The 57,671-nt window shown below is 63.7% G+C and carries 45 protein-coding genes (2 of these 45 cut by a window edge); 21 read left to right on the top strand and 24 right to left on the bottom strand.

The annotated features are described in order from the left end of the window. The 3 genes from F455_RS0103350 to F455_RS0103360 all read left to right on the top strand — a co-directional run. Positions 1 to 654, top strand: partial view of a patatin-like phospholipase family protein gene (locus tag F455_RS0103350; protein ID WP_018971850.1) — the 3' portion only. The gene continues 345 nt to the left of window position 1, outside the view; only the last 654 of its 999 coding nucleotides appear in the window; the start codon falls outside the window, past its left edge; the stop codon is at positions 652 to 654. A gap of 132 nt (positions 655 to 786) precedes the next feature. After that, a complete protein-coding gene (locus F455_RS0103355; protein ID WP_026293026.1) occupies positions 787 to 1,098 on the top strand; it encodes a YXWGXW repeat-containing protein in 312 nt (103 codons plus the stop codon). Between the two features lie 353 nt (positions 1,099 to 1,451). Next, positions 1,452 to 1,787 carry a DUF1820 family protein gene (locus F455_RS0103360; protein ID WP_018971852.1) on the top strand — a complete coding sequence of 112 codons (336 nt, stop codon included), beginning with the start codon at positions 1,452 to 1,454 and terminating at the stop codon, positions 1,785 to 1,787. Between the two features lie 20 nt (positions 1,788 to 1,807). On the opposite strand, the gene msrA is transcribed toward F455_RS0103360, so the two are convergent. From msrA to F455_RS0103395, 6 genes are all read right to left on the bottom strand, one after another. Next, on the bottom strand, positions 1,808 to 2,386 hold the full coding sequence (msrA, locus tag F455_RS0103365) for a peptide-methionine (S)-S-oxide reductase MsrA (RefSeq protein WP_051084150.1): 579 nt from the start codon (positions 2,384 to 2,386) through the stop codon (positions 1,808 to 1,810). A 189-nt stretch (positions 2,387 to 2,575) separates the two neighbouring features. After that, positions 2,576 to 4,321 (bottom strand): peptide-N4-asparagine amidase, encoded by a 1,746-nt coding sequence (locus F455_RS19620; RefSeq protein ID WP_169337280.1) that lies wholly within the window; start codon positions 4,319 to 4,321, stop codon positions 2,576 to 2,578. Positions 4,322 to 4,595: 274 nt separating this feature from the next. Continuing rightward, on the bottom strand, positions 4,596 to 4,919 hold the full coding sequence (gene trxA / locus F455_RS0103380; RefSeq protein ID WP_018971856.1) for a thioredoxin: 324 nt from the start codon (positions 4,917 to 4,919) through the stop codon (positions 4,596 to 4,598). Between the two features lie 22 nt (positions 4,920 to 4,941). Further along, the gene (locus F455_RS0103385; protein WP_026293028.1) at positions 4,942 to 5,784 is read right to left on the bottom strand and encodes a TSCPD domain-containing protein; all 843 of its coding nucleotides are present in this window, start codon (positions 5,782 to 5,784) and stop codon (positions 4,942 to 4,944) included. A 111-nt stretch (positions 5,785 to 5,895) separates the two neighbouring features. Then, on the bottom strand, positions 5,896 to 6,519 hold the full coding sequence (locus F455_RS21790) for a hypothetical protein (RefSeq protein WP_018971858.1): 624 nt from the start codon (positions 6,517 to 6,519) through the stop codon (positions 5,896 to 5,898). Between the two features lie 222 nt (positions 6,520 to 6,741). Further along, positions 6,742 to 8,889 (bottom strand): adenosylcobalamin-dependent ribonucleoside-diphosphate reductase, encoded by a 2,148-nt coding sequence (locus F455_RS0103395; protein WP_026293029.1) that lies wholly within the window; start codon positions 8,887 to 8,889, stop codon positions 6,742 to 6,744. A gap of 666 nt (positions 8,890 to 9,555) precedes the next feature. Between F455_RS0103395 and F455_RS0103400 the strand changes: the two genes are divergently transcribed. The 3 genes from F455_RS0103400 to F455_RS0103410 all read left to right on the top strand — a co-directional run bounded on the left by F455_RS0103400 (position 9,556) and on the right by F455_RS0103410 (position 12,923). Then, a complete protein-coding gene (locus tag F455_RS0103400; RefSeq protein WP_245539932.1) occupies positions 9,556 to 10,974 on the top strand; it encodes a DegQ family serine endoprotease in 1,419 nt (472 codons plus the stop codon). A 65-nt stretch (positions 10,975 to 11,039) separates the two neighbouring features. After that, positions 11,040 to 12,179 carry a substrate-binding domain-containing protein gene (locus F455_RS19630; protein ID WP_169337281.1) on the top strand — a complete coding sequence of 380 codons (1,140 nt, stop codon included), beginning with the start codon at positions 11,040 to 11,042 and terminating at the stop codon, positions 12,177 to 12,179. Between the two features lie 18 nt (positions 12,180 to 12,197). Beyond that, the gene (locus tag F455_RS0103410) at positions 12,198 to 12,923 is read left to right on the top strand and encodes an HAD family hydrolase (protein WP_018971862.1); all 726 of its coding nucleotides are present in this window, start codon (positions 12,198 to 12,200) and stop codon (positions 12,921 to 12,923) included. A 13-nt stretch (positions 12,924 to 12,936) separates the two neighbouring features. On the opposite strand, the gene F455_RS0103415 is transcribed toward F455_RS0103410, so the two are convergent. Beyond that, entirely contained in the window at positions 12,937 to 15,111 is a 2,175-nt protein-coding gene (locus F455_RS0103415) for a S9 family peptidase (RefSeq protein ID WP_018971863.1), read from the bottom strand. A gap of 139 nt (positions 15,112 to 15,250) precedes the next feature. On the opposite strand from F455_RS0103415, the gene F455_RS0103420 reads away from it, so the two are divergent. Beyond that, positions 15,251 to 15,880 (top strand): TIGR00645 family protein, encoded by a 630-nt coding sequence (locus tag F455_RS0103420; RefSeq protein WP_018971864.1) that lies wholly within the window; start codon positions 15,251 to 15,253, stop codon positions 15,878 to 15,880. 75 nt (positions 15,881 to 15,955) lie between these two features. Here the strand turns inward: F455_RS0103420 and F455_RS0103425 are convergent, their stop codons facing one another. Beyond that, entirely contained in the window at positions 15,956 to 16,390 is a 435-nt protein-coding gene (locus F455_RS0103425) for a GNAT family N-acetyltransferase (RefSeq protein ID WP_018971865.1), read from the bottom strand. Positions 16,391 to 16,731: 341 nt separating this feature from the next. Here F455_RS0103425 and F455_RS0103430 point away from each other — a divergent pair, with 341 nt between their 5' ends. From F455_RS0103430 to F455_RS0103445, 4 genes are all read left to right on the top strand, one after another. Continuing rightward, complete coding sequence (locus F455_RS0103430; RefSeq protein WP_018971866.1) at positions 16,732 to 18,216, top strand: RimK family alpha-L-glutamate ligase; 1,485 nt, start codon at positions 16,732 to 16,734, stop codon at positions 18,214 to 18,216. A 504-nt stretch (positions 18,217 to 18,720) separates the two neighbouring features. After that, positions 18,721 to 19,176 carry a (2Fe-2S)-binding protein gene (locus F455_RS0103435; protein WP_281167372.1) on the top strand — a complete coding sequence of 152 codons (456 nt, stop codon included), beginning with the start codon at positions 18,721 to 18,723 and terminating at the stop codon, positions 19,174 to 19,176. Beyond that, entirely contained in the window at positions 19,173 to 21,368 is a 2,196-nt protein-coding gene (locus tag F455_RS0103440; protein WP_018971868.1) for a xanthine dehydrogenase family protein molybdopterin-binding subunit, read from the top strand. The genes F455_RS0103435 and F455_RS0103440 overlap by 4 nt, the downstream gene beginning before the upstream one ends. Next, the gene (locus tag F455_RS0103445; protein ID WP_245539933.1) at positions 21,359 to 22,714 is read left to right on the top strand and encodes a c-type cytochrome; all 1,356 of its coding nucleotides are present in this window, start codon (positions 21,359 to 21,361) and stop codon (positions 22,712 to 22,714) included. The genes F455_RS0103440 and F455_RS0103445 overlap by 10 nt, the downstream gene beginning before the upstream one ends. 323 nt (positions 22,715 to 23,037) lie before the next feature. Here the strand turns inward: F455_RS0103445 and F455_RS0103450 are convergent, their stop codons facing one another. Beyond that, positions 23,038 to 23,652, bottom strand: a complete 615-nt coding sequence (locus F455_RS0103450) for a TetR/AcrR family transcriptional regulator (RefSeq protein ID WP_020684043.1) — start codon at positions 23,650 to 23,652, stop codon at positions 23,038 to 23,040. Between the two features lie 108 nt (positions 23,653 to 23,760). Between F455_RS0103450 and F455_RS0103455 the strand changes: the two genes are divergently transcribed. Next, entirely contained in the window at positions 23,761 to 25,182 is a 1,422-nt protein-coding gene (locus tag F455_RS0103455; RefSeq protein ID WP_018971871.1) for a coniferyl aldehyde dehydrogenase, read from the top strand. Positions 25,183 to 26,125: 943 nt separating this feature from the next. After that, positions 26,126 to 26,398: a hypothetical protein gene (locus F455_RS21570; RefSeq protein ID WP_157578396.1), complete on the top strand. Its 273-nt coding sequence runs from the start codon at positions 26,126 to 26,128 to the stop codon at positions 26,396 to 26,398. Between the two features lie 233 nt (positions 26,399 to 26,631). Here F455_RS21570 and F455_RS0103470 read toward each other — a convergent pair whose 3' ends face one another. The 7 genes from F455_RS0103470 to adh all read right to left on the bottom strand — a co-directional run bounded on the left by F455_RS0103470 (position 26,632) and on the right by adh (position 37,906). Continuing rightward, a complete protein-coding gene (locus tag F455_RS0103470) occupies positions 26,632 to 29,190 on the bottom strand; it encodes a TonB-dependent receptor (protein ID WP_018971874.1) in 2,559 nt (852 codons plus the stop codon). A gap of 165 nt (positions 29,191 to 29,355) precedes the next feature. Continuing rightward, complete coding sequence (locus F455_RS0103475; protein WP_018971875.1) at positions 29,356 to 31,506, bottom strand: TonB-dependent receptor family protein; 2,151 nt, start codon at positions 31,504 to 31,506, stop codon at positions 29,356 to 29,358. Positions 31,507 to 31,628: 122 nt separating this feature from the next. After that, positions 31,629 to 32,015 (bottom strand): DUF779 domain-containing protein, encoded by a 387-nt coding sequence (locus F455_RS0103480; RefSeq protein WP_018971876.1) that lies wholly within the window; start codon positions 32,013 to 32,015, stop codon positions 31,629 to 31,631. A gap of 70 nt (positions 32,016 to 32,085) precedes the next feature. Next, positions 32,086 to 33,339: a c-type cytochrome gene (locus tag F455_RS0103485; RefSeq protein WP_018971877.1), complete on the bottom strand. Its 1,254-nt coding sequence runs from the start codon at positions 33,337 to 33,339 to the stop codon at positions 32,086 to 32,088. Next, positions 33,323 to 35,038, bottom strand: coding sequence for a PQQ-dependent dehydrogenase, methanol/ethanol family (locus F455_RS0103490; protein WP_018971878.1), 1,716 nt, complete (start codon positions 35,036 to 35,038; stop codon positions 33,323 to 33,325). The genes F455_RS0103485 and F455_RS0103490 overlap by 17 nt, the downstream gene beginning before the upstream one ends. Before the next feature lie 22 nt (positions 35,039 to 35,060). After that, the gene (locus F455_RS0103495; RefSeq protein ID WP_018971879.1) at positions 35,061 to 36,200 is read right to left on the bottom strand and encodes a porin; all 1,140 of its coding nucleotides are present in this window, start codon (positions 36,198 to 36,200) and stop codon (positions 35,061 to 35,063) included. A gap of 185 nt (positions 36,201 to 36,385) precedes the next feature. After that, complete coding sequence (gene adh, locus F455_RS0103500; protein ID WP_018971880.1) at positions 36,386 to 37,906, bottom strand: aldehyde dehydrogenase; 1,521 nt, start codon at positions 37,904 to 37,906, stop codon at positions 36,386 to 36,388. Between the two features lie 233 nt (positions 37,907 to 38,139). On the opposite strand from adh, the gene F455_RS0103505 reads away from it, so the two are divergent. Further along, positions 38,140 to 39,984: a sigma-54-dependent Fis family transcriptional regulator gene (locus F455_RS0103505; RefSeq protein WP_018971881.1), complete on the top strand. Its 1,845-nt coding sequence runs from the start codon at positions 38,140 to 38,142 to the stop codon at positions 39,982 to 39,984. Positions 39,985 to 40,027: 43 nt separating this feature from the next. Here the strand turns inward: F455_RS0103505 and F455_RS0103510 are convergent, their stop codons facing one another. The 8 genes from F455_RS0103510 to F455_RS0103545 form a co-directional block, all read right to left on the bottom strand. Next, positions 40,028 to 41,080 carry a sugar phosphate isomerase/epimerase family protein gene (locus F455_RS0103510; RefSeq protein ID WP_018971882.1) on the bottom strand — a complete coding sequence of 351 codons (1,053 nt, stop codon included), beginning with the start codon at positions 41,078 to 41,080 and terminating at the stop codon, positions 40,028 to 40,030. A gap of 135 nt (positions 41,081 to 41,215) precedes the next feature. Continuing rightward, positions 41,216 to 42,373, bottom strand: coding sequence for a Gfo/Idh/MocA family protein (locus F455_RS0103515; protein ID WP_211212280.1), 1,158 nt, complete (start codon positions 42,371 to 42,373; stop codon positions 41,216 to 41,218). Between the two features lie 41 nt (positions 42,374 to 42,414). Continuing rightward, on the bottom strand, positions 42,415 to 43,029 hold the full coding sequence (locus F455_RS0103520) for a gluconate 2-dehydrogenase subunit 3 family protein (protein ID WP_018971884.1): 615 nt from the start codon (positions 43,027 to 43,029) through the stop codon (positions 42,415 to 42,417). Then, the gene (locus F455_RS0103525) at positions 43,029 to 44,828 is read right to left on the bottom strand and encodes a GMC family oxidoreductase (protein WP_018971885.1); all 1,800 of its coding nucleotides are present in this window, start codon (positions 44,826 to 44,828) and stop codon (positions 43,029 to 43,031) included. The genes F455_RS0103520 and F455_RS0103525 overlap by 1 nt, the downstream gene beginning before the upstream one ends. 155 nt (positions 44,829 to 44,983) lie before the next feature. After that, complete coding sequence (locus F455_RS0103530; protein WP_018971886.1) at positions 44,984 to 46,165, bottom strand: amino acid aminotransferase; 1,182 nt, start codon at positions 46,163 to 46,165, stop codon at positions 44,984 to 44,986. Positions 46,166 to 46,211: 46 nt separating this feature from the next. Continuing rightward, positions 46,212 to 47,627, bottom strand: coding sequence for an FAD-dependent oxidoreductase (locus tag F455_RS0103535; RefSeq protein ID WP_018971887.1), 1,416 nt, complete (start codon positions 47,625 to 47,627; stop codon positions 46,212 to 46,214). A gap of 42 nt (positions 47,628 to 47,669) precedes the next feature. Continuing rightward, on the bottom strand, positions 47,670 to 52,124 hold the full coding sequence (gltB, locus tag F455_RS0103540; protein ID WP_018971888.1) for a glutamate synthase large subunit: 4,455 nt from the start codon (positions 52,122 to 52,124) through the stop codon (positions 47,670 to 47,672). 241 nt (positions 52,125 to 52,365) lie between these two features. Beyond that, on the bottom strand, positions 52,366 to 52,704 hold the full coding sequence (locus tag F455_RS0103545; protein WP_018971889.1) for a P-II family nitrogen regulator: 339 nt from the start codon (positions 52,702 to 52,704) through the stop codon (positions 52,366 to 52,368). A 212-nt stretch (positions 52,705 to 52,916) separates the two neighbouring features. On the opposite strand from F455_RS0103545, the gene F455_RS0103550 reads away from it, so the two are divergent. From F455_RS0103550 to F455_RS0103580, 7 genes are all read left to right on the top strand, one after another. Further along, the gene (locus F455_RS0103550; RefSeq protein WP_018971890.1) at positions 52,917 to 53,204 is read left to right on the top strand and encodes an accessory factor UbiK family protein; all 288 of its coding nucleotides are present in this window, start codon (positions 52,917 to 52,919) and stop codon (positions 53,202 to 53,204) included. A gap of 21 nt (positions 53,205 to 53,225) precedes the next feature. Beyond that, the gene (locus tag F455_RS22805; RefSeq protein WP_157578398.1) at positions 53,226 to 53,630 is read left to right on the top strand and encodes a hypothetical protein; all 405 of its coding nucleotides are present in this window, start codon (positions 53,226 to 53,228) and stop codon (positions 53,628 to 53,630) included. Beyond that, the gene (locus tag F455_RS0103560; protein WP_018971892.1) at positions 53,627 to 55,141 is read left to right on the top strand and encodes a YifB family Mg chelatase-like AAA ATPase; all 1,515 of its coding nucleotides are present in this window, start codon (positions 53,627 to 53,629) and stop codon (positions 55,139 to 55,141) included. The genes F455_RS22805 and F455_RS0103560 overlap by 4 nt, the downstream gene beginning before the upstream one ends. Positions 55,142 to 55,173: 32 nt before the next feature. Further along, positions 55,174 to 56,238, top strand: a complete 1,065-nt coding sequence (locus F455_RS19640; protein ID WP_169337283.1) for an XdhC family protein — start codon at positions 55,174 to 55,176, stop codon at positions 56,236 to 56,238. Continuing rightward, entirely contained in the window at positions 56,231 to 56,809 is a 579-nt protein-coding gene (locus F455_RS0103570; protein WP_018971894.1) for a nucleotidyltransferase family protein, read from the top strand. Before F455_RS19640 ends, F455_RS0103570 begins: the two co-directional genes overlap by 8 nt. A 121-nt stretch (positions 56,810 to 56,930) precedes the next feature. After that, positions 56,931 to 57,392: a (2Fe-2S)-binding protein gene (locus F455_RS0103575; RefSeq protein ID WP_018971895.1), complete on the top strand. Its 462-nt coding sequence runs from the start codon at positions 56,931 to 56,933 to the stop codon at positions 57,390 to 57,392. An 82-nt stretch (positions 57,393 to 57,474) separates the two neighbouring features. Then, positions 57,475 to 57,671, top strand: partial view of a xanthine dehydrogenase family protein molybdopterin-binding subunit gene (locus tag F455_RS0103580; protein WP_018971896.1) — the 5' end (the start) only. 2,023 nt of this gene lie beyond the right edge of the window; the window shows 197 of its 2,220 coding nt (coding positions 1–197); its start codon is at positions 57,475 to 57,477; its stop codon lies off the right edge, out of view.

Consider the following 57,671-nt stretch of genomic DNA (forward strand, 5'->3'; position numbering starts at 1 on the left):
GTCGCGACCGATCTTTACGCACAACGCGAGGTGTGGTTCTCGCGCGGGCCGCTGTTCGATGCGATCCGCGCCTCGATCTCGATCCCGACCGTGTTCCGCCCGCACCACTATGAAGGGCGCACGCTCGTCGACGGCGGCCTGCTCAATCCGGTGCCGGTCACGCCGACCCTGCGCGACCTCACCGATTGCACGATCGCGGTCGACGTCAATGGTCCGGACGAAGATCCGACCGGCCGGCCGGTCATCGCGGCGGGCGATGCGACGTTCGGCGACATGGAGGAGGCGCTCGCGGCGAACGAGCACGTCGAGGCGACACCGGCGCCCGCCAACGAGACCGCTGGCGCGCTGACGACATCGCGGCGCAAGATCGCCAGCTTCATCGACGGCCTCATCGAAAAACGCGAAAAGCGACAAGCCGAGCGCGCCGCCGACCCGGGTGCGCTCGAGCTGTTCGCACGCACGCTCGACGTGGTCCAGCAGACGGTGACTCGCTACAAGCTCGCCGCGCAGCCACCCGACCTGATTGTGCGCGTGCCGCGCAATGTCTGTGCGTTCTACGAGTTCCATCGCGCCGACGAACTGATCGAACTCGGCCGCAAGTACACGCGCGAAGCACTCAGGCACTGGCAGGTGCCGGCGCGGCGCCGGTCTTGAGAGCCGATCTGAGCCAACGATTTCTGAACGGTGTAGTACGATTCAGGTCAACGTTCATCTCCGCAGCGCATTATCGTTAGCAAACCCCGTCCGCACCGACAGGGTTCGTTCCGACCAAGAGGAGTGATCGAAATGCGTATTCACACCACCATTCTTGCCACTGCCCTCGCCGCCGGCGCAGCGCTCGCGCTGGTGGCGCCCACCGCCGAGGCGCGTGTCTACGTCGACATCGCCGTCGCACCACCGCCGCCACGCGTCGTAGTCGCGCCGCCGCCGCGCGTCGGCTATGTCTGGGCACCCGGTTACTGGTACTGGAGCGGCCGCAGACATGTATGGCACGACGGCTACTGGATGCGCGAACGCCGCGGCTATCACTGGGTCGGTCCGGCGTGGGAACCGCGCGGTCCGCGTTGGCACTACGCGCCGGGCTACTGGGCACGCTGAGCCGACCACAAACCGGTACAACCGTGTCGTCCGGACCCCGGCCCCCGCCGGGGCCTTGCACGCCGCAATAAAAACGGCCCGCTGGGGAGAGCGGGCCGTTAGGGGTCGCAATGCAGAGGCCGGGGGTAGCGGCCTGGGGAGTCCTGCATCACGGGAGTGACGATAGCCCGGACAAGCTTACAAAAGCCTGACGACAGCGTAAGGGTTACGCGAATTCCTGAAATTCCTTCGTCTTCCTACCGCGTTCGCGATTCCGTCACCCTCCAGCACATTGTCCAAGCGTCGGAAATGCCGAACCGGATGAGAGCTATTGCCGACGATCGCTCCGCTGCCGCTCATGCGAGAATGCGCGCATGAAGAGCAACAAAAAACTGTTCAAGGTCACTTTCCTGAGCCAGGGCAAGGCTCTGGAGCTCTACGCACACCATGTCGCGTCGAGCGCGCTGTGGGGTTTCACCGAGGTCGGCGACATCGTCTTCGACCAGCAGCAGGAAGCCCTGGTGATCGACCCGACCGAGGAGCGCTTGCGCGAGGAATTCGGCAACACGCGCGTACTCCACCTGCCGATCCAGTGCATCGTGCGCGTGGAAGAGGTGCAGAAACGCGAGCCGCTGGTGATCCGCGATGCGGCCAGCGGCGAGAAAGTGGTGACGCCGTTTCCGATGACTACGCCGCTGCGCAAGCCATAAGCGCAGCAGATGGCGATTGCCTACTTCAGGAAGTCGTGGAACTTCTTGCGGAACTTGGCCACCTTCGGTGCGACGACGAGCTGGCAGTACGGCTGTTCGCCGTGCAGTTTGAAGTATTCCTGATGGTAGTTCTCGGCCTTGTAGAACACCGTGAATGGCTTGACCTCGGTGACTATGGTCCCGTTCCACTCGTGGCTGTCGGCCGTTTCCTTGATCGCCTTCTCGATCGTCGCCTTCTGCGCATCGTTGCGGTAGAACGCGACCGAGCGGTACTGCGTGCCGACGTCGTTACCCTGGCGGTTAAGCGTGGTCGGATCGTGGATCGTGAAATACGCGCGCAGGATCGTGTCGAGCGTCACCACGTTCGGATCGAACGTGATCTGCACGACTTCCGCGTGACCGGTATTACCGTCGGACACCTGTGCATAGGTCGGATTGGCGAGATGGCCGCCGGCATAGCCTGATTCGACCTTGCTGACGCCCTTGAGGCCCTCGAACACTGCTTCCAGACACCAAAAACAGCCGCCGCCTAGCGTGATCGTGTCGGTGGACGAGGATGTGGGCGCGGCATTCGCGCCGGCCGCGAGAACTGTCGACATGAGAAGCCCCAGAACGGTGAGGAATCGATAAAACATAAGGAAATCCACTGATTCGGTCTGCCCAATAGACGCGGCGAGCGCGGCAAACCTTACAGCTGGGATTTTATGTTCTGCCGATATGGTGCCCGTTCGGACTCAGCGCAAGCGTAGCCCGGACAGGCACAGGTCCTGTCCGGGCACAACGAACGATCAAGGCAACAGTTTCACCGTGGCGCCCCAGGCATTGGAGACGAACTTGGCGAACTGGTCATGCCAGCTGAGCTGGTTGTGGCCGCCCGGGCAACCGGCACCATCGGTGACGGCGGTCAGCAGGCGATCCTGCGCTTCGACCTTGCGGCTGTAGCAAGCGCCGAACGGATCGGCGTAGGTGTAGGTCTGCGAGGCGGTCGCCGGAGTGGTAACCAACGCGCCGCTAGCGTCGTAGTTGCGCGTGACCGTGGTAACGACGTGGTTGTCGCGCGTCGCGGTCTTGATCGCATTGCCGCTCACGCCCGCATCGACCCGCTGCTGAAACTCCTGGTCGGCGAAGCTGTGCAGCGTCGCCGAACCATCGGCGGCCGTGATGTAGTCGTAGTCGAACGTCAACGGGTAGCTGCGCACTTCATGCAGCGTTTGCGTGCCGCCCTTGCCTTTGCCGTTGCCCTGCGTACGCGTGGTGAGCGTGTCGATATCGGTGCGCTGCACGGTGTCCTGCTGGTAGACGGTATTCGAGGTCGCCAGCTGCTGCACGCTCGAGAACGCGATCTTCGAATCGATCTGCGTGGTCACCGCGCCATGCGAGGTGTTCGCCGTGCCGGTGATCGTGTAGCTGCGGTTGGACGTCACCGAGACCGAACCGGAAGCCGAGCCATCCGGCGCGCTGGTGACATTCTCGACAACGTTGACGACCGGCGTCGCGCTCAGCGTATTCGTCGTCACGCTGCCACTGACCGTGCTCGCGCCGGCATCCAGATACAGCAGCAGATTCGCCGCGGTGGCGAAATAGTTGGCCGCGTTGTAGACGCTGATCGCCACCGTGTGCGCGCTACCGTCGCCGAGCACGCCGACGAACGGCGTCAGGTCGAGGCGGTAAGGCTCAAACGAAAGCGTCTGCACGCCGGGAATCGGACGCCACAGGATCGGATCGGCGCCGCCCGTGTAGATCCACGGATATATCGGCGAAATACCGGCGGGCTGCCCGTCGATCGTCACCAGCGCTTCCTTGAACGCCGTGCTGCCGGTGTCCTGGAATAGCGGCGCGATGTCGTCCGGCAGGTCGAAGAACCAGAACTCGTCGGCGCTTTGGCTCTGCGTGAAGACGTCGAGGTAGGCGCGTTCGATGTTCTTCGGCAGCGCACTGAATGCGGCCGAGAGCTGGTCGCTCGGCTGCGCGAGCGAGGCGATGCCGCCGTTCTGGTTCAGCGAGAGCACCTGGTCGGGCCGCTTGCCGTCGTTGCCGTCGCCGCCCGAATAGAAATACAACGTCGCCGTGCCGGTGATGATGCCGTCGTAGACCACGCCGTTGTACGTGCCGACGAAGTTGCCGAGCTCGGCGTAGCCGCTCTGCGCCTGCGCCAGCAGCGCGCTGTAGTCGGTCAGATCGCGCTCGACATGCCAGGACGTGGTGCCGCCACCCGGAATCGACGGTTCCTGCGTGGTGCCGAAATAAATGACGCTGTTGCCGAGCCAGATTCTCGCGGTGCGATCGTACTGGCGCGTGCCGGTGATGCTGAAGTCCACTGCGAGCACGACTTTTTCCCACGGCCCCGCGCAACCCGCGGCGGGCGTGTAGTCGAACGGCTTGTTGTTGAAATCGGCGAACTGCTGACCGGAGAACAGTGTGACCGTGCACGGTGTGGTCGGTGGCCGCGGAACGAGCGGATCGGCGGTGGCCACATTCCTCGATCCGACGGTCAAGGCCTGCGCTTGAGCCAAGGTCGGCCCGGCGAGTGACACGATTAATGCGGCGGAAAGAAGAATCCGCGAACGAAATACAGAAAACATGATGCCCCCACGGCGACGGTTTGCCCCTGCGCCAGAAGGTGTAGCAGATGGAATCATAATTTTTCGTAAATTGGATCGATGCAAAGCAGCAAAAATGCGGCTTGCAGCGAGGCAATGAAACAGCGTTTCATGGTCCAGGACGATTGCTGCGGTGTGCCAGTCGACGCGGCCGACAAGACGGTGTCGGGCAAATTCTGGCGCGAGAAATGCGGCGAACGGACGGCGATTACAGCGCCCGTTCCACCATCTGCACGAGCTGCGACTTCGACACAGCGCCGATCTGCGTCGCCGCGACCGCGCCGTTCTTGAACAGCATCAGCGTCGGTGCGGAGCGCACGCGCCAGGTCATCGCGGTGCGCTGATTCTGGTCAATATTGACCTTCACGACTTTGACCTTGCCGGCATAGTCATGTGCGACATCTTCAAGCATCGGCGCAATCATTTTGCATGGCGCGCACCACTCGCCCCAGAAGTCGACGAGCACCGGCGTGGCGGACTGCAGCACCTGGGCGGCAAAATCCGCATCGGTGGCATGGTTGACCGTGCTCATGACAGTGCGCGGGCGCGACGGCTCAACCGCACTTCGAATAACCGCAGTTGAGGCATGTCGCGCAGCCGTCCATCAAGATAACGGCCTGCGTGTTGCACTTGTTGCACATCGTCGCGCCGGGCGGAAAGGCACTCGTCGCCGGCTCGGTGAATTCGACTTCGGAGGACTTGCGTGCGGATTCGCCGCCGACACCGGCCAGATCGGCGCTCAAGCCCTGCGCTGCGGGCTTGGTTTCGGCCTTCGCCGGCGCGGTTACGTCAGGCTTTTTTTTTGTGTCCTTGCCGGTCGCGCGTGCCTCGTAGGCGGCGCGCTTCTCGGCAATGAGGCGGCGCTGTTCGGGATCGAGTTCGGGATCGTGCAGCAGGCCGATCATCTTCAGGTGCTGCTCGACGATCGCACCGAGCTCGGCGACGATCGAAGGCATGTACACGCCGCCGGCCTTGAAGTAGCCGCCACGCGGATCGAACACGGCCTTCAGTTCGTCGACCAGGAAGGTGATGTCGCCGCCTTTGCGGAACACCGCCGACATGATGCGGGTCAGCGCGACGATCCACTGGAAGTGGTCCATGTTCTTCGAGTTGATGAAAATCTCGAACGGACGGCGCAGCTCGTGCTCGGTGTCCTGATTGAGCACGATGTCGTTGATCGTCACGTACAGCGCGTGCTCGAACAGCGGCGATTTGATCTTGTAGGTCGCGCCGATCAGCGTGTCCGGACGCTCGACCTTCTCGTGCATCTGGATCACTTCGGCCTTGGGCGGCACTTCGATCGCATCGCGCGGATCGGGGCGAACGGTGGGAATCGTGCCGTCGTCGGGCTTGCCGACGCTGTAGCCTTTTATTTTTTTCGAAATCTTGATTGCCATGATGTCGTGTATTTGGGCGTTCATCGGTGAACGCGGAAATCGCGAGCAGCCCTCCATGGCTGCACTTTAGTCAACGACAGCAACGATGCAGAGCATCGCTGCTGCGGATGGTTATTTTTTCTTCGCAGCCTTCTTCGCCTTGGCGGCGACTTCGGCCTTGGACTTGCGCTTCACGTCCATGTTGTGCGCCCGCTTGTAGCTCTGGATGTCTTTGAAGTGACCTTTGGCATCGCGCACCGCATAGAGCTTCTTGCCCTTGCTCGAATACAGCACCGTGCGGTGGGCCTTCTTCTTCGCGGCTTTCTTGACCGCCTTCTTGGCTACTTTCTTGGCTGCTTTCTTTGCGGCTTTCTTCGGCGCGGCTTTCTTCGCGACCTTCTTCGCCGCCTTCTTGGGAGCAGCCTTTTTGGCGGCCTTCTTTGCCGCTTTCTTGGCAGCCTTTTTCGGCGCCGCTTTCTTCGCAACCTTCTTCGCCGCCGCTTTGACCGTCTTCACCGCCGCTGCAGCTTTCTTCGCCACGGCCTTCTTCACCGCGGCAGCCTTCTTCACCACCGCGTTCTTCGCCGCGACCGCACTATTGCCTGCCGCCGCCGCAGTGTTGACCACAGCGGTCTTCACCTCGGCCACGACCGCGCCAGTGCGCTCGACGGCGGCCTGGCCGACTTCCTGCGCTTTCTCTACGACGGCTTCGACCGCATTGCTCGCGGCTTCGCCTATGGACTCAACGCTCTGCATAAATCCCTCCGGTTACGTAAGCACTAGACCCAAGTTTTTCACCGCAACAACGCCGAACGACAGGATCGGATTCGGTTCTGCGAATTTACCCTTTGCGCGGCGCGGTGCAAGTGCTTTTTTCGTACCGCTGGAAGACGCCCCGGAGTCAGCCGCAGCCATTCAAGGCACGTCGGCCAAACTCAGAACTTGCCGTGAGCCCTCACCTCGGAGTCCGCTTCAACTTCAGAATTTGCCGTAGTAGCCCTCTTTAAGCGCATCGAACAGGTTGGCGGCGGTGTGCGTTTCGCCGTCGTATTCGATTTCCTCGTTGCCCTTGACCTCGACCACACTGCCGTCCTCGAGCTCGAAGCGATACAAGGTGTTTTCCAGGTCCGACTCCTTGACCAGCACCCCCTGGAACGCGGCCGGGTTGAAACGGAATGTGGTGCAACCCTTCAGGCCCTGCTTGTGCGCGTAACGGTAGATGTCCTTGAAATCCTCGTAGGGGTAGTCGGTCGGCACGTTCGCGGTCTTCGAGATCGACGAGTCGACCCACTTCTGCGCGGCGGCCTGGATATCGACGTGCTCGGTCGGGGAGACGTTGTCGGCAGCGATGAAGTAGTCCGGCAGCTTGGCCTCGACATCCTCGGTGAAGGGCATGGCCTTGGCATTGATCAGCTCGCGGTAGGCGAGCAGTTCGTAGCTGAACACTTCGACCTTTTCCTTGCTCTTCTTGCCCTCGCGAATCACGTTGCGGCTGTAGTGATGGGCGAAGCTCGGCTCGATGCCGTTCGAGGCGTTGTTCGCCAGCGACAGCGAGATCGTGCCGGTCGGCGCGATCGAGGAATGGTGGGTGAAGCGCGCGCCGATCTCGGCCAGCTCGTTGACCAGCTCGGGCGCGACTTCGGCCACGCGCTGCATATAGCGGCTGTACTTGGCATGCAGCACGCGGCCCGCGATCTTGTCGCCGGCCTTGTAGCCGTCACGCGCCATTTCCGGGCGCTCGCGCAGCATCTTCGCGGTGACCTCGAATTCCTGCGTCATGATCGGCGCCGGACCCTTTTCCTTGGCCAGCGAGGCCGCGACTTCCCAGCCGGCAATCGCCATGTCGCGTGCGATCTGTTCGGTGAACTCGCACGACTCCGGCGAGCCATACTTCATCTTCAGCATCGTGATCGTCGAACCCAGGCCGAGGAAGCCCATGCCATGGCGGCGCTTCGACATGATTTCGTTGCGCTGCTGTTCCAGCGGCAGGCCGTTGATCTCGACCACGTTGTCGAGCATGCGCGTGAACACGCGCACGACTTCCTTGTATTCGTCCCAGTCGAAACGCGCTTTCGGGCCGAACGGATCGCGCACGAACGTGGTGAGATTCACCGAGCCGAGCAGGCAGGAGCCGTACGGCGGCAGCGGCTGCTCGCCGCAGGGATTGGTCGCGCGGATGTTCTCGCACCACCAGTTGTTGTTCATCTCGTTGACACGGTCGATCAGGATGAAACCCGGCTCGGCGTAGTCGTACGTCGAGGTCATGATCATGTCCCACAGGTGCTTGGCACGGATGTGGCCATAGATCTTGCACGCGACGAGGCCATCCTCGCGCGTGACGTAGTTCTTCGTCGTCGGCCAGTCGCGCCAGATCACCTTGGCCGGATCGGCGAGGTCGATTTCGTCCCTTTCCTTGATGTTGACCGGGAACACGAGCGGCCAGTCGGCATCGTTCTCGACTGCCTGCATGAAGCCATCGGTGATCAGCAGCGACAGGTTGAACTGGCGCAGGCGTCCGTCTTCGCGCTTGGCGCGGATGAAATCCTTGACGTCGGGATGGCCGATCTCGAACGTGCCCATCTGTGCGCCGCGCCGGCCGCCCGCGCTGGACACGGTGAAGCACATCTTGTCGTAGATATCCATGAACGACATAGGGCCGGACGTGTACGCGCCCGCACCCGATACGTAGGCGCCGCGCGGGCGCAACGTCGAAAATTCGTAGCCGATGCCGCAGCCGGCCTTCAGAGTCAGGCCCGCTTCGTGGACTTTTTCGAGAATGCCGTCCATCGAGTCCTCGATCGTGCCCGAGACGGTGCAGTTGATCGTGGACGTGGCCGGCTTGTGCTCAAGCGCACCGGCGTTCGAGGTGACGCGCCCGGCCGGAATCGCGCCGCGGCGTAGCGCCCAGAGGAAGCGCTCGTACCAATATTTCTGTTTCTCCGGTGTCGCTTCCGGCTCGGCGAGAGCGCGCGCGACGCGCTGGTAGGTGTGGTCGATGCTCGCGTCGACCGCTTCGCCCTGCTTGGACTTCAGGCGGTATTTCTTGTCCCAGATGTCGTAAGAAGCCGGTTGCAGCGGGATCGTCGGCTCACCACGATCCAAGGCTTCAACACGTACGGTACTCATGGTTGGATTCTCTCCCGGCTTGTTATGGTTGCGGCATCCTGCGCAGCGGCGACTGGTCCAAACTTATTGACTCCACCACCGCGCTTTCGTTGCCCGTTCTTGCGCATCTGCCCGGATTGCGTCCTTCCGGGACTTTTCTGATGCGCTGAATCGGGGCCGTCCTTGGCCCTAAGAAACCCTGAACTCATTCAGGATTTCGGGGGAAAACTCCCCCTCTGGCGCCCTTTCCGGTCTTCCCGGCCTTGGCACTCCTGATTTGCTTTTTGAATTGTCGCGTCTGTTGCCCCGTCCAGCGCTCGGAGGCGCTGTCTTGCACTTTTGTTACCTTCGCCTCGAACCCAAGCTCTTGGGGATACTTTGTAGCAAAGTACACAAGATGTTGTGGCCGCGAGGCGAATGCAAACGTACGCCTCCAAAATTTGCTTGTCAAAGGATTTTTTTAGTTTCGACTAATCAATAACTTATAGCGCTCAATTGTGACAAAGCATGAAATCAATTCTTGCCGGCGCCGAAAACCGCGCCAGAATGCGGTTTCTGCCAACTGCTTGGCTGTTGAAACCGCGAACCGGCGGCCGAATTTGTGGTCTGTCAGCCGAACCCGCCGGCGAAAAATGCGAGCGGAATCGCTCGTTCGACATGCTTCGCGATCACGCACATTGCAAACCGATGAAGGAATCCATGCGCCAATTCTCACATTCCGACCGCCATACCTCGCGTCGGTCCAAAGCTCCCGCTTCCCTGTTCGCCCTGGCGCTCGCCGCGCTGTGCTGCATTCCGGTCAGCCGCGCCGCATTGCCGGTCGCGGTCGACGGCCAAGCGTTGCCGTCGCTGGCACCGATGCTCGAGCGCGTCGTGCCCGCCGTAGTCAACATCAATTCGAAAACGCACGTGCGGGTCAACAACCCGTTCATGAACGATCCGTTCTTCCGTCAGTTCTTCGGCATGCAGAACATGCCGCGCGAGCGCGTCGAGCAATCGCTGGGCTCGGGTGTGATCATCGACGCCGGCAAGGGTTACGTGTTGACCAATAACCATGTGATCGACGGCGCCGATGACATTTCCGTGACCCTGCACGACGGCCGCACGCTCAAGGCCAAACTGATCGGCAACGATCCCGACACCGACGTCGCCGTGGTCCAGATTCCGGCCGACAACCTCGCCGCCTTGCCGCTCGCCGACTCGGGCAAGCTGCGTGTCGGCGATTTCGTCGTTGCGCTCGGCAACCCGTTCGGTGTCGGCCAGACCGCGACCTCGGGCATCGTCTCGGGACTCAACCGCTCCGGCCTGCATGGCCTGGGCATCCAGAACTTCATCCAGACCGACGCATCGATCAACCCCGGCAACTCGGGCGGTGCGCTGGTCAACCTGCGCGGCGAACTCGTCGGCATCAACTCGGCCATCTATTCGCCGTCGGGCGGCAATGTCGGCATCGGCTTCGCCATTCCATCCAACCTCGCCAGCAATGTGATGGGCCAGCTCATCGCCACCGGCAGCGTTCGCCACGGTTCGCTCGGTGCGCAGGCGCAAAGCCTCAATCCGGAGATTGCACGCGCACTCGGCATCAAGGAGGACCAGCAGGGTGCGGTGGTCACCGAGGTTCGCGAAGGCTCCCCCGCCGCGAACGCTGGCCTGCAGGAAGGCGACGTGATCATCGCCGCGAACGGCCGCGCGGTGCTGAACGAGGGCGATCTCTACAACGCCCAGGGTCTTGCCGAGATCGGATCGACGATCGACCTGAAACTGCTGCGCGAGGGCAAACCGATCAGCGTGAGTGCACGCATCGAAGCCGAGAGCGTGGCGAAGAGCGACGGCGCCAAGCTCGATCCGCGCTTGGCCGGAGCGAGCCTTGCCGATCTCAACGACCGCGCGCGCGCCGACGGGCGTAGCGGCGTCAGCGTCACCGGCATCGTACCCGGCAGCCATGCCGCGCAACTCGGACTCAAGGCTGGTGACGTCGTCTTCGGCGTCGGCAACCTGCGCATCAACACGCTCGCCGACCTGACCCAGTTGATGAAGCGCGGACTGCGCCGCGTTCAGCTTGTCGTCGCACGCGGCGGCGAGACCTTCGTCGTGACGCTGCAGTAATGTCCCGTTCGCGCAACTTCGGCGATAATCGGCGTCTGTACCAGAAACGATCGGGTTGCCGCAAAGTGAAAAACGCTAAAAATTATACTTTCTCCACGTTTGCTTTCGCCTTCGGCCTGGCCTGTGCGCTCGGCGCGGCCGTGCCGGCCGATGCCCAGGCACCCGCAGCTGCGGCCAAACCCGCGGCCGCCAAGCCTGCAGCGAAGAAGGCGGCGCCGGTTGCGGCCAAGGCCAAGCTGCCGCCGGGCATCGTCTGGCGCGGCGATCGCGCGACCGAGCGCGCGTTCGTCGCCGACCTGGCCAAGCAGTACGAGCTGTCCAAGCTCGGCAAGGTGACGATGCAGCCGTTCAGCACGATCTCCGGCATCGATGCGGTCAACGACGGCACAGCCGACGTCGCCGGCAGCGCCCGCCCGGCCATGCCGGGTCGTGCCGAGGAGACGAACCTGACCTTCTACCCGGTCGCTTGGGAAGCGATGGTGCCGATCACTTCGCCGAAGAATCCAGCCGACAGCGTCACTCTCAAGCAGCTTTACGACATCTACAGCGGCCAGCTGAAATCCTGGAAGGATCTCGGCGGCGCCGACGAGCCGATCAATCTCTACGCGATCGCTGCGCCGCTCGACGGCGTCGATTACGTGCTGCGCAAGTACATCTACAACAAGGGTGACCAGCCGGTGTGGGCCGGACGCCAGTACATGAACACGGCCAAGCTCGAGGAAGGCGTGACGATCGATCCGCACGGCCTCGGCTTCACCACACTGTCTTCGGTGTGGGGCAACAAGTCGATCAAGATCCTCAAGGTCGAAGGCATCGCGGCGAGCACGGCCACGGTCAAGGACGGCAGCTATCCGCTGTACGCACCGCTCTACCTGGCCGCGAAGAAGGACAGCAAGAACTTCGAAGCGACCGAGAAGTTCATCAACTACGCCAGCTCCGACGCAGGCAAGGCGATCATACGCAAGCACCAGCTCGTGCCGATCGACGACGCGCCCGCGCTGATGACCGAACTCGAAAAGAATTCGGCTTGGGTTTCCGAGCGTGTGGCAGGCCGCGGCGAGCCACGTCCGGTTTCCGCACCGATCGCGACAGCCGACTATCTCATTCGCACCCAACCCAATTCGGTCGAAGCACAGGAAGCCAAGGCGCGCGCCGCCGAAGTCATGGCACAGAAGAAGGCGGCGAAGGGCACGGACAAGCCTTGATCGTTCGGTGACGCGCCGATGAACCCGTTGCGCATCCGCGCGATCACATTCGATCTCGACGATACGCTGTGGCCGATCGCACCGGTCATGCTGCGCGCAGAACAACGCCTCGACAGCTGGCTGCGCGCGCACTGTCCGCGCACCGCCACGGCTTACCCGCTGGAGGCGATGCGTGCGTTGCGCGACCGAGTTGCCGACGAGAACCCGCAACTCGCGCACGATTTCAGCGCGCAGCGGCGACTGTCCTTGCGACAAGCCTTGCTGCCGCACGGCTACCACGACGATCACGTCGACGCCGCCTTCGCCGCGTTCTATGCCGAACGCAATCGTGTGGAGCACTACGCCGATACGCTGCCCGCGCTCGAACGCCTCGGCGCGCGCTATCCGCTCGCGGTGATCACCAACGGCAACGCCGACCTGCACGCGACCGGCGTCGCGGCACATTTTCGCTTCGCCCTGCATGCCGGCGCGTTCGGCGCGGCCAAGCCGGCCGCGGACATTTTCCATGCCGCCTGCGAGCGGTTCGGATTTGCGCCCGAAGAGGTGCTGCATGTCGGCGACGATCCCGAATTGGACGTGATCGGCGCGCATCGCGCAGGATTGCGCAGCGCGTGGCTGCAACGCGGCACGATCAGCTGGAGCAAAGCCTCGCGCCAGTCCGCCGTGCAGCCCGACTGGATCGTGCGCAGCCTGGCCAAGCTGACTGATCTGCTGGCGCCGCCAGCCCGCGTCAGCGCGCGCTGACTAGACCGCGCGGCTATTTCTTTTTTGCGCTGGCCGCCGCGCGCGGCAACTGGTCGAGCATGAATGCGTAGGCCTCGGCCGTTTCGCGCCAGTGCGTGTAGCGCCCGCTCTGGCCGCCGTGGCCGGCTTCCATGTTGACCTTGAACAGCAGCGGGTTCTGGTCGGTCTTCATCGCGCGCAGCTTGGCCACCCATTTCGCCGGCTCGTAGTACTGCACCTGCGAATCGTTGAGGCCGGTGCTGACGAACATCGCTGGGTAAGCCTGCGCCTTGACGTTGTCGTACGGCGAGTAGGCGAGCATGGTCTCGTAGAACTTCGTGTCCTGCGGATTGCCCCACTCGTCGAACTCATTCGTGGTCAGCGGGATCGATTCGTCGAGCATCGTGGTGACCGCGTCGACGAACGGCACCTGGGTGAAGATGCCGCGGTAGTCCTGCGGCGCCATGTTCGCGACCGCGCCCATGAGCAGGCCGCCGGCGCTGCGGCCGAAGGCGAACACCTTGTCCTTCGCCGCGATCTTCTGCGCAACGAGGTATTCGGTGCTGTCGATGAAGTCAGTGAAGGTGTTCATCTTCTTCAACAACTTGCCGTCCTCGTACCAGCCGCGACCGAGTTCGCCGCCGCCGCGGATGTGCGCGAGCGCGACGACGAAACCGCGGTCGAGCAGCGAGACATAGGCTGGACTGAAGTGCGGATCGTACTGTGCGCCGTAGGCGCCGTAGCCGATCTGCAGCATCGGCGCGCTGCCGTCACGCTTGGTGTCCTTGCGATAGGCGAGCGAGACCGGAACCTTCGTGCCGTCGCGGGCGACGGCCCAGACGCGCTCGGTCGTGTAGTTCGCGCGCTCGTAGCCGATCACCGCCTCGCGCTTGCGCTCCTCGCGCTTACCGGTGCGCATGTCGAGATCGTAGACCGTCTTCGGCGTGACCAGCGAGGCGACCTCGTAGCGCAAAACATCGGTGTCGACCTCGCGATTGTCGCCGATCACCATGGCGTAGTCGGCCTCGTCGGTCTCGACCAGCCGCGTCGCACCGTCGCGCCAGGGTTTGATGCGTACGCGCGCGAGGCCCTCGCTGTGCTCGCCGACAACGAGATAGTTGCGAAACAGCGCAATGCGATCGACCGTCGCATCGTTGCGCGCCGCCACGATCTCGCGCCAGCGTTTCTTGTCGCCGACCTGGGCATCGTCGACCTGCATCACGCGATAGTTCTTCACCTGCCAGTTGGTGCGCACCACCCAGCGCCGGTCGATATGCTCGGCGTCGTACTTGAAATCGTGCTCGCGCGGCGCGAGCACCTTGAAGCGCGCCTTCGGTTGGCTCGCCGGGATGAAACGAACCTCGCTCGACAGCGTCGACTGCGAGGCGATCGCGATGAATTTGTCGTCACCCGTGCGCGCCACGTCGAGGTAGTAGCTGTGATCGCGCTCCTCGTAGACGACCGGATCGCGTTTCGGATCGGTGCCGAGCACATGCTTCTTCACACGCACGGTGAGCAGCGTGACCGGATCGTTCTCGACGTAGAACAAGGTGTGGTTGTCGTCGGCCCAGGCCACGGCGCCCGGCGTGTTCGCCAGCGCGTCGGGCAGCAGCTTGCCGCTGGCGAGATCCTTGATGCGGATCGTGAACTGCTGACGGCCAGCCGTGTCTTCGGCATAGGCGATCAGCTTTTCGTTCGGGCTGATCTCGTATTGGCCGATCTGGAAGAAATCATGCCCCTTCGCCAGCGCAGGGCCATCGAGCAACACTTCCTCGCGCGCATCGGGATTGCCGCAGCGGCGCGCATAGACCGCGTATTCCGCGGCTTGCGCATAGCGCGTCTGATACCAGCAGTGGCGGTATTTCGCCGGCGCACTCGCATCGTCCGGGGCAAGGCGCGCGGTGATCTCCTTGTACAGCGCTTCCTGCTGTGCCTGCGTGTGCGCGGTCATTTGCGCGTAGTAGGCATTCTCCGCCTTGAGGTAGTTGAGCACCTCGGGCCGGGTGCGCGTGTCGTCGCGCAGCCAGTAGTAGTTGTCGATGCGCGTGCCGCCCGGCGCGGACACGGGATACGCATGCACCGCGGCGACCGGTGGCTGCGGCGCCGGCGCGGCCGGCTCGCGCGACTGCATCGCGCAGCCGACGAGGACGAGGCCGGCCAGCACGGGCACGATCGAAATGCGAATCTTGCGGGAGGTGATCGCTGACATGGACGGCCCATCGAATTCACGGCGAAGCGGCGATGGTAGACAGGCCGGCGCCGCGAAACAATCCGGCCGGCGCCGCGCTAACGCAAACCAAACATTCGCTCGCTAGAATCGGCGGCCTTTGATCGTTACGGGGTAACCCATGTCGTCGAATCCCACCCAGCGCGGCATGCCGCCGCTGCCACTGCTGATCTTCTCCTCGCGTTGGTTGCAGCTGCCGCTGTACCTCGGCCTGATCGTGGCGCAGGGCGTCTATGTCGTGCTCTTCGTCAAGGAGCTCTGGCACCTGATCGTCGGCGCGGTGAATTTTGGCGAGCAGGAAATCATGCTGATCGTGCTCGGCCTGATCGACGTGGTTATGATCTCCAACCTGCTGATCATGGTCATCGTCGGTGGCTATGAAACCTTCGTTTCGCGCTTGCGCCTGGAAGACCATCCGGACCAACCCGAGTGGCTCAGCCACGTCAACGCCTCGGTGCTCAAGGTCAAGCTGGCGATGGCGATCATCGGCATCTCCTCGATCCACCTGCTCAAGACCTTCATCGCCGCCGGCGCGATCGGTGCGGGCGGCCTGCCGTTCTGTACGCCCGAGGAATTCATGCTGATCAAGGACACCGCGGTCGCCGCACCCCGCTGCACCACGCTCACCCCGACCGGCGTGATGTGGCAGACGATCATCCACTGCGTCTTCATCCTCTCCGCGATCGGCATCGCCTACACCGACAAGATCATGAACGGCTTGGCCGCGCGCAAGACGGCGGAAGCGCACTGAGCGGAAACCGCGCCGCGCCGGCGCACGTCCGCGGCGTTCTGAAGCAAATGCGGAGCGGCAAGCAACGCCTGTCGCTCATGCTTTGTCCGTGAGCCGCTTCTCGTAGCGCCACGCGTCCGCGCCATCCTCGTAGAAACCGGGCTTCTCGCCGAAGCGCTGGAAGCCGAGGCGTTCGTACAGCGCGATCGCGGCCGCGTTGTCCTTGCGCACCTCCAAGCGCAGGCGCGCGCAAGCGCGATCCCGCGCCGTCGCCTCGACTGCGGCCAGCAATGACTTGGCCACACCGCGGCCGCGTGCGCGCTCCGCAACCGCGATCGAGTAAAGCCGTGCAATATCGCTGCCGGCACGATAGAACACGACGGCCTTGCCGAGCAGCCCGCCGGCATCGACGGCGGCGAGCACGGTCGCACTGGTGCTGTGCAGGTGCTGGCGGTATTGTCGCGGCGACAGGTGATCGGTCGTGAATGCGGCGCGCTCGAGTGCGATCAGCGCATCGAGATCGTCGACCATGGCACTACGAATCGAAAAATCGGGGGGCGCGGGGAGCATGCCGCCAGCCTAAGCTACCGATGCCGGACCCGGCAACGGCGTACAGCGATGAATTCGGCGTAAACGATCCGCAATTCCAAATCTTGGTCGGATGGAAGGGCGTCGCACTTGTGTCAAACTGCGCGCCTTCCCACCACGGCGCGCCCCGCCATGTCCGAACCTCCGAGTGCATTTCCAGCGGACTTCCTGCCCGCTCTCAAACGGCAGCCTAGGCCGCGCTTTTCGATATTCTCAGCGGGCTTCCTTGCCTGCTGTAGAGCGGCCGTCGGGGCACACTTTCCAATTTTACTTGCTAACCACGCATGAGCCGCCTCGTCATCGTCGTGGAAAAGGCCTCGGACTGGGGCTCGTACTATCCTTCCGACAACGTCGTCGCAGCGCAGGACTATCTCAAGGAACCGATCGCAGCCGACGACGAGCGCGTGCAGGTGATCAACCTCTGCCGCAGCTACAAATATCTGGGCATCGGCTATTACGTCTCGCTGCTCGCCGAGGCGCGCGGGCACAAGGTGATTCCGTCGGTGCGCACGATCAACGATCTGCGCAAGCGCGCGCTGTATGGCCTCGACATCGAGGATCTGAACCAGAAGCTGATCAAATTCCTGCCCGAGGGCGGACGCGACGCGACCGACTTCGGCGTGCTCGTCTATTTCGGCGAGACCAGCTACGCGGCGCTATCCGATCTCGCGCGCCAGGTGTTCGACACGTTCCCGTGCCCGATCCTGCGCCTCGAGTTCGAGCGCGAGAAGGTCTGGCAGATCGCCGCGATCAAGCCGGCCGGTCTGCATACGCTGACCGACCAGCAGGAAGACTCGTTCGCCGCCGCGCTCGACAAGTTCTCCAAGAAGCTCTGGCGCAAGCCGCGCGCGCGCAAGGCCTATCGCTACGACATCGCGATGCTCGCCGATCCGAACGAGGCGATGCCGCCGTCGAACAAGCGCGCGCTGAAGTCGTTCATCGAGGCCGGCAAGGAAATCGGCATCGAGGTCGAGATCATCGGCAAGAACGACTACTCGCGCCTGGCCGAGTACGACGGCTTGTTCATCCGCGAGACCACCGCGATCGACAACCACACCTACCGCTTCGCCAACAAGGCGGAGAAGGAAGGTATGGTCGTGATCGATGATCCCGGCTCGATCCTCAAGTGCACGAACAAGATTTACCTGCACGACCTGCTCAAGTCGCGCAAGCTGGCCACGCCGAAGACCGAAATCCTCTATCGCGACGACGCGAAAAAGCTCGCCGAACTGCCCGACCTGCTCGGATTTCCGATCGTGTTGAAGATTCCCGACGGGTCTTTTTCGCGCGGCATCGTCAAGGTGGAGACGGTCGAGCAACTGAAGAAGGCCGCCGACGACCTGTTCCAGCACACCGCGCTCGTGCTCGCCCAGGAATTCATGTTCACCGAATATGACTGGCGCATCGGCGTGCTCGATGGCCAGGCGCTGTACGCCTGCCAGTACTTCATGTCGCGCGGGCATTGGCAGATCTACAACCACGGCGCCAATGCGACGCAAAAGTCGGGGGGCTTCAAGACCCTGCCCGTGCGCGACGCGCCGAGCGAAGTGGTCAAGCTCGCACTCAAGGCCACGTCGTCGATCGGAGACGGCCTCTACGGCGTCGACCTCAAGCAGAACGGCGAGCGCATCGTCGTCATCGAAGTCAACGACAACCCTTCGATCGATGCCGGCGTCGAAGACGACTATCTCGGCGAGGACCTCTATCGCCGCATCATGGAAGAATTCCTGCGCCGGCTCGAGCGCAAGCGCCTTGGCATCACCGACTGATCGAGCCGCGATCGGCAAACTAGCTACGGCTGTAGGGACGTCACTCTCTATCTTGGACGCGGCAACTTCCTTTTTGGGGCGCGCAAAGCGCAAGCATGAACGTCCGCTCTCGGCCAGAGCCGGTCAGTTGGCCACTCAAGTTCAGTGTCGAAATGCGGTCGTTCGTCACGGCACGAGGCAAATGGGGCATTATTCGCCGCAGCCGTGGTAGTAGCGCGGCCTCGTTCCATGGATCCAGATTTGTGCCATGGCCTGATGATTAGTCAATCAGGTTCGTGACATTCAGCTCGGCGCCCGGGACGCGTCATCCGACCACCACCCGCGCCATGGAATGGGGGGACATTGCGGCGTATGATCTTTGAACCACGGCGGAGCGAGTCGTCACCTTCTAAGTTCCGCCCAAGCTGACTATTCGAGCGACCACATCGATGTGACCGCGACGCGAGATAAGTAAAGTAACAACACAACGAGTCGGCAAAGGAGTTTCAAATGTCGCAACGACAGTTGAAGATCAACGGCGAAGACAAGACAGTCGACGTTCCGGACAACATGCCCCTCTTATGGGTGTTGCGCGATGTGCTCGGCATGACCGGCACCAAATACGGCTGCGGCATCGCTCAATGCGGTGCTTGCACCGTACATCTCGACGGACGCGCCATCCGCTCCTGTCAGATGCCAGTTAGCGCCGTTGGGAGCCGCGCGATCACGACGATCGAAGGCATTGGCAAAACTCCGACCGGTGCAAGGATTCAGAAGGCATGGCTCGACGAGGAAGTCGTGCAGTGCGGTTATTGCCAGAGTGGGCAGATCATGTCGGCGAGCGCACTGCTCGCCACAACGCCAAAGCCCGATGACGCCGACATCAATGCTGCGATGGCTGGCAACATCTGCCGTTGCGGGACCTATGTGCGTATCCGCGCCGCGATCAAACGCGCGGCCGAAGGGGAGCAGCCGACATGAACGCGACGTTCAAGGACTCAATCGCCGAACCTTCGCGGCGCGCTTTCATTAAAGGCGGAGTGGCGGGCGGATTTCTGCTCGCCTTCCACGTGCCCGTGTTCGGCGGTATCAACGAGCCGAATCAGCCAGCCGACGATACGAACGGCAAGTTCGCACCGAATGCTTTCATCCGCATCGACAAAGCCGGCAAGACCACTCTGGTCATGCCGCAGGTCGAAATGGGGCAAGGCGTCTACACATCGGTCGCGATGATTCTCGCCGAGGAACTCGACGCCGACTATTCGCAAGTCACGCTCGAGCATGCGCCGCCGAATGACAAGGCATACGGCAACCCGACATTCGGCATCCAGGTGACGGGCAACTCGAATTCGATTCGCGCGTTCTGGAAGCCGCTACGCACCGCCGGCGCCAGCGCCCGCGCGATGCTGATCCAGGCGGCAGCGAAACAGTGGAAGGTAGATCCCTCGGGCTGCGCCGCGAGTGACGGCAAGGTTACGCACGGCGCGAGCAATCGCACGCTCTCGTACGCCGCGCTGGCGGATGCCGCATCGAAAGAGACACCGCCGAAAGACCCGCCGCTCAAGGACCCGAAGCAGTTCAAGTTGATCGGCAAGCCGCAGAAGCGGTTCGACACGCCGAGCAAGGTGGACGGTTCGGCGGTGTACGGTATCGACGCGATGTTACCCGGAATGAAGTTCGCGACAATCATGGCTTCGCCGGTGTTCGGCGGCAAAGTGAGCAAGGTTGACGACACCGCAGCGAAGCAGATTCCGGGCATGCAACTGGTGATCGCGCTCGACGACATGGTAGCGGTGATCGGCGATCATTTCTGGGCTGCGAAGTCCGGGCTCGATGCGCTCAAGATCACATGGGATCACGGCCCGAATGCTACCGTGAGCAATGACGCGATCTGGAAGCACCTGCGCGATGAGAGTGCGAAAGATGGCGTCATCGCCAAGTCAGTAGGTGACGTGAAGAAAGCGTTCGAGTCGGGCGAGAAATTTCACGCCGTTTACGAACTGCCGTTCCTCGCGCACGCGACGATGGAGCCGATGAACTGCACCGTGCAGCTCAAGCCGGACGGCGGTTGTGAGATCTGGTTAGGCACGCAGGTGATATCGCGAGTGCAGCAGACTGTCGCAAAGCTGCTCGGCGTGTCCGACGACAAGGTCATCGTGCACAATCATTTAATCGGCGGCGGCTTCGGCCGTCGCCTCGAACCAGATATGGCGCTCAAGGCCGTGCGCGTGGCGCAGCGTCTGAACGGCGAACCGGTAAAGGTGGTCTGGTCGCGCGAGGAGGACATGCGGCAGGATGTCTATCGTCCCGTCTATCGCGACGAGATTTCCGCGACAGTGAGCGACGGCAAGATCGCCGGCTGGAGATACAAGATTTCCGGCTCATCGGTCATCGCGCGCTGGCTTCCACCGGCGTTTCAGAAGGGCATCGACATCGACTCCATAGATTGCGCGGTCGATCAGCCCTACGATTTTCCGAATTTGGAAGTGCAATACATGCGTGTCGAGCCGCCGGCGGTGCCGACCGGTTTCTGGCGCGGCGTCGGTCCGAACAACAATGTGTTCGCTATCGAATGCTTTATCGACGAGGTGGCGAAGAAACTCAACAAGGATCCGATCGCGTTCCGCAAGAGCATGCTCGACAAAGGCCCGCGTTTCAAAGCCGTGCTCGATCTGGTCGCGCAGAAATCCGCCTGGGGCCAGCCACTCGGCAAACGCGTCGGACGCGGCGTATGCCTGCAGCCGGCTTTCGGCAGCTTCATCGCCACGGTGATCGAAGCAGAAGTCGATGAGCAGGGCGAGGTGTTGTTGCGCAAGGTCAACTGCGCTGTGGACGCGGGGATCGTCGTCAATCCAGATACCGTCGTCGCGCAGTTGCAGGGGGGCATCATTTTCGGATTGACAGCGGCGCTGTACGGCGAAGTCACCATCGACGGCGGCCGCGTGCAGCAATCCAATTTTCACAATTATCGAATGCTGCGCATCGATCAGATTCCATCGATCGACGTGCATATCGTACATAGCGGCGAGGCACCCGGTGGCATCGGTGAGACGGGTGCGACGGCTGGGCCGCCGGCGCTGCGCAATGCGATTTTCGCGGCCACCGGTATTCCCTTGCGACGATTGCCGATCGACCTCGACGTGCTCGCCGGGAGGAAGCAACCATGGGTATGACGCAGCGTGGCCGCGTTTTGCGCGTTCTCCTCATCGTCGTCGCAGTGCTGTTGGTGGCCGGTACAGCCTTTGCGATCTATTTACGCGGGCCGGGTCCGACCGATTTTGCAGGTGGTCAGAAGGTCGCACTGGCCGAGTATAAGGATACAAATCCGACATCGATTCCGGCATCGAAGAAAAGCGCCGATCCGATTCAGCGTGGCAAGTACCTAGCGGAAGCAGCCGACTGCCTGGTCTGCCACACCACACCCGACGGTCAGCAATACGCGGGCGGCTTTGCGTTCACGCTGCCGTTTGGAACGATCTACTCGACCAACATCACACCCGACAAGGAAACCGGCATTGGCAACTACACCGATCAGGATTTCCTCGCCGCCGTGCATCGCGGCGTGCGCAAGGATGGTGCATGGATGTATCCGGCGATGCCGTTTACGTCGTACACGTATATGACCGACGAAGACGCGCTCGCGATCAAGGCCTACCTCTTCAGTCTCACGCCCGTGCGTGCGCCGGCACGCGCGAACACACTCACGTTCCCATTCAACCAGCGCTGGGCGATCGGCCTGTGGTCGGCGGTTTTCAACCCGAACAAGCGCTTTCAGCCGGATAGTTCGAAATCGGCGGAGTGGAATCGCGGCGCATATCTATCCGAAGCGCTTGCGCACTGTGGTGAATGCCACACGCCGCGGAACATCGGATTCGCACTAAACAATCGAAAGAAGTTCGGTGGCGGGAATGCCGGCGGCTGGCTTGCCTACAACATCAGCGCCGACAAAGGCAGCGGCATCGGCAATTGGAGCGACGACGACGTCGCCGCCTATATCGGTCATGGTCACGCAAACAATCACGGCAGTGCGTCGGGCCCGATGGGCGAGGCGGTGTCGGAGAGTTTGAGTCGCCTAGAGCCCGAGGACCTCAGGGCGATTGTTGCCTACGTGCGCAGCGTACCGGCCACGAGTTCCGACCTGCCTGCGCAGCTTGCACCACCCGCCCCGCGTTCGCACAGGGAGGGTTTCGCGGCGAACGCACGCGGCAAGCAGGTGTTCGAAGGTGCCTGCATGAGCTGCCACAACTGGGATGGCGTGGCTGATATCTCGCCCTATGCAACGCTCACGGGCTCGCGCGCGGTCAACGACCCGAGCGGCATCAACGTGGCGCAAATCGTGATCACCGGATCGGCGTCATGGAGCGAGAACGGTTCGCTGAACATGCCCGCGTTTGGCCAGACGTATTCGAACGAGGAAATCGCCGAGGTTGCGAATTACGTTACGGCGCGCTTTGGCACCCAGGGATCGTCGCTCACCGAACGGGATGTGGCGAGCTTGCGCCGTCAGTCAGCACAGTAGATAAGAGCCGTTCGCGGACCGAGTTAAGTCCGGTGGCGCCTGTATTGCGGACCAATCGAGGCCATTGGAGGCAAGATTGAAGCCGCTTCGAATCAGCGATTGAAACGGCCTCTGGTACTGCAGCCGCACTGCAGTCAAACGCGTGCTCGCCGGCGCTCGCGACGCTTTCGCTGCGAGCAGCACCCTTATCCCGCAATCGTCTGTTGCGAAGATTCTATTTGGCCTTTGTTGACTACTCCCATCGGCGAAGAGTCCCAGGGTCCAGACCAACACGTGCTATTGCCATCGAATTGCGTGAACTGGAGGTAGGCAGCTTGGAATAATTAGGGCACCTCTACGCCTTCGAGCAGCGTCGCCAGTGCCGCTTCGACAGGTGCATTGCCGACTTTCTCAGGCAATAGCAGGCCATCGATTGTCAAAAACGTCAGGCCATGTACTAGTGACCAGCACGCCGCTGCCAGCCCTGGCGCGGGCTTTCGCCGAAATACACCTTCTCGCTGCCCACGCTGGAGTACCTCCAACAGCACGCCCATCGCATTCAAAGCTCGGTCGCCTGCATGCACTCCCACGATCCGACTCGTTTCGGCACTGAACATCAATCTGTACAGCGCCGGATGATCGGCGCCGAACTGAATGTAGGCGACGGCCGCGCTCAGCAACGCCTTGCGTACCGAGCGCGGATGGGCGGCGACGGCCGCGCCCAGCACCTCACGTAATTGATCGAAGCCGCGCATCGCCAGTTCGGCCAGCAGACTCGCTCGATCCGGGAAGTGCTTGTAGGGCGCGGCGTGGCTTACGCCCGCACGGCGCGCAACTTCCCGTAAGGTGAATTGCCAGCCCTGATCCTCCGCCAACATCGCCTGGGCGGTTTCGAGAATGACTCGTCGAAGATCACCGTGATGGTAGGCCGCTCGGCCCTGAACGCTCTTTTCTTGCATAGATGAACGAAGCCCTTGGGGAGATTTTGAGTGGATGTTGACACAAGAAACATTGGGGTGTAAATTCCCCTTCGATGTTTCTGCTGTCTACTTTATAAGGACCGAACCATGAACGCACTCACCTCCTTTGTGGTGTCCCCACTGACCGATCGCCTGACGCGCCAGCGGCAGGCGTTTCTCACCGAAGGCGCGCCCTCGCTTCAGCAGCGACGCGCAAATCTGTCCAAACTCAAGCGCTCAATCGTCGCTCGCAAGGCCGAGATCGAGGCCGCCCTGAAGGCTGACTTCGGTCATCGCTCAACCCACGAGACCGCCATCATGGAAATGATGACGGTCGTGCAAGGCATCAATTATCTCAACCATAACCTGCGCCGTTGGATGCGTCCGACTCGGCGGCATGTCGCCATGCATTTTCAGCCGGCTCGCAGCTACATCGTCTACCAGCCCCTGGGCGTGATCGGCATCATGGCACCGTGGAACTATCCGTTGGCGCTGGCATTGATGCCTCTGGCGACCGCGCTGGCGGCCGGCAACCGCGCGATGATCAAGCCGTCCGAGTTCACGCCAGCGACCAGTGCGTTGCTGCAAATCATCCTGGCTGAGCTGTTCGCCCCCGAGCAGGTGGCCGTGATTCAGGGCGAAGCGGCCGTCGGCGCAGAGTTTGCGGCCTTGCCGTTCGACCATCTTGTATTCACCGGCAGCACACCCATCGGCCGCGCGGTGATGAAAGCAGCGGCCGAGAACCTCGTGCCGGTGACGCTGGAGTTGGGCGGTAAATCGCCGGTCGTCATCGAACGGGGCCATGGCGCTGCGTCCGCCGCAAGCATTGCCTACGGAAAATTGGCGAACGCCGGACAGACCTGCGTCGCACCGGATTACGTGTTGCTACATGAGAGCGATGCCGAGCCGTTCCTCGCCGCGTTCGATGTCGCAGCTAAGCGGCTCTATCCCAACGGCCCGCTCAGTGACGACTACACGTCTATCGTCAACCAGCGTCACTACCAGCGACTCGTGGCGCTGCTCGATGATGCCCGTGTCAATGGCGCGCGGATCATTGAAATGGGCCACCGTCCGCAGGACGCAGGCACGCGTCCTCACACCCTCGCGCCCACGGTCGTCCTCGGCGTCACTGACGACATGCGAATCATGCAGGAGGAAATCTTCGGCCCGCTATTGCCCGTGCGAACGTACGCCAATATCGATCAGGCCATCGGCTACATCAATGCCCATCCACGTCCGCTCGCGCTCTACTACTTCGGTCCCACTGGGCGCAGCCGCGACAAGGTCTTGACCCAGACGACCTCCGGTAACGTCACTATCAACAACACGATAATGCACTACGCTCAAGATGATCTACCTTTTGGCGGTGTGGGGCCGAGTGGCATGGGTGCCTACCATGGCGTCGAAGGCTTCCGTGCGCTCAGCCACGCCAAGGGCGTGCTCATCCAAAGTCGGCGCAATCTCGGCAACCTGCTGCAGCCACCGTTCGGCTGGATGGCTAATCTGATTTTAAAAACCATGCTGCGGTAGCCATCGAATTCTCGGATGAAGACATCATCGGATGTACTCCCGTGGCACTCCGTGCCGAAATCTACTTAGCCTCAAGGAGGCAACACTATGCTCACCCAAACAAAAGTCTCATTCGGAATTGCAAAGTTGACCGGCATATTGCTAGCCGGCGTATTTTTCTCCGCGCCAGTCCTCGCCGAGGATACTGATTCGACCGAGACCGCTCGGTGCATGCTCTGCAGCAGCGCCAAGTGTTCGTCCACAGCGTCGGGGGCCATCAGCGGCGATCTCTCGAAGGTTCGTGACTCCTCTGCGAGTTCACCGGATCCTATGGTCGTAGTCCAACGGATGATCCTCGGGACCGCGGCCAGCTCGCGTTCTCGCGTTGTACATGTGGCCACTCGCGCTGACGAAAGCTATCGCGCGCGTTCTTGGGATCCGATGCTGATAGCCCGCAAGATGATCCTGGGCGACTCCCGCTGACTTAAGCACCCATGCGACTCTTAAGCAGGGAGCGGTCGATCGTTCGCCGAATACGTGTTCTACGCTGCAATCCTCGACAACACCGACCTGTCGATTGCCTCGCCAATGCTGAGCTGCCTCTATATCTTTGAAGAACTGAGGAAAGGTTGCCCTGATTGAAGTATTCCAGGTTGAATGTGCTCGGGTGGCCGGACCAGGTGGTCACGACGCCGGACCATTCAGCCAAAATGTCCGGTATACGCAGACGGCGCACTGGGGGTCCACAATTGGCCAATATTTATCACAAAGAAACTGCCTCTCTAGTTTTCACACAGCCTCGGTCGAAAGCAGACGTGCAGTATTTTGAGGTGGCCATGGGTGGAGTATGTTGGGTGACCGTCTGGGGTTTGCCGGGAAATCGATCGGCACGGGCCTGATTGCGCGGCGGTTTCCTCGCTGCGGAGGTATCCCTCGGCAATGCCCAATGGTAAAGAAGATCCCGATGTACGACCAATCCAAGCCATCCGGATTGATCCAGTTCGCACGAGTCGATGCGTGCTCCGCCATCATCGACGTCTACCCAGGCGACGGCTTTGGACCAGACTCTTCTCTGGTCTGCAGCTTCGTGCCGGCCGAAGTCGCCACCCAACCAGCGGATGTCCTGTGGTTGCAACCGTTCTACCACGATTTCCACAACGCGCTGATCCAGGCCGGGGGCGCGAGCGACGCCCAGTCGCTGCATCGGATTGAGCCTGGTCCGTTCGCGAGGGGGTAGAGGCGGGGGGCTTCGTATTGGAAGCGGAGAGCACCATGCTCGCGAACACGGACGATCTACATGGATCAAGGTGTTCGATCCCTCGATCAAGGGCGAGACCGATCACTTTGCCTTCTGTTTTTAGAAGCCGGTGAGTTGAGCGCCGGCGTTATTCCAGCTTTGTGCTCAATCTGAGGTCATCAGTCGGCCGCATAGCTGTCGTTCGCGAGCGGCAGCTTCGGGTCGGAAGCGGATCAGAAGCTGTAACGCACCCCACCCCAGATCAACCGCGGCGCACCCGGCGCAAAAAACGTCGTGCGTGGGACGGGATAGTTTCCGTCGCCCGGCGCGTTCGCCACGGCGGGAAACGGGCGCGCGACGAAGTGGCCGTCGGCATCGAAGCCCTGTGCGCCGAGCTGCGCTGCGGTGGCGTATTTGCGATTGAGCAAATTGTCGATCTGGGCGAAGAAGGTCAGCTTCGGCGTGGGTTTGTAGTTGAGACCGAAATCGAACACGCCGTAGCCGGCGGTCTTGCCGGGGCCGAGATAGTAGGTGCCGTCGGGCTGGTGCGCGTTGTTCTCGTTGCCGCGCGCGTACGCACCGTCCGTCGCGCGGAAGTCGAGGTTCAACGACAGCGTCTCGCCGAAGTCGTAGCCGACGAAAGCCTTGAAGGTCTGCTTCGGCACGAGCGGCAGGCGGTCGCCGGGCGTGACTGTGATCGTACCGCCACCAAGCCCGCGGAATGCGGGATCTTCGAGCGCTAAACTGTTCGTGCTGTTGCCGTCGCCGGGAAACAGCCCGCTCGCCTCGTAGGTCGCATTGATCCAGGAATAATTCGCGCCGAAGCTCAGCGCATCGACGCGACTGTCGAAGCTGAGATCGATGCCTTCGCGCCGCGTCTTCGGGAAATTCTGGAAGAAGCCGGCGCCGGTCGCATCGGGCGCGGCGACGAAGAGGATGTCGTTCTTGTTCTCGGCGCGATACACGCTTGCGTTCCAGTGCGTGGCATCGCCGAGCGTGCCGCGCAGTCCTGCCTCGAGCGTGCGCGTGACGACCTGCTTGAGCGGCGGATCGCCGGCCATCGCGTTCGGCAGGCGGCAGGGATTCTCCTCGTTCGCGCAGCCGAGTTCGATCGCCGACGGCGCGCGGTTGCCTTCGTTGTAGCCGACGTAGGCGTTGAAGTTCGCGTTCGGCGTCCAGGTCAGGCCGACCGCTGGATTGAAGCGCTGGTAGACATCGTGGCCGTTGAGCGAGTCGATGCCGCCTTCGGGATTGAGCAGGTCGCGCGTCGTTGTGGACTCGCGGTTGTAGCGGCCGGAAACGACCACGGCCCACGTCTCTGCGAAGCTCAGCGTGTCGGTGAAGAATGCGCTCCAGGTGTGCGCGCGGCTTTTCAGGTTCACGCGCGAGTCGAACGCGTTTTCAGAGTCCTGCGTGCCGTCGACGTAGGCGCCGGGGCCGTCGACGAGCACGACGTTGCGCTCCGGCGTGAGATAACCGAAGCGCGCGGACTGGGTGTAGCCGATGCGGTTCGCGTCGTAGGCGGCACCGACGATGAAGTCGTTGTGCTTGCCGCCGAAATCCTCGCTCCAGTTCAGCTGCAGGCCGAAGCCGAAGTTCTTCTGCCGTGCCTGCGTGAGCGTGTCGAGGCCGTTGCACTTCTCGTTCGGCTCGGAGTTGAGCAGGATGTTCGCGATGCAGCGCCATTGTGGATACGGCGTATTCGCTGCATTCGCGCCGCTGGTCGGAAAACCGCTGTAACCGGCCGCGAGCAGGGCTGCCTGTTCCGCTGCGCTCGGCTGGTAGACCGACTCGCCGATCGCATCGTCGTTGATGTCGCCGTTGTGCGTATGCGTGTCGATCTTGCGCAAGTAGACGTTGCCGGCCAGCGACAGCGCGTCGCTGAAGCGATGGTGGCCTTCGAGATTGAGATAGTGCGATTCGTTCTGCGTGCGGTCGGGCGTATACGAGCTGGCATAGTCGCGCGCCATCAAGTGCATCTCCTGCAGGCCGTTGCCGGTGAGCAGATCCTTGACGTAGGCGTAGCTCAGGTCGAGGTCGTCATCGTCGCCGTGCCAACCGACCTTGCCGAACAACTGGCCCTGGTCGCTCGGCGAATGTTCGCGCCAACCGCCATCGGTGAAATAGTGGGCATTGAGGTACCAGTCGAACGCGCCTTCGGCGCCGCCGGTCTGCAAGTCGGCGCTGCCGCGCGCGTGCGCGCCGTAGCTCATCTCCACGGTCGTGCCGGGATCGCTGCGACCGCTCTTGGTTTCGATCGACAGCGCGCCGCCGAGCGTGTTGAGACCGAACAGCGGATTCGATCCCGGCATCAGCGTGATGCCTTCGATCGCGTTGCGCGGGATCAGGTCCCAACTGACCACGTCGCCGAACGGCTGGTTGAGGCGCACGCCGTCCATGTACACCGACAGGCCTTGCGGCGTGCCGAGCAGAGGCGAGGCCGTGTAGCCGCGAAAATTCACGTCGGGCTGCAGCGGATTGCCGGCGACCTCGTTGAACGTGAGGCCGGCGAACTTGCGGTTGAGGAATTCGGTCAGGTCGTTCGCATTGCTTTCGCGCAGCTCGTCCGCCGAGGCGGTCTGGACGGGTGCGGCGATCTTGTCGAGCGATTCGCCGCCGCCGTTGAGCGGCGTCACTTCGATGGTGTCGAATTTGACGACTGGCGGTTTCGTGGCCGCATCGCTGTCGGCGTTGCTGTCATCGCTGGCGACGACGTTGCCGATCACGGCCAGCAGCGTCGTGGCCAACACGGCGCGCGGCAACCGGCGCTTCGCAGGAATCGTATGCCTCATTCAACTAATCCGATGTATTCCGGTCACGATGGTTCCTCGATGCGGCGCCAATCGCGATCGCGGAGGTCTAGTCGCTTGCGCAGCGAAACCCTGGCGAGTCTGCCAGCGCACCGCCGGAAAAATTCCCGACGTGCACAAGTGTGTCGTCATTGACACAGCCGCAGATCAGCGCTTCCACGTGACGTGCACGCCGGCGAATACGGAGCATCCCGGCGCCGGCTCGAAGTAGCGACCGTTGCTCTCGTTGACGATGACCGATCCGGCGTAATTCTTGTCGAACAGGTTCTGCACGCGCAGGAAGGTGGAAACGGTCGTCGACGCGGTCTCGAACACATAACCGGTACCGAGCGACAGCGTGCCGTAGCCCGGCGCATATTGGGTGTTGAGGTCGTTGACCGGCGTCGCGCTCGCGGCGTTCGCCTCGATCGTCGCGTTCCAGCCAAGTGCCTCGCCCCAGCGCAGCGCGGCGTAGAGGTTCGAGCGCGGCACGCCCGGGATGCGTGCGCCCGCGGCGACGGGTGTGTTCGGTTTCGTGCAGGTCGACGCGGCCGGGCAGGTGAGGAACGGCGAGAGGAATTTCGCGTCGAGATACGTGTAGGCCAGTTGCGCATGCCAGCGCGCCGCGAGCGGCAGGTCGAGCTTGAACTCCGCGCCGCGCCGGCGCGCGCGGTCGACGTTCTGGTAGGTCGTGCGGCCGCCGCTCGACGTGGCCACGGCGATCTCGTTGCGCGTGTCTGCGTTGAACACGGCGACATCGAATTCGCCGCCGCTCTCAAAGTGCCACTTCGAGCCGACTTCGCCATTGCGGCTGCGCGCAGGCACGAGGCCGAAGTTGATGCCGGCGCTGCCGTCGGGTCGATAGCCGAGTTCGTTGAACGTCGGCGTCTCGAAGCCGCGCCCGTACGAGGCGTAGAGATGCCACTGCTCGTTGGCGCGGTAGAGCAGGCCCGCGACCGGTGTCGTCGCCGAATAGTCCGCGCGGCCGCTGTCGTTGCCATTGCCCGGCACGATGTAGTTGTCGTCGGCGGAGAATTTCACTTCGCTGTGGCGCAGGCCGGCGCTGGCAAGCCAGTTGTCGGCGAAGCTCCATGTCGCCTGTGCGTACTCATCGAAGTTGGAAACGAGATTCTGCTCGTCGCGGCGCAACGCGCCTTTCACGCCGAGCGTGCTGCCGAGATAGTTGTTGTAGCCTTGGCGATGCTGGTCCTGGCGATCGTAGCTGACGCCAACCGCGAGATCGAACGGCCGCTCGGCCAGGACACTGTTGTACGTCCAGCGCGCGTCGCCGCCGCCGTAGTCGCCGCCGAGTTCGATTACGCCGCCCGGACTCGTCGCCGCTTTCTGCGTCGCCACCGGGATCGACTGGAATTGCTCGACGTCGCGGTGGCCGAGGTAGCCGAGCACGCGCAGGCTTTGCGTGTCGCTCAACGGCTGCTCGTAGATCGCACCACCCTGCTGCTGGTGCACGCTCTTGCGCGTGTCGAACAGCGCAGCACTTGCCACCGCCTGGCGCGGGTCGGTTTCGAACTGCGCGCGCGTCAGACCGAGCGCATCGTCGGCGTTCGGCAGCGCGACCGTGTTCGCGAGCAGGGTGAGCTTGCGTCCCGCGCCGAGGTCGAACGTGAACTTGGCGTTGCCATTGCTGCGTTCGGCGTAGCCGTGGCCGCGGTAGCCGTCGGTGTGAAACTGCGACAGGTCCACGTTGTAGCCGACGATGCCTTCACGCCCGCGCGCATTCGCGCCGAGGCGCAGCGTGCCGTAGCTGCCGCCGGTCGCATCGAAACGCCATTCGGGACGATCGCTGCCGTCGGCGGTGAAGATCTGAATCACGCCGCCGGATGAGTTTCCGTACAGCGCCGAGAACGGTCCGCGCAGCACCTCGATGCGTTCGGCCGCGCCGAGCGGGAAGTTCGAGACTTGGCCCTGGCCGTCGGGCATCGTTGCCGGAATGCCGTCGACGTAGAGGTGCACACCGCGCACGCCGAAGGTCGAGCGCGCACCGAAGCCGCGGATCGAGATCTGTTCGTCTTGCGCATAGTTCTGTCGATCGCGTGTGAGTAGTCCCGGAACGCCTTGCAGGAATTCGGACGGATTGACGCCGAGCGAGTCGCCCGGCGCAACCTTGACCGAGTCGATCGCGCCGGGCACATCGAACGCGGAATGCTCGCTGCGCGTCGCCGTAACGACGATGTCGGGCAGGACCGGCTTGGGCTGCGCATCCGTTGCGTCCGCATCGGCCGCATGCGCGACGCGGAGCGGACCGAGCGCGATGCAAATGGGCAGTGCGGCGACGAGAAATGGAAAAGGCTTCAGCACAAATATCCCCGGGGCGTTGGCGCTATGACGCGCCTTCGCAACGAATGGTATCGGTCGCGTCGCGATTCGCGTCTAGTGATTTTCTTGATTTTTCGATTTCGAGCGGTGCGGCGGAATTCGCCTCAATCGACTTTTCCTTGCGCGCGCAGGGCATCGAACTCCGCATCGCTGAACAACCGCGAGCGCACGAGGAAACGCACGCCGCGGCCGTTCTCGAGCGAGAACATGCCGCCTTGGCCGGCCACGACGTCGATAATCAATTGGGTGTGCTTCCAATATTCGAACTGCGGTTTGCTGATGTAGAACGGCAGGCCGCCGATGTCGCCGAGGCGCACGTCGCTGTCATCGCCGACGAGGAACTCACTGCGCGGATAACACATCGGCGAGGACCCGTCGCAGCAGCCGCCCGACTGGTGGAACAGCAAGTCAGTACCATATTCGGCACACAATTCGCCGATCAGCGCGACTGCCGCCGGTGTCGCCGTCACTTGCAGCGGTAGCTCGGCCATGATTGCCTCCTCGTTGCGGCGGAAGCGCGCCGACCCATGCGGCCGGCGCGCCGTCGGGCCGTTGCCGTTCCTATTCGCCGTAGTAGCGGATCGGAACGCGCGATTTGATCGCCTCGTCGTAGCTCAACTCTTTGCTTCCGGACGGATAGCCGTTCTGCTTGAGCAGGTACGCCATGATGTCGACGTTCTGCTCGTCGGTGAGGCTGCCCGGTTTCTGTGCCGGCATCAGCTTGGCGACGAAGCGGAAGATCTCGTCGACGTGGAAGTCGTAGCTCGGGTCGGCAAAATCCTTGCCCTTCAACGCCGGGCCAGGGTAGCCGCCACGCTGTCCGTCCAGCAGCGGGCCGTGGCACATGCTGCAGTTCTGGAAGTAGGCTGTCGTGCCCTTGGCCGCCTGTTCCTCGGTATACAGCGCCGGTGGTTTTGCCTTCGCGCTCTTCGACCTAGCGACTTTCGCCGCGGCCTTCGGTTTCTCGTCGCCGCAGCGCTGCGCCGTCGCGGGAGGTCGCAGTCCGAGCGTGTGTCGCGCGATCGAAGCCTGCGGCGTGCGCGCCGTGGCGGCCAGATACGGCTTGACCAGGGCGTCGAGCTTCACTCCGCGCAGCGCGTCAAGTCCCTTCGCGAAAACCGCGGCGGCATCCTTCGACGCTGGCGCGTACAACGCGACGAGATTCCACTGCATGTGCGCTCCGGGCAGAAGTTGCGAACGCAGGCCGGCAGCGTGATGCTCATTCTCATAGGCTTGCAGGAACGACAGCCAGGTCAGCCCGGCCGCGATCTTGCCCCTGGCCACGTCGGCGAGCATGTCGGCATCGTTGCGGTAGACGTGCATGACGATGTTCGGGTGGCTGCTGAACAGCATGCCCGCCCAGGTGTCGAGCTGGGCGATGCCGACTTCGCTGCCCTGACGCAGTTCGGCCAGCGACTTCGTCGGCGCTTTGCTGCGCTGGACCATGACGAAGCCGGTGCCGGCATAAGCTGGCGTCGCCTCGACGCGTGGTGGCAAGTGCGGATCGTTGACGTCGACCGGAAAGCCCATGATGAGCGCGCACTCGTTTTCGGCGAGACGGGCGAACTTGGCGATCGGGAAGCCGTCGTCTTCTTCCTTGCCGTGGCCGACGAACGCGACCGGTTCCATCGCATAGCCTTGCGTCGCCAGCGCTTCGCGCGCGATGCGCGTGTCGGTCGCCGAGGTCGGGTTGGCCGAATCGATGCACACCTTGATCGTCGTTGCCGCGTCGGCGCGGTGCGTGAGCACCGCGCCGAGCGCGAACGTTGCGGCGATCGCGAGACGCGCCGCGGTTCTGTCAGAGCGAGAAGACATACAGGTGTCCGCCCTTCGGGATCGCCTTGACCGCCGGGTCGTTGGCCATCTGGCCGCCCCAGATCGGGCTCGCGCCACCCCAGCCGGCCCAGACGGCGATGTACTGCTTGCCACCGACTTTGTAGGTCGTCGGCACGCCGATGATGCCCGAGGTGAGCTGGTCGCTCTTCCACAGCACCTTGCCGGTCTTCGAGTCAAAGGCATGCAGATAACCATCCGAACTGCCGCTGATCACGAGGCCGCCGCCGGTCGCGAGCATCGGTCCGTTCCATGGCAATGCCGTGTCGAACTTCCACACCTGCTTGCCGGTGTTAAGGTCGAGTGCCTGCACGGTGCCCCAGTTGTTGTTCGCCGGGTCGTGCTTGACCTCGAAACTGGCATCGAGGAACGCGAGGCCGGCTTTGTATGCGACCGGTTCGCTGCCCTTGATGTCCATACAGGCGTTGAGCGTCGGGATGAACACCAGATGCTGGGTCGGATCGATCGCGGTCGGCCACCAGTTCTTGCCGCCAAGGAAGCTCGGGCAGGCGAAGACCTGCTTGTCGACAGTTGGACGCAGGTCGGCGGCTGTCTGGTTCACGCCGTCCTTCAAGCCGGTCACGGTGTTGGTGTGGACGAACGGCTCGGCATAGATCGGCTTTCCGGTCGTGCGATCGAGCGCGTAGTAATAGCCGTTGCGATCGGCGTGGACCAAGGCTTTGTAATTCTTGCCCTCGTAGGTGATGTCGGTCAGGATCGGCTCGTTCGTGCCGTCATAGTCCCAGGTGTCGTTTTCGGTCCACTGGTAGTACCACTTGATCTTGCCGGTCGCGGGGTTCAGCGCGAGGACCGAATCCGTGTACAGGTTCTTGCCCGGACGCAGTGTCGCCAGCCACGGGCCCGGGTTGCCGACGGTCCAGAACAGCGTGTCGGTCTCGGTGTCGTACGAGCCCGGCAGCCACGGATTGCCGCCGCCGGTCTGGTACGCGCCCTTCGGCCACGTATCGCCGCCCGGCTCGCCCGGCGCGGCAGTCGTGTGCGTCTGCCAGAGGATCTTGCCGGTCTTGGCATCGAGCGCCGAGATGAAGCCGCGTGCGCCGTACTCGCCGCCGCCGGTGCCGACGATGACCTTGCCCTTGACGATGAGCGGTGCCGACGTCATGAAATAGCCGACGCCAGGATCCCACAGCTTGGTGCTCCACTTCTCCTTGCCGGTCTTCGCGTCGAGCGCGATGACGTGATTGTCGAGCGTCTCGAGGTAGACATTGTTCTCGTACAGCGCCGCGCCGCGGTTGACGACATCGCAGCACACGGTCTTCAGCGCCTTCTCGTTGATCTTGGCAACGTACTTCCACAACTCCTTGCCGGTCGCCGCGTCGAACGCGACGACGTGATCCATCGGCGTCGTTACGATCATGACGTCGCCGTTGACCAGTGGGGCACCTTCGTGGCCCTGAGTCAGGTCGCTCTTGTAATCCCAGGCGACCTTGAGCTTGCTGACGTTGGTTGCATTGATTTCGCCGTGCGGCGAGTAGCCCGACGCCGTGTAGTCGTGCCGGTACATCAGCCAGCCGTCGTCCTTGGCCGCGTTGACGAGACGTGCGTCGGTCACGGCCTGGTAGTCCGCGGCCAGCGCCTGTGTGCTTCCTGTGCCGAGCACGGTGAAGCCGAGTGCGCATGCGCTGAACAGTCGGTTCGCTTTGATTCGATGGAAAGTCATGAGTTTTTCCTTGGTTCGATGATCAGAAGAAAATGATTCCGCCGAGCGAGCCGCCGAACATCTTCGCGGTATTGCCCAGGTAGTCCTTCGAGCGCGTGTCGCCTATTTCGCCGGCGAGCGTGATGCTCTTGGTCAGGCCGTAGTAGAGGCCGGCGGTGACGTTGGTGTTCGACTTGAACGAGCCGTTGAGCGCGACGTTGGTCGCGTTGTCGTCCTTGTTGCGGCTCTCGCCGTAGTTGAGGCCGAACTTGAGCTTGTCGGTGACCTTGTAGGTGCCTTGGATCAGATAGTTGCGACCCTTGACCGGTCCCTGGTCGCCATCGGTCAGAATGCCGATGCCCTTGCCTTCCTGATAATTGGCGAGGAAGCCGAACGGACCGTTGGCATACGACACGCCGATTTCGCCCGCCGTCTCGGCGAAGCCGCCGGTACCGGCGCCGGCGTCGGCGAAGTGCTGCATCTTCGCGCCGATCCAGGCCTTGAAGCCGTTGCCCGACCAGGCCAGTTGCGCCTGGTATTGCGGCCCTGCCTGCGAGGCGTACAAGCCGCTGTCGACCGGACTGACGAGAGCACCAGTGAAAGTGAAGCCACTGCCAAGCACGGGCGAGGTGTAGGTCATCTGGCCATAGGTGCCGAGGTAGGTGTAACCGGCACCGATGTGGCCGAGGGTGACGCGACCGCGTTGCGTCGCTTGCACCGGCGCACCGGCACCGAGCAAGGTCATGTCGCTCAAGATCGCATTCGCGCCGAACACGCCGTAGTCGCGGCCGATCTTGAGCGTGCCCGCTTCCGCCGTGCCGATCGTGAAGAACGCCTGGCGCACATCGACGGCGCTGTTCGCGGCGATGCCGGAATCGGTGGCCGCGTGCACCATGATGCCGATCGTGCCGCCGATGTCGAGGCCATCCTGGCTGGTCTTGAACTTGGTGATGAGCCCGCTCGGCAGCAGGCCGTTGCCGATTGAGGTCTTGCTGCTTTCGCCGCTGCAGCCGAGCCCTCGCCCGGCGAGTGCCGGACCGCCGACCGCGTCGCCCGAGCAGCTCACCGTCGTCGCATAAGCATTGACGATGCCGCCGACGTCGACGGTCCAGTCTCCCGACACGATCTCGACCGCGCCGGCTTGCCCCGCGGCCAACGCAGCAGCGATGGCCGCTGCCGTCAACAGTCGCTGCTGCGACCGTCTGGATTGCTTCAATGGAATTGCGTGCACGTTTCCTCCCAAACAGTGGTTGATGGAAAAACTACTTCGCGGCAGCCGCGCAGCGCCTCGTTGCCGTTACGCGGCCGCACACATCCCCAGCGCGGGCCGGAGCCCGCGCGTTCCTGCGTCTGCCTACGTGATGCGGACTAGAAGAATCCGAGCTTCTTCGGCGAGTAACTGACCAGCATGTTTTTGGTCTGCTGGTAGTGGTCGAGCATCATCTTGTGCGTCTCGCGACCGATGCCGGACTGCTTGTAGCCTCCGAACGCCGCGTGTGCCGGATAGGCGTGATAGCAGTTCGTCCACACGCGACCGGCCTGGATCTCGCGACCGAAGCGGTAGCAGCGATTCGCCTCGCGGCTCCACACGCCGGCGCCTAGTCCGTACAGCGTGTCGTTGGCGATGTGCAGCGCTTCCTCTTCGTCCTTGAACGTCGTTACCGAGACGACCGGGCCGAAGATCTCCTCCTGGAAGATGCGCATCTTGTTGGTGCCGGCGAACACGGTCGGCTTGACGTAGTAGCCGTCCTTGAGTTCGCCGCCGAGCACGTTGCGCTCGCCGCCGGTGAGCACCTTCGCGCCTTCCTGCTTGCCGATGTCGATGTAGGAGAGAATCTTGGCGAGCTGCTCGCTCGAGGCTTGCGCGCCGATCATCGTCGTCGGATCGAGCGGGTTGCCCGCCTTGATCGCATTGACGCGCTTGATCGCGCGCTCCATGAACTTGTCGTAGATCGATTCGTGGATCAGCGCGCGGCTCGGGCAGGTGCACACCTCGCCCTGGTTCAACGCGAACATGACGAAGCCCTCGATCGCCTTGTCGAAGAAATCGTCGTCGCGCGAGGCGACGTCGTCGAAGAAGATGTTCGGCGACTTGCCGCCGAGTTCGAGCGTTACCGGAATCAGGTTCTGCGAGGCATACTGCATGATCAGGCGCCCGGTCGTGGTCTCGCCGGTGAACGCGATCTTGGCGATGCGCGGCGAGGAGGCGAGCGGCTTGCCTGCTTCGAGGCCGAAGCCGTTGACGATGTTGAGCACGCCCGGCGGCAGCAGGTCGCCGATCAGTTCGGCCCAGACGAGGATGCCGACCGGGGTTTGTTCTGCAGGCTTGAGCACGACGCAGTTGCCGGCGGCGAGCGCGGGCGCGAGCTTCCACGCCGCCATCAGCAACGGGAAGTTCCACGGAATGATCTGGCCGACGACGCCGAGCGGCTCGTGAAACTGGTAGGCGACGGTGTCGTGGTCGATCTCGCCGATCGAACCTTCCTGCGCGCGGATGCAACCGGCGAAATAGCGGAAGTGATCGATCGCGAGCGGAATGTCGGCGGCGCGTGTCTCACGCAGGGGTTTGCCGTTGTCCCAGGTTTCCGCATGCGCGAGCAGGTCGAGATTCTGCTCCATGCGGTCGGCGATGCGGTTGAGGATGTTCGCGCGCTCGGCCGGCGCGGCTCGACCCCACGCGGTCTTCGCCTTGTGCGCTGCGTCGAGCGCGAGTTCGATGTCGTCCTTGTCCGAGCGCGCCACTTCGCAAAACGCCTGGCCGGTGATCGGCGTGATGTTTTCGAAATAGCGGCCGGCGACCGGCTTGATCCATTTGCCGCCGATGAAGTTGTCGTAGCGGGCCTTGAACGGAACTTGTACCGCGAGATGTTGCTGTTCGAGTTTGGTCATGACACTGAGGCTCCGGGTTGATGGGCGCCTACCTAGAGCACGCAGCGTGCCAATCCGCTGTACTGCCGTGGTGCAACATCGTAAAAACACTTGCCCGCAAATGCCCACCTCAGTGCATTGCTGCGCTGCGCAATACCTGGCATTTGGTCTGTATTGCAATCGTTGAAAATTTGTGTCCAGACTTGAAACAGTTGCTCAAAACGACTGTCGCAAAAAGCGACACCCGGCATTCCATGACCGATTCCGCTCTGGACCGAATCCAAACCGCACGGCATCGCTTCTTCGATCAAGGCGATGCGCCGCGCGGACTCGTGCCTGCGTCGATCCTGCGCTCGTGGCAACGTTGCGCGGGGCTGGGTCTGTCGGAGAATGCGCGGCCTAACGTCGAGCCGCTGGCCGCCACCGCGCTGCGCGAGGTCTGCCAAAAATACGAAGAGCTGCGCCGCGTCAGCCTGCCCGAAGTGCGCGCGCTATATGCCGATGCGCATGCGACCGGCAGCATCGTCATCCTCACCGCGCCTGACGGCATGATCCTCGAGGCGCTTGGCAGCGCGAACTTTCTCGACAAGGCGGCACGCGTGTCGCTGCGCCCGGGTGTGCCGTGGAACGAAAACCATACCGGCACGAACGCGATCGGCACGGCGATGATCGAAGGTCGCGCGATCGAAGTGCGCGGACCCGAACATTTCTTCGCGCCGCATCGCGTGCTCAGTTGTTCGGCGGTGCCGATCGTCGATCCGTTCGGCAAGATCGCCGGCGTGCTCGATCTCTCGGGCGAATCCTCGGTGCATCACACGCACGCGCTTGGCATGGTGCGCTTTGCCGTCGACCAGATCGAGCGGCGTCTGTTCAAACGTGACTTTCCCGGCTGCCGCGTGTTGCGTGTGCAGCGTGATGCCGGCCTGTTCGGCACGGCGCAGGAAGGCATCCTCGTGTTCGACGGCGAACGCCTCGTTGCGGCCAACCGGCATGGCCTGGGCATGCTCAACCTCGTCCGCGGCGACATCGGCCGCAGGGAATTCGGCGATCTGTTCGATGCCAAGGTCGAATCGCTGCAAAGCGAGGCGAACCTGCGCGACCATCTTAACAAGCCCATCTTCGTGCGCAGCGATGAGGCAGCGCCGCATCGGCCGGTAACGGTTTCGACATCGCCGCCCACAGCGGTCGCCGACCATCGCATCGGCAGCGAGCCCGTGTTCGGCGAGCAACTGACCTTCGAGCTCGATCGCGCGGAACGTGTGCTGCGCGCCGGCATGTCCGTGCTCCTGCTCGGCGAGACCGGCACCGGCAAGGAAGTATTCGCGCGCGAGCTGCACCGCCGCCTCGGCAATCGCATGCCATTCGTCGCGGTCAACTGCGCGGGCTTGCCCGAGAGCCTGATCGAATCGGAATTGTTCGGCTACGACGAAGGTGCGTTCACCGGAGCGAAGCGCCAGGGGACGAAAGGCCTGTTGCGCGAGGCTGACGGCGGCGTGCTGTTCCTCGATGAGATCGGCGATATGCCGCTCGCTGCGCAGACGCGCCTGCTGCGCGTGCTGCAGGAGCGCGAGGTCACGCCGCTCGGCGGGGGCAAACCGGTCAAGGTCGATTTCACCGTCATCGCCGCGACCAACCGCAATCTCAATGTCGGCACGCTCGAGCAGTTCCGTTCGGACCTGTTCTTCCGCATCGCGCACTACACGGTGAATCTGCCCGCGCTGCGCGCATATCCCGATCGCCGCGCGCTGATCGAAACGTTCTGGCGCCGTCTTGCGGCGGCGACGCCGATCGAAGCGAGCGCGCTTGACGTCCTCGCAGGCTACGACTGGCCCGGCAACCTGCGCCAGCTCACCGGCATGCTGCGCACGCTGGTTGCGCTTGCCGGACCCGGCAGCGCGGTCGGCGCGGACGATCTTCCGCCGATGCTTCGCGAGCAGGGCACCGCGACGGGCATCGGCGGCGCTGCCACTGCGGGTGCGCTCGACGAGATCGCCGAACGCGCGATGCGGCAGGCGCTGGAAAAACATGCCGGCAACGTCTCCGCCGCTGCGCGCAGTCTCGGCGTCAGCCGCAGTACGCTCTATCGGCGCCTGGGCTGAGCGAATCCGCCCCCGGGTGTTTGCGTCACGCGGACAATGCCCCTCAGATTCCCAGCACTTTCCGATTGAACGCGTGGTCCGCGTCGCGGCCGGCGAAATCGTCGAAGGTGTGTTCGGTGACGTGGATGATGTGTCTGGCGACGAACGGTGCACCCTCGCGCGCGCCGTCCTCGGGATGCTTCAGCGCGCACTCCCATTCCACGACCGCCCAACCCGGATAGTCGTACTGCGCGAGCTTGGAAAAGATGCCGGTGAAATCCACCTGGCCGTCGCCGAGCGAGCGGAAGCGTCCCGGGCGATCCACCCAGTCCTGGTAGCCGCCGTAGACACCCGATTTTCCCGACGGCCGGAACTCGGCATCCTTGACGTGGAAGATGCGGATGAACTCGTGGTAGAAGTCGATGTATTGCAGATAATCGAGCTGCTGCAAGACGAAATGGCTCGGGTCGTAGAGTATGCGGCAACGGCGATGATGGCCGGTTGCGGCGAGGAAACGCTCAAAGGTCACGCCATCGTGCAGGTCTTCGCCCGGATGGATCTCGTAGCAGACGTCGACGCCGGCGTCATCGAACGCATCGAGAATCGGCAGCCAGCGCCGCGCGAGTTCGGCGAAGCCGTCCGCGACGAGGCCGGCCGGGCGCGGCGGCCACGGATAGAACGTGTGCCACTGCAGCGCACCCGAGAACGTCGCATGCGCGGTCAGGCCGAGATTGCGACTGGCCTGCGCCGCGAAGCGGAGTTGCTCGATCGCCCACTCGGTGCGCTTCTGCGAGTTACCGCGCACCGCTTCCGGCGCGAAGCCGTCGAACAGCAGATCGTAGGCCGGATTCACCGCGACGAGTTGCCCTTGCAGATGCGTCGACAGCTCAGTGATCTGCACACCGCAGGCTTCGATGCGGCCCTTGAGCTCGTCGCAGTAGGCCTTGCTCTCGGCGGCACGGCGCAGATCGATGCAGCGCGCATCCCAGCTCGGGATCTGCACACCTTTGTAGCCGAGCTGCGCCATCCATTTGCAGATGCCTTCGAGCGTGTCGAACGGCGGCTTGTCGCCCATGAACTGGGCGAGAAAAATCGCGGGGCCTTTGATCGTCTTCATGTTTAGGAATCTCTGAAGAAGCGTCGCGAGCGAAGGCAGATTGTGCGTCGCCGGAGCGCAGGAAACGGAGTTTACTGTAGTAAATGAGGATTCCGAGCATCGCCGGCGCACAAGCTGCCGAGCGCAGCAGCTTGTTCAGGGGTTCCCGAACTCCGTCCACTTCTGTTGTGATTGCGCCGAGCGGATCACTGCGTCGATGAACGCCATGCCGCGCACGCCGTCGGCGATGCCGGGGAAATCGTATGCGCGCGGCTCGACTTTCGCGCCGTCGGCGTGCGCGCGCACGCCGCGATAAAACGCGGTGTAAATATTCGCGAATGCTTCTAGATATCCTTCGGGATGCCCCGGTGGCGTGCGCGTGTTGCGCGCCGCGGCTTCGCCGAGGTAGGCGGCGCCCGTGCGCAGGATCTGCACCGGCGCATCGAGCGAGCGCAACACGAGCGAGTTCGGATCGGCATGCCGCCACTCGATCGATCCCGACTCGCCATAGATGCGCAGCGCGAGATTGTTTTCCTCGCCTGCGGCGATCTGTGTCGCCACGAGCACGCCGCTCGCGCCGTTGTCGAAACGCAGCAGCATCGAAGCGTCGTCATCGAGACGGCGGCCCGGGATGAAGGTGTTCAACATCGCATCGATCTGGGTGATGCGCAGGCCGCTGACATATTCGGCCAGATGCGCCGCATGCGTGCCGATGTCGCCGATCGCGCCGCCTGCGCCCGACTTGGTGGGATCGGTGCGCCAGCTCGCCTGTTTCTGCCCGCTGCCTTCGATGTCCGTCGCCAGCCAGCCCTGCGGATATTCGACGTAAATTTTGCGCACCGCGCCGATGCGCCCGGCGTTGACGAGCGCACGTGCTTGCTTGATCAGCGGATAGCCGCTGTAGGTATAGGTGACGGCGAGAACACCGCCGCTGCGCTCGACCGCCGCCTGCAGCTCGCGCGCCTCGGCCAGCGAAAAACACAGCGGCTTGTCGACGACGACGTGGAAGCCGTTCTCCAGTGCGAGCCGCGCCGGTTCGTAGTGCACATGATTCGGCGTGACGACGGCGATGAAATCCATGCGCTTGTCGGCAGGCAGCGCTTTTTCCGCGGCGAACATCTGCGCGTAGCTCGCGTACGCACGCGCCGGATCGACGTGGTAGGCCGCACCGGCCTCGCGCGAGCGTTGCGCATCGCTGCTGAACGCGCCGCAGACCAGTTCGGCTTCGCCGTCCAGTTCCGCGGCGATGCGATGGATGCGGCCGATGAACGAACCGGGGCCGCCGCCGACCAATCCCATGCGTAGCTTGCGCACTCTATGTCCTCATCAAATTGGAAAATTCATCCGCCATGCGATTACGCCAGGCCGACCTTTTTCAACACTTCGAGCGGCGGCCCATCGAAACTCGCCAGCGGCACGTTGCCGATGAATTGGAGGTCCTTGCGTCCTTCCGGCGTCGTGTAGAAACCGCTTGCGGTCAGGTCGCGATAACGAGCGAAGAATTTGGCCGCTTCAACGAAGCGCGGCTTCGCCTTCGGCAAGTAACAGATGTCGTCGCAGATCGCGTGCAGCTGTTGCGCATCGAGCTCGTGCACAGGCTTGGAAAAGCGTCGGCCTGATTCCTTGTCGAGCCACTGCAATCCGTTGAGCACGATCGTGCGATCCTTTTGCTGGCCCGGATACGGCGCGCTGATCCATTCGTCGAGGAAATCGACCACGCCCACCGCCGATGCGCTCGGCGACGTGGCATCCGCGGGAATGATCGCGTCACAGAGCACGGTCGCGGTGCGGCGCTGCGCGGCGCTGAACGTCAGCGGCCACAGTTCGCCAGGATGATAGACGTTGAGCAGTTTCGGATCCTGCCCGTACGGTTTCGCCGCCACCTTCGCGGGTACCGCGGCGAATACGCCGTGTCCGAGCGGCGCAGCGGCGGCGGCGAGCATCCACTTGATTGTCGTGCGACGATCCATCACAGCTCCTTGCGTTGCATGCGCTCAAGGATATGGTCCGCCACACGCCACGAGTTGGCCATGATGGTGAGGGTCGGATTCTTGTCGGCATTCGACGGGAACGGGGCGCCGTCGGCGAGAAACAGATTCTTCACATCCCAGGTCTGGCACCACGGGTTGACCACGGAAGTGCGCGCATCGTCGCCCATGATCGCACCACCGACTTCGTGAATGATGCTGCCGCCCGGCTCGATCGCCTTGGCGCCGTCGGTCTTGACTTCGCCGCGCACGCGTCCGCCCATCGCGGTGATGATGTCGGCGAAGGTCTTCTGCATGTGCGCGGCCTGGCGCGTCTCGTGCTCGGACCACTGCCAGTGGAAGCGCAGCACCGGGATGCCCCACTTGTCCTTCACCTTCGGATCGATCTCGCAGTACGACTTCTCGTTCGGAATCATCTCGCCGCGTCCGGCGAAGCCGACGAACGAGCCGTAATAGCGGCGCGCGTCCTCCTTGAACTTGGCGCCGTAGCTGCCGCCGGTAAGCCATTCCAGCCTCGTCGCTGTGCCGACGCCCGGCATGCGCCGGCCGCCGCCGAATTCGATGTGGTAGCCGCGCGCAAAGCCGAGCTTGCCGGCCTCCTTGTACTGCCACCAGGGAACGTACATGTGCAGGCCGGACACGCCTTCCTCGTTGTGCGGCGGCAGGCTTTCGAGCAATGGAATCTGGCCACCGAGATCGCTGCCGACCGTGTCCATCAGGTATTTGCCGACCTTGCCGCTCGAATTGCCGAGGCCGTGCGGAAACTGTGTCGACTTCGAGTTGAGCAGGATGCGCACCGTCTCGCAGGCGCTCGCCGCGAGCACGACCGCGCGCGCGCTGATCGAGATATTCCTGTGCGAGGTCCGGTCGATGAAATGCACGCCCGAGGCGCGGCCGTCCTTGCCAAGGGTGACCTCATTGACCATCGCGTCGGTGACGATGTCGAGCTTGCCGGTCGCGAGCGCCGGCGGCAGATGCACGGTCGTCGATTGATAGTTCGCCCGGATCGAACAGCCCTGTCCGCATGGCGTGGTCCAGAAGCAAGCGCCGCGACGCTTCATGTCGGCGGCGATGATTGCCTGCGCGGCGGGGTTGCCCGGATGCAGCTTCGCCGGCGAATTCTTCCAGTCGAGCTGGCGCGTCAGCACGGCGCGATGGCCGGCAATCACGGGAATGCCGAGCTTGCCCGCGTACTTGTGCACGAGCAGGTCGCTGACCAGCGGCTTCGGCGGCGGCAGCAGACAGCCCTCCGGCGAATCGGGCGTGTTCTCGAGTCCGTCGTTCGCGCCGTAGACACCGATGAGCATCTCGACCTTGTCATAGTACGGCGCCATGTCCGCGTAGCCGATCGGCCAGTCGAAGCCGAGGCCGTCGCGCGAGCGCGGCTTGAAGTCGTACGGCCCGTTGCGCAGCGAGATGCGGCCCCAGTGATTGGTGCGGCCGCCGAGCATGCGCGCGCGCCACCAGTCGAAGCGTTGCGTCTCGTCCGTGCTCGCCTGCGTGTACGGCTCACCGGGAACCTGCCAGCCGCCGTCTACCGTGGCGTCGTAGAAGCCGAACGGCTTGTCCGGCGTGCTCGCGCCACGCAGCGGCGCCATCTCGGGCGTCTGGAACATCGCCGCCTCGGCGACCGGATCGTAATTGCGGCCGGCCTCGAGCATGAGCACGCGTGCGCCGCCCATGGTCAGCGTGTAGGCCATTTGCCCGCCGCCGGCGCCCGAGCCGACGACGATCACGTCATAGTCGGTCTTTGCCGCGACCTCTGCGTTGATGAAAGGCACTGAGTGACTCCAATGGGTGTCGACACGGCGAACCGATCTGCGCATGCCCAGCGACAAATCGGATCGCGTCCGCGTTTATAGCCCAAAAGCGCCCGTACCTGCACGATGTCGTGCATCGCGCGGAGATAGCGAGGGCGATACTGCGAGCGCAGATCTCAGAGCACGGCGACGATGGCGCGCGCGACGTCATCGAGGCGATCATCAGGCAGGCCAGCGACGTTGATGCGGCTGTCGTCGACCATGTAGATCGCGTGTTCGGCGCGCAGGCGATGCACCTGTTCGACGGAGAGGCCTAGGCGCGAGAACATGCCGCGGTGGCGGGCGATGAAATCGAAACGGTTCGAGCCCGAATGCTTGCGCAGGGCTGCGGCGAGGCCTTCACGCAATACGATCATGCGCTCGCGGATCGCATCGACCTCGGCGACCCAGGCCGCACGTCGCGCCGGATCGGTGAGGATGATGCGCACTACGGCGGCACCGTGGTCCGGCGGCATCGAGTAGTTGGCGCGCGCGACCGAGCAGAGCTGCGCATAGGCGATATCGGCCTCGGCCGCGGACGGCGCGAGCAGAATCGCGCAGCCGACGCGGTCGCGATACACCGAGAAGTTCTTCGAGCAGCTCGCGGCGATGACCATGGATGGAACCAGTGTGGCGAGCAGGCGCACGCCCGCGGCGTCGGCATCGAGGCCTTCGCCGAATCCCTGATAGGCGATGTCGACGAACGGGAACAACCGCTTCTCGACGATGAGCTTGCCGATCTCGCGCCACTGCTCGAGCGTGAGGTTCGCGCCGGTCGGATTGTGGCAGCAACCGTGCAGCAGGACGACGTCGTCGGGCTTCGCCTGCGCGAGCGCGGCAAGCATCGCCTCGAAGCGCACCGTGCCGGTGGCCGCATCGAAGTAGGGATACGAAACGTGCTTGAGACCCGAGGCTTCGATCATCGGAATATGGTTGGGCCAGGTCGGGTCGGAGACCCACACCGTGGCATCGGGCCGTGCGCGGCGCAGCAGTTCAAACAAGATGCGCAGCGCGCCGGAGCCGCCAGGTGCCTGGATCGCACGCACTCGCGCAGCGGGTGCGGCATCACCCAAGACCAACTCCGTCATCTTCGTGTCGAACGCCGTGTCGCCGGCGAGGCCGAGATAGGTTTTCGTCGTCTGCTCGGCGAACAGCACCTGCTCAGCGTCGCGCACCGACTGCATGATCGGCGTGCGGCCTTCGCGGTCCTTGTAGACGCCGACGCCGAGGTCGACCTTGTGCTGGCGCGGATCGTCGCGCAACAGCGCGATCAGGGCGAGGATCTTGTCAGGCGCGGGCGAAGTCAGGGTCTCGAACATGAGGGTGGTCGCAATCGATTCGGGAAATGGATGGGTGGGTCGACGCTCAGGCGACGACCGCTTCGGCCGTTGCGGCCTGCGCGGCGAACATCTGCTTGATCTGTTTCGCTGCCTCGCGGCCGTCGAGCACGGCGCGCACGACGAGGTCGGCGCCGCGCCACATGTCGCCGCCGGCGAACACTTTCGGGTTCGTCGTCTGCAGCGGCAGGCGGCCGGCGCCGCCGAGAACGATCTTGCCGTTCGTGGCGAACTCGATGCCGTTGGCCGTCGCCCATTGCGGCGGCTCGGGCAGGAAGCCGAAGGCGAGGATGACGACGTCGGCCGGCAGTACTTCCTCGCTGCCCGGGACCAGCTCCGAACGCGGGCGGCCGTTGCCGTCGTCGACGAGACGCGTTTCGCCGACGCGCACGCCGATGACGCCCTTCGCATTGCCGAGAATCTCAAGCGGCTGGCGCTGGAACAGAAAGTCGACGCCTTCGTCGCGGCTGTATTTCACTTCGCGGCGCGAACCGGGCATGTTCGCTTCGTCGCGACGATAGACGAGGGTGACGCTTTCGGCGTCGTGACGCACGCTGGTGCGCACGCAGTCCATCGAAGTATCGCCGCCGCCGAGCACGACGACGCGCTTGCCGAGCAGTTCGGGCATCACGTCTGCGGCCGTCGCGGTGCCGAGCAGGCGGCGCATGTTCGCGATCAGGAACGGCAGCGCCGCATGCACGCCGGGCAGGGTCTGTCCGGGCAGCTTGCCGTCGACGAACTGGTAGGCGCCGGTGCCGAGGAAGACCGCGTCGTAGTCCTGGGTCAGCGCGGCGAAATCGATGTCCTTGCCGATCTCGGTATTGAGGCGGAACTTCACGCCCATGCCTTCGAGCACGCTGCGGCGCGTGTCGACGATTTTCTTGTCGAGCTTGAAAGGCGGGATGCCGAACGTGAGCAGGCCGCCGATCTCCTCATAGCGATCGAACACCTCGACCGCGTGGCCCGCGCGCGCGAGCACGTCGGCGGCGGCGAGTCCGGCCGGACCGGCGCCGACGACCGCGATGCGCTTGCCCGACGCTTCGACGTCGTCGAGCTTCGGCCGCCAGCCACGCTTGAACGCCTCGTCGGTGATCGAGCGTTCGATCGCGCCGATCGTGACTGCGCCGAAACCGGTCTCGAGCGTGCAGGCCTGCTCGCAGAGGCGGTCCTGCGGGCAGATGCGTCCGCAGATTTCCGGCAGCGGATTGGTCTCGTGCATCAGCGCCGCGGCGTCCTCGACGCGACCTTCGCGCGCAAGTTCGAGCCAGCGCGGAATGTGATTGTGCAGCGGGCAGCCCCACGAGCAGTACGGATTGCCGCAGTCGATGCAGCGCGAGGCCTGCTCGGTGATCTGCTCGCCGGTGAACGCGGTGTGGATCTCGCCATAGCCGAGCACGCGTACGGGCACGTTGAGCTCGCGCGGCAGCTCGCGGGGAAAGCGCAAAAATGGAAAATTATCTTTTTTCACTTTGATTGATTCTTTCTATCAGGCGGCGCGGCGCAGTTCGTCGGCGAGCGAGTCGAGGCTGGCGGCCTTCGGTTTGACCAGCCAGAACTTGTGCACGAGTTCGCGGAACTCATCGACGATGCGGCGTCCCCAGGCACTGCCGGTCGCGTCGACATAGCCGAGCAGCAGGCTGCGCAGGTGTTGCCAGTAATTTTCCATGCCTTCGTGCGAGATGCGCGTGATGTCGACGAGCTCGTGGTTGTAGCGGTCGACGAAATCGCGCGCCTCGTCGAGGACGAAGGCGTAGCCGCCGGTCATGCCGGCGCCGAAGTTGACGCCGCAGCGGCCGAGCACGACGACGGTGCCGCCGGTCATGTATTCGCAGCAGTGATCGCCCACGCCTTCGACGACGGCGAGCGCACCCGAGTTGCGCACGGCGAAGCGCTCGCCCGCGCGGCCCGCGGCGTAGAACTCGCCGCCGGTTGCGCCGTACAGGCAGGTGTTGCCGACGATCGACGATTCGTGGCTCGGGAAGCCCGCATCGCGCGGCGGACGCACGACGATGCGGCCGCCGGCCATGCCCTTGCCGACGCCGTCGTTGGCCTCGCCGTCGAGCACGATATGCACGCCGCCCGCATTCCACGCGCCGAGGCTTTGGCCCGCCGCGCCGGAGAGGCGCAACGTGATCGGATTGGCCGCCATGCCCGCATCGCCGTGTTTGCGCGCGACGTCGCCGGACAGACGCGCGCCGATCGAGCGGTCGGTGTTGACGACGGCGTAATGAAATTCACCGCCCGTGGCGTTGTCGATCGCGGCCTTCGTCTCGGCGGCGATGCGCTTGGCCAGATCGCTCTGCGGAATCGGCGCCGCGGCGCATCCCGGCACGCTGCCGTCGAGGCCATTGCCGAGCAGCGGCGCGAGATCGACTTTGTTCTGCTTGACCGTCGCGCCTTCGCGCTGCTTGAGCAGATCGGTGCGGCCGACGATCTCGTCGAGCTTGCGCACGCCGAGGCGCGCCATGTGCTGACGCACGTCCTCGGCGACGAAGCGGAAGAAGTTCTCGACCTGCTCGGGCGGGCCGTCGTAATGCTTCTTGCGCAACTCGTCGTTCTGCGTCGCGACGCCGGTCGCGCAGGAATTCAGATGGCAGATGCGCAGGTACTTGCAGCCGAGCGCGACCATCGGCGCGGTGCCGAAGCCGAACGATTGCGCGCCGAGCATCGCCGCCTTGATCACGTCGAGGCCGGTCTTGAGACCGCCGTCGGTCTGCACGATCACGCGCTCGCGCAGGCCATTGCGTACGAGCGTCTGCTGCGTTTCCGACAGGCCCAGTTCCCACGGCGAGCCGGCGTAGCGGATCGAGGTCAGCGGGCTTGCGCCGGTGCCGCCGTCGTGGCCGGAAATCGTGATCAGGTCGGCGTTGGCCTTGGCCACACCCGCGGCGATCGTGCCGACACCGGCGTTGGCGACGAGCTTCACCGAGACCAGCGCCGAGGGGTTCACTTCCTTCAAGTCGTAGATCAACTGCGCGAGATCTTCGATCGAATAAATGTCGTGATGCGGCGGCGGCGAAATCAAACCGATGCCGGGACGTGCATAGCGCAGGCGCGCGATCAGCGCGTTGACCTTGTGCCCCGGCAACTGGCCGCCTTCGCCGGGCTTGGCGCCCTGCGCGACTTTGATCTGCAAGACTTCGGCATTGACCAGATAAGCCGGCGTGACCCCGAAGCGGCCCGAGGCGACCTGCTTGATCTTCGACATCTTCTCGGTGCCGTAGCGCACCGGATCTTCGCCGCCTTCGCCCGAGTTGCTGCGCGCGCCGAGGCGGTTCATCGCGATCGCGAGCGCCTCGTGTGCTTCGGGCGAGAGCGCGCCGAGCGACATGCCGGCCGAGTCGAAACGCTTGAGGATCGCTTCGACCGGCTCGACTTCCTCGATAGGTACGGGCGCGCCGGCTGCATGCACGGCGAGCAGGTCGCGCAGCGCCGCGGGCACACGCTTGTCGACCGCATCCGCGTAGCGGCGATACAGCTTTGCATCGCCCGTGCGCACCGCGAGCTGCAGCGCACCGACGACTTCCGGGTTGTACATGTGGAACTCGCCGCCCGGCAGCGCCTTCATCAGGCCGCCCGGCGGCAATGCGTAGTTCGGATCGCGCGCGGCGATCGCCTGCGCCTTGTATTCGTTCTGGATGTCGACAAATCCGGCACCGCCGATGCGCGAGGGCGTGCCCGGGAAACACAGCTCGACGACTTCGGCATCGAGGCCGACGATCTCGAACAGCTGCGCGCCGCGATAACCCGCAATCGTCGCGATGCCCATCTTCGAGATGATCTTGAGCAGGCCTTTCTGGATGCCGCGGCGATAGCTGCGGCCGATCTCGCTCGGTGCTTCGCCCTGGCGACCCTTGAGCTGGCCGCGCTTGTTCATGTCGAACAGGGTTTGATACGACAGATACGGATACACGGCGGTCGCACCGAAGCCGATCAGGCAGGCGAAGTGGTGCGCATCGCGCGCGTTCGCGGTTTCGACGAGGATGTTGCAGTCGCAGCGCAGCTGCTTCTGGGTCAGGCGCGCATGCACGGCGCCGGTGGCGAGCAGGGAATGGATCGGCAGCAGGCCCGGCCCCGGGTAGCGGTCGGACAGCAGGATCAGCATGCTGCCGCTGCGCACCGCGTCTTCGGCGCGGTCGCACAGATCTTCGATCGCTGCCTTGAGCCCGATCTTTTCGTCGTAGTACAGATCGAGCTTGATGTTCGCCGGTGCGATGTGCGGCAGCGCGAGGATCTGGCGCAGCTTGCGCTGCGATAGGATCGGCGAGTTGAGCAGCACTTGCTTGGCATTGTCGGGCGACAGATCGAACACGTTGCGCTCGAGGCCGATCTGCGTGGTCAGCGACATCACGAGGCGCTCGCGCAGCGGATCGATCGGCGGGTTCGTCACCTGCGCGAACGACTGGCGGAAGTATTCGTACAGCGGCCGCGATTGTTGCGACAGCACCGCGATCGGCGTGTCGTCGCCCATCGAGCCGGTCGCTTCGGCTTCGTCCTCGGCCAGCGTCTTCAGAATGACGTCGCGCTCCTCGCGGGTCAGCGCGAACTGCTTCTGGTAGCGCGCGAGCACCTCGGGCGAGAACGGCTCGGCGGCGAGCGCCGGATCGATCAGGTGCGATTCGAGATAGTTGAGCTGATCGCGCAGCCACTTCTTGTATGGTGCGCGCGAGCGGTTGATCGCATCGATCGCCGTGCTGTCGAGCAGCTTGTGCTCGACGAGGTCGACCGCGATCATCTCGCCCGGCCCGAGGCGGCCCTTGGCGACGATGCGCGAGTCGGGCACATCCCACAGGCCAGCTTCCGAGGCGACGATAAGGTGGTTGTCGTCCGAGCGCGCCCAGCGCGCCGGGCGCAGGCCGTTGCGGTCGAGCGCGCAAGCTGCATGTCTTCCGTCGCACAGCACGATGCCGGCGGGTCCGTCCCACGGTTCGCTATGCAATGCGTAGTATTCGTAGAACGCCTCGAGATCCTCGTCGAGATCCTCGCGCGAGGACCATGCCGGCGGAATCAGCACGCGCATCGCGAGCAGCACGTCGAGGCCGCCTTCGACCAAGACTTCGAGCATGTTGTCCAAGCTCTGCGAATCGGAACCCTTGGTCGTGACCAGTTCGCCGAGATCGGAGAAATCCACGAGCGGCGACTTGTATTTCGCCGCGCGCGCGGTCGCCCAGTTGCGATTGGCCTTGATCGTGTTGATCTCGCCGTTGTGCGCGAGCAGGCGGAACGGTTGCGCGAGGCGCCAGTGCGGCATCGTGTTGGTCGAGTAGCGCTGGTGGAATACCGCGGCGCTCGCTTCGAGAGCCGGGTGCGAGAAGTCCGGAAATGCCGCACGCAACTGGCCCGGCGCGACCATCGCCTTGGCCGCGAACGTCGTTGCCGACAGGGTGACGACGTAGAAGTGGATATCGTCGGCGAACGTTTTTTCGGCGAGGCGGCGTGCGCGGAACAGGGCGCGGTCGAATGCGCCTTCATCCATGCCGGCCGGCGCGTTGACGAAGATCTGTTCGATGCGCGGTCGATGCGCTTCGCCGATCGGCCCGCAGGCGCGCGAATCAACCGGCACTTCACGCCAGCCCGCGACCGCGAGGCCGGCGGCTTCGAGTTGCTTCGCAAGTTCGGCTTTCTGCGCCTGTGCGCGCGCTTCGTCTTTGCGATCGAGGTAGATATGGCCAGAGGCGAAACGTTCGCCGACAGCGATGCCAGCGTCACTCGCGAGCGCGCGCAGCCAGACGAACGGGCGATAGAGCAGGATGCCGCAACCGTCGCCGGTGATCCCGTCGGCACCGATGCCGCCGCGATGCGACATCTTCGCCAAGGTCGAGAAGGCCTGGTCGACCAGCCACGCGCCCGCTTTGCCGTCGATGTTCGCGATCAGCCCGAAACCGCAGCTGTCGTGCTCGAACGACGGGTCATATAGCGTATTAGCGCGTTGTTGCAACATGGTCAAACCTGCTCTTGCTCGATGCGGCACGATCACTCCGATCCGCCGGCATCTGGCGACGACAAAGCCGGCGCATCCCGGCGCCAGCCTTGGTTATGTGGATATTCCACGCATGCGACTACAACACAAATGCTGCGTCGCGTCAAAGCCTGCGGCAAATGGCCGCCTAAACGTCTATACGGGCAATCATCGAGCATGCCGCGCCTTTAGTCCAGCGCGCGGCCCGCGCGGGCCTTCGCGCCTACAGCGCGTCTGCGCCAGTCTCGCCCGTACGGATGCGGATCACTTGCTCCAGATCGTGGACGAAGATCTTGCCGTCGCCGATCTTGCCGCTGTTGGCGGAGGCGAGGATCGTTTCGACGACGCGCTCGACGAGGTTGTCGGCGACCGCGATCTCGATCTTGATCTTGGGCAGGAAGTCGACGACGTATTCGGCGCCTCGATACAGCTCGGTATGGCCCTTCTGCCGACCGAAGCCTTTGACCTCGGTGACCGTGATGCCCTGCACGCCCACTTCGGCGAGCGCCTGACGCACATCGTCGAGTTTGAACGGTTTGATGACGGCGGTGACGAGTTTCATGGTCTGGTGAAGGATTTCGTGTAGCTCGACTATACCGAAAAAGCCTGCGCCGTGCTGCCAGGCGGAAATGGCGCGATTGCGTCCGGTTTTCCGTCTGTCTTGTAGGAAAATTCCTACAGAAGAGTCAGTAAACTGCCACTTCCCGCCGCGAACGGATTGGCTAGGCTTTCTCCTGTCCGTTGCGCACCATCGTTTGCTTGAGAGGTAACGCCGTGATTGCCGTCTCCCCGCTCGACGACCTGGCTCGACGCCTGGCCGATCTCGTTCCCCCCGAAGCGCGCGAGCGCCTCGGCGCCCCTGCGCGCGAAGCCATGGATGACTTGTCCGCGAATTTCAAGGACACCTTGCGCTCGGGCCTGCGCCGGCTCGATCTGGTCACGCGCGAAGAGTTCGACGTACAGCGCTGCGTGCTGCTGCGTACCCGTGAGATGGTCGAGGCTCTCGAACATCGCATCGCTGAACTCGAAGCGATGCTGGGCGCCAAGGCCGCGCCGCACTGACAAAGACCATGGCAGATCGGCATGACGCCGATGCAGCCTCCCTTTTCCGCGTACGGTCGTGAACCCCCGGCACTTGGTGTCGATGGTTGCGACGATCACGGCTCGTCGTCCGGTTGGCATGAATTGCTACCCTCCTTGCACGGACAGCAGGTGGAACCGGCACGACCGCACGCGGAATCTGGTGTTTCTGCGATCTCCGTCGATCGCAGCAAGCTAAGACCCGCCACCCCGGGCTACATGCTTCAACAGGGACGCATTACGACTGGACCCTGCCTGGATCGGCAGATGGACAAGGACGTTGTTTTTGCGGCCATCCTTGAGCGCAAGGATCGCAAAGCGGCCATTTCGAAGATCAAAATGCGGCCGTCCTTGGCCGCGCTTCTCAGTGACCTTTACTTTTCTGGCATGGCGATTTCAGGCAGATGAGCCTCGCCACCGTCCATAGCCGAGCCCAGGATGGCGTCGCCGCGCCCGCGGTCACGGTGGAAGTGCATCTCTCCGGCGGCCTGCCCGGCACTTCCATCGTCGGCTTGCCCGAGACCGCAGTGAAGGAGGCACGCGACCGCGTTCGCGTGGCGATCCAGAACGCACAGCTGGAATATCCCGCGCGCCGCGTCACCGTCAGCCTGGCGCCGGCCGATCTGCCCAAGGACGGCGGCCGCTTCGACCTGCCGATCGCGCTCGGCATCCTCGCCGCGGCCGGACACGTGCCGAAGGAAGCATTGGCCCGCTACGAATTCCTCGGCGAACTGGCGTTGTCCGGCGAGTTGCGTGCGGTCACCGGCGTGCTGCCGGCGGCGTTGAAGACCCTACAGGCTGCTCGCGCACTGATCGTGCCGCGCAGCAATGTCGCCGAAGCCGCGCTCGTCTCCGCGGCCGAGGTGCGCGGCGCCGATTCGCTGCTCGAGGTGCTCGCTTTCCTGTGCGGCGCGGGGGATTTGCCCGAAGCTACTGCCGCGCCGCAGGCAAACGTGGAAACAAACGAGTCCGATCATCCCGACCTCGTCGAGGTGCGCGGCCAGGCGCATGCGCGCCGGGCGCTGGAAATCGCCGCCGCCGGTGCGCACCACCTGCTGTTCGTCGGGCCGCCAGGCGCCGGCAAGACCATGCTCGCAAGTCGTCTGCCCGGCATCCTGCCGCCGCTGAGCGAGGCCGAGGCTTTGGAATCGGCGGCCGTGCGCTCGGTCGCCGGGCAGGGCGTCGATCTGCGCAATTGGAAGACGCGCCCATTCCGCCAGCCGCATCACACGGCGTCCGCGGTAGCGCTGGTCGGCGGTGGCTCGGTGCCGCGTCCGGGTGAGATATCGTTGGCTCATCACGGCGTGCTTTTTCTTGACGAATTGCCCGAATTCGATCGTCACGTGCTCGAAGTGCTGCGCGAGCCGCTCGAGTCGGGTCGTGTCGCCATCTCGCGCGCCGCACGCCGCGCCGAGTTTCCCGCCGCGTTCCAGTTGGTCGCCGCCATGAATCCGTGTCCTTGCGGCTATGCCGGCGATCCGTCGGGCCGCTGCGCCTGCACGCCCGAGACGATCCGTCGCTATCGGGCGAGAATCTCCGGACCGTTGCTCGATCGCATCGATCTGCAGGTCGAAGTGCCGCGCGTGGCGCTGGCCGAACTCGGCGAGACGGCGCCGTCGGGAGAGTCCAGCAAGGTCGTGCGCGAGCGCGTGGTCGCCGCGCGTTCGCGGCAGATGCAACGCGCCGGCAAACCCAACGCGATGCTCGGATCGCGCGAACTGCGCCGCGACGGCGCACTCTCGGCACGCGACCGCACCCTGCTTGAACGCGCGCTCGACAAGCTCGGTCTGTCCGCACGCGCCTATCACCGCATCCTGCGCGTCGCGCGCACGATCGCCGATCTCGACGGCAGCGATACGATCGCCACGCCGCATTTGATGGAAGCGATCCAGTACCGCCGCCTGGCGGTACGCGAGTAACGCTTTGGCATCCGTGCGCTAACATGATGCGCATGACGACAAACGATACAAATTCCGCAGCCGGCGGCCTGCGCGGCCTGCTCGACGTGCTGTGGCGCATCCATGCGCGCAACGAAAGCGCGGTGCTTGGCATCGTGACCGCGACCGAAGGATCCACCTACCAGAAGCCCGGCGCGCTCGTGCTGCTCGACGGCAAGGGCCTGCGCCACGGCGTGATCAGCGGCGGCTGCCTCGAGCCCGCGCTCGAGGAGGCGGCGCGCAAGGTGCACGAATCCGGGCACGCGGCGACCATCGAATTCGATACGCGAACGGACGAGGACCTGCTGTTCGGCAGCGGCATCGGCTGCCGCGGTCGCGTCGCCTTGTTGCTGCTGCCGTTGCCGCCGCAGGCGCCGCTCGCGCGTGCGCTGTTCGCCGCGCTCGACCGCGGCGTCGATCTGCACCTGTCATTCGCGTTGGACGATTCCGAGCTCGGCGCGGGCAGTGCGAGTTTCACCCGGGACGCCGCCTCCGCGCCTTGCGCGCGATGGGCTCGCGATGGCCGCGCCGTCGAAACCGGCGCGATCGCGACGACGCTGCGCATCGATATCGCCACGCCGCCGCGCCTGCTGCTGTTCGGCGCCGGGCCGGAAACCGCGCCGCTCGCGCTGATCGCGCGCAGACTCGGCTGGTTCGTCGACCTCGTCGAGCATCGTGGACGCTGGGCCGCGTTCGCCTTGGACGCCGCAATCGATCGCCGCATCGACCTTGCTCCCGCGGCGGCGGCCGCGGCCCTGGCAGACGAGCGCTACGACGCGATGCTGCTGATGAATCACAACTACTCGCTCGATCTCGACTGGCTGCGCTTTTGCGCTGCCGACGAGGTGGGTTACGTCGGATTGCTCGGCCCTGCGGCGCGGCGCGATGCCTTGCTTACCGAACTCGATGCCGCCGCGCGTGCGCGCCTCGCGCCGCGTCTGCGCGCGCCGGTCGGACTCGATCTCGGCGGCCACGGCGGTGAAGCGGTCGCCGTCGCGATCGCGGCGCAACTGCAGCAGCATTTTTCCGCGCGCGCGCGCAACGCGGCGGCGGCCACGTCGACGATCGTGCATGGCTGAGCGCGCGCACGGCGTTGTCGTGCTTGCCGCCGGTGCATCGACGCGCCTCGGATGCGCGAAGCAATTCGTGCTTCATCGCGGCGAGACGCTCGTGCGTCGCGCCGCACGCCTTGCGCTCGCCACGCAGCCGCACGATGCGGTCGTCGTCGTCGGCTTCGATGCCGATTCCGTTTTTCGCGAAGTGGACGCTCTCGCGCTGCGGCGCATCGATTGCCTGGATTGGCGGCTAGGTCTCGGCGCCTCGCTGCGTGCCGGCGTGGATGCCCTTTCCGCGCATTGCAACGGTGTGCTCGTCGTGCTGTGCGACCAGCCTGCGCTCGATGCCGCGCATCTGCTCGCGCTGTGCGCTGCGTGGTACGGCGCACCTGATCGCGGCGTGGCATCGCATTACGCCAACCGACTTGGCGTGCCGGTGTTGTTGCCGCGTGCCTGGTTCGCCGCGGTCGACGCGGCCTCGGATCGCGGCATGCGTGATCTGCTGGCTCAACATGCCGGTCAAATCGACGCCATCAGCAATGAAGATCTGGCCGTCGACATCGATCGTCCCGACGATTTGCGACACTTGTCCTGAGCGCGCAACCCCTTTGGCATCTGTAAGCCAAACTTATCAAATTGTTCACGTGCAGCGTCTGGATTTCTGTACTGCCGAGTAGTAGTTTTGCTGGACCGCAGCCAACGCCACGAGGTGTCCGATGAAACTCAACGTCAACGGGCAGGAGCACGAGGTTGACGCGCCTGCCGACATGCCCTTGCTCTGGGTGTTGCGCGACCTGATCGGTTTGACTGGCACCAAATTCGGTTGCGGCATGGCCCAGTGCGGCGCCTGTACGGTGCATGTCGACGGCGTGGCGCTGCGTTCCTGCATCACGCCAGCTGTCGCGCTAGCGGGCAAGAAGATCACCACGATCGAAGGCATCGGCAAGGACGGCGATCATCCGGTGCAGCGCGCTTGGATCGAAGCCGATGTCGTCCAATGCGGCTACTGCCAGTCGGGTCAGATCATGGCCGCGGTGGCGCTGCTCAAGCAGAAGCCGCAGCCGACCGATGCCGACATTGACGCCGCGATGAGCGGCAATCTCTGCCGCTGCGGTACCTACCAGCGCATCCGTACAGCGGTGCATCGCGCCGCAGAATTGAGCGTGGTTAACAAGTAGAGGATTTTGGTTGAAGAGTGCGGTCAGGAGACCGCTTCTTGATTCCCGCGATCAGGGATGATCGCTAAAAATGAGGTGCCACATGTGGCGTGATCACACCAATCTTTCCAGCGTCGTCGAGGAACTGACCCGCATCGTTCCCCTCGAACATGAGAAGGCCGGCGCGAACCGACGTGCGTTTCTCAAGGCCGGTGCGGCCGCGTCGGCAGGTCTCGTCGTTGCGTGCTTCATGCCGCTCGGCATGCGCAGGGCGTTCGCCGAGGATGTGGCGAAAAAACC

Source organism: Rudaea cellulosilytica DSM 22992 (assembly GCF_000378125.1).
Taxonomy (GTDB): Bacteria; Pseudomonadota; Gammaproteobacteria; order Xanthomonadales; family Rhodanobacteraceae; genus Rudaea; species Rudaea cellulosilytica.

Bases quoted from the DNA above. Each gene is read 5' to 3' on its own strand.
- F455_RS0103470 (WP_018971874.1), bottom strand. From the start codon at position 29,190: ATGAGGCATACGATTCCTGCGAAGCGCCGGTTGCCGCGCGCCGTGTTG.
- trxA (WP_018971856.1), bottom strand. From the start codon at position 4,919: ATGAGCACGGTCAACCATGCCACCGATGCGGATTTTGCCGCCCAGGTG.
- F455_RS0103410 (WP_018971862.1), top strand. From the start codon at position 12,198: ATGAACCCGTTGCGCATCCGCGCGATCACATTCGATCTCGACGATACG.
- F455_RS0103355 (WP_026293026.1), top strand. From the start codon at position 787: ATGCGTATTCACACCACCATTCTTGCCACTGCCCTCGCCGCCGGCGCA.
- F455_RS0103395 (WP_026293029.1), bottom strand. From the start codon at position 8,889: ATGAGTACCGTACGTGTTGAAGCCTTGGATCGTGGTGAGCCGACGATC.
- F455_RS0103485 (WP_018971877.1), bottom strand. From the start codon at position 33,339: ATGTCTTCTCGCTCTGACAGAACCGCGGCGCGTCTCGCGATCGCCGCA.
- F455_RS0103425 (WP_018971865.1), bottom strand. From the start codon at position 16,390: ATGGTCGACGATCTCGATGCGCTGATCGCACTCGAGCGCGCCGCATTC.
- F455_RS0103430 (WP_018971866.1), top strand. From the start codon at position 16,732: ATGAGCCGCCTCGTCATCGTCGTGGAAAAGGCCTCGGACTGGGGCTCG.
- F455_RS0103445 (WP_245539933.1), top strand. From the start codon at position 21,359: ATGGGTATGACGCAGCGTGGCCGCGTTTTGCGCGTTCTCCTCATCGTC.
- F455_RS21790 (WP_018971858.1), bottom strand. From the start codon at position 6,519: ATGCAGAGCGTTGAGTCCATAGGCGAAGCCGCGAGCAATGCGGTCGAA.
- gltB (WP_018971888.1), bottom strand. From the start codon at position 52,124: ATGTTGCAACAACGCGCTAATACGCTATATGACCCGTCGTTCGAGCAC.
- F455_RS0103420 (WP_018971864.1), top strand. From the start codon at position 15,251: ATGTCGTCGAATCCCACCCAGCGCGGCATGCCGCCGCTGCCACTGCTG.
- F455_RS21570 (WP_157578396.1), top strand. From the start codon at position 26,126: ATGTACGACCAATCCAAGCCATCCGGATTGATCCAGTTCGCACGAGTC.
- F455_RS0103450 (WP_020684043.1), bottom strand. From the start codon at position 23,652: ATGCAAGAAAAGAGCGTTCAGGGCCGAGCGGCCTACCATCACGGTGAT.
- F455_RS0103385 (WP_026293028.1), bottom strand. From the start codon at position 5,784: ATGGCAATCAAGATTTCGAAAAAAATAAAAGGCTACAGCGTCGGCAAG.
- F455_RS0103455 (WP_018971871.1), top strand. From the start codon at position 23,761: ATGAACGCACTCACCTCCTTTGTGGTGTCCCCACTGACCGATCGCCTG.
- F455_RS22805 (WP_157578398.1), top strand. From the start codon at position 53,226: ATGACGCCGATGCAGCCTCCCTTTTCCGCGTACGGTCGTGAACCCCCG.
- F455_RS0103575 (WP_018971895.1), top strand. From the start codon at position 56,931: ATGAAACTCAACGTCAACGGGCAGGAGCACGAGGTTGACGCGCCTGCC.
- F455_RS19640 (WP_169337283.1), top strand. From the start codon at position 55,174: ATGACGACAAACGATACAAATTCCGCAGCCGGCGGCCTGCGCGGCCTG.
- F455_RS0103490 (WP_018971878.1), bottom strand. From the start codon at position 35,038: ATGACTTTCCATCGAATCAAAGCGAACCGACTGTTCAGCGCATGCGCA.
- F455_RS0103520 (WP_018971884.1), bottom strand. From the start codon at position 43,029: ATGGATCGTCGCACGACAATCAAGTGGATGCTCGCCGCCGCCGCTGCG.
- F455_RS0103480 (WP_018971876.1), bottom strand. From the start codon at position 32,015: ATGGCCGAGCTACCGCTGCAAGTGACGGCGACACCGGCGGCAGTCGCG.
- F455_RS0103400 (WP_245539932.1), top strand. From the start codon at position 9,556: ATGAAGGAATCCATGCGCCAATTCTCACATTCCGACCGCCATACCTCG.
- F455_RS0103530 (WP_018971886.1), bottom strand. From the start codon at position 46,165: ATGTTCGAGACCCTGACTTCGCCCGCGCCTGACAAGATCCTCGCCCTG.
- F455_RS0103440 (WP_018971868.1), top strand. From the start codon at position 19,173: ATGAACGCGACGTTCAAGGACTCAATCGCCGAACCTTCGCGGCGCGCT.
- F455_RS0103510 (WP_018971882.1), bottom strand. From the start codon at position 41,080: ATGAAGACGATCAAAGGCCCCGCGATTTTTCTCGCCCAGTTCATGGGC.
- F455_RS0103360 (WP_018971852.1), top strand. From the start codon at position 1,452: ATGAAGAGCAACAAAAAACTGTTCAAGGTCACTTTCCTGAGCCAGGGC.
- F455_RS0103545 (WP_018971889.1), bottom strand. From the start codon at position 52,704: ATGAAACTCGTCACCGCCGTCATCAAACCGTTCAAACTCGACGATGTG.
- adh (WP_018971880.1), bottom strand. From the start codon at position 37,906: ATGACCAAACTCGAACAGCAACATCTCGCGGTACAAGTTCCGTTCAAG.
- F455_RS0103415 (WP_018971863.1), bottom strand. From the start codon at position 15,111: ATGTCAGCGATCACCTCCCGCAAGATTCGCATTTCGATCGTGCCCGTG.
- F455_RS0103560 (WP_018971892.1), top strand. From the start codon at position 53,627: ATGAGCCTCGCCACCGTCCATAGCCGAGCCCAGGATGGCGTCGCCGCG.
- msrA (WP_051084150.1), bottom strand. From the start codon at position 2,386: ATGTCGACAGTTCTCGCGGCCGGCGCGAATGCCGCGCCCACATCCTCG.
- F455_RS0103570 (WP_018971894.1), top strand. From the start codon at position 56,231: ATGGCTGAGCGCGCGCACGGCGTTGTCGTGCTTGCCGCCGGTGCATCG.
- F455_RS0103505 (WP_018971881.1), top strand. From the start codon at position 38,140: ATGACCGATTCCGCTCTGGACCGAATCCAAACCGCACGGCATCGCTTC.